The sequence below is a fragment of the Collinsella aerofaciens genome (genome assembly GCF_039062315.1).
GTDB classification, from domain to species: Bacteria; Actinomycetota; Coriobacteriia; order Coriobacteriales; family Coriobacteriaceae; genus Collinsella; species Collinsella aerofaciens_BG.
This window is the reverse complement of record NZ_JBCJBG010000005.1, coordinates 57,519-115,189: the sequence shown is the minus strand read 5'-3', so window position 1 is coordinate 115,189 and position 57,671 is coordinate 57,519. Positions and strand designations below refer to the sequence as shown.

Sequence of the window (57,671 nt, the reverse complement as noted above, 5' to 3'; positions counted from 1 at the left end):
GCGGCTGGCGCTTTTGCGTTTGGGCGCCCGATGTAAAAAGCGTCCATGTCATTGGCGAATTTAATGACTGGAATGAGGAAGCCAACCCGCTGGTGCCCGTGCATACGAGCGCTATTTGGGAAGGCTTTATTCCTGGCGCCGAGCAGGGCCAGCTCTATAAATATCTCATCGAAACCAACGAGGGCGAAAAGCTCTACAAGGCCGATCCGTATGCCTTTAAGGCAGAGTGCCCTCCGGGTACCGCCAGCGTGCTGTGGACCCTCGACGGCTACAAGTGGAACGACGCCGCGTGGCTCAAGCGCCGCGCCGGCCACAACCACATGTCTCAGCCGCTTAACATCTACGAGGTGCATATTGGCTCGTGGAAGCGCCACGGCGACGCGCCACAGGGCGAGCCCGACGAGTACGGCAACTACCCCGGTCCCATGGACCCCTTCCCCGCGCAGCGCGGCGAGTTCTACACCTACGACGACCTGTCGGTCGAGCTCGTAGACTACGTGCGCGACATGGGCTATACGCATATCGAGGTCATGCCGCTCATGGAGCATCCCTTCGACGGCTCCTGGGGCTACCAGACGACCGGCTACTATGCCGCCACATCGCGCTACGGCAACCCGCAGCAGCTCATGCACTTTATCGATGCGTGCCACGAGGCGGGCATCGGCGTGATCATGGACTGGGTACCCGGCGGTTTTTGCGCCGACTCCCACGGCCTTGCCACCTTTAACGGCCACATGCTGTTTGAGCACGAGATTCACCCCAACTGGGGTACGCACAAGTTCGACTTCGCCCGCGGCGAGGTCCGCTCCTTCTTGGTCTCCAACGTGCTGTACTGGCTCGAGAACTTCCACGTTGACGGCATCCGCATGGACGGCGTGTCCAGCATGCTGTACCTCAACTTTGGCATCGACGATCCGGGCCAAAAGAAGTTCAACAAGTACGGTACCGAGGAGGACCTGGACGCCAGCGCGTTTATCCGCCAGGTCAACTGCGCCGTGGAGGCTCACTACCCCGACGTGATGATGATGGCCGAGGAGTCCACCGCGTGGCCGCTCGTGACCTATCCGCCGCAGGACGGCGGCCTTGGCTTCCACTACAAGTGGGACATGGGCTGGATGAATGACACCCTGCACTATATGCAGACCGATTTTCCGTGGCGCCCCGGCAACCACGGCCTGCTCACGTTCTCCATCATGTACGCCTTTACCGAGAACTTTATCTGCCCGCTGAGCCACGACGAGGTTGTACACGGCAAGTGCTCGCTGATCGGCCGCATGCCGGGCGACTGGTGGCGCCAGTTTGCCGGCCTGCGCACGCTCGCCTTCTACCAGATGACGCACCCCGGTGCCAAGCTCAACTTTATGGGCAACGAGATCGGCCAGTTTATTGAATGGCGCTACTACGAGTCCATCCAGTGGTTCCTGACCGAGGAGTACGAGACTCACAAGCATCATCAGGCGTTTATCAAGGCGCTCAATCACCTATACACCGCCGAGCCCGCCCTGTACGAGCGCGGCTACACCGACGACGGCTTTACCTGGATCGACGCGGACAACTCCAAGCAGTCCATCGTGAGCTTTGTGCGACAGGGCGAGGACATCGACGACGACCTGGTGATCCTGATCAACTTTGATCCGGCGAGCTACGAGAGCTTCCGCGTGGGCGTGCCGCGCGAGGGCGACTGGGAGGTCATTTTTGACTCCGACCGTCCCGAGTTTGGCGGCAGTGGCTATGCCGGCGAAGAGCCCTACACCTGCTCGAGCGAGCCCTATCCCTGGAACGGGCAGATGGACTCCATTGAGATCAAGGTGCCCGGCCTGGCTGGCGTGGTGCTTAAGCGCCGCGGTCCCAGCAGCTACAAGCCGCCGGTGGTTGAGGAGCCCAAGGCTGCGCCCAAGAAGCGCACGTCCACGGTGAAGCCCAAGCCTGCGGCTGCCAAGAAGGCTCCGGCTAAGGCGAAGGCTGCAAAGCCCACTGCCAAGGCTTCGGCCAAGTCCACTACGGCCAAGAAGGCAGCCACCAAAAAGGCCGCTCCCAAGGCCAAGGCAGCTTCTGTTAAGCCGTCTGCCAAGGATGCGTAACAAAGCCGTTACAGCTGTAATTACCCGTCTCGCCAAGGCGTAGGATACATGTCATAACCGTTCCGGGAGAAACATCCCCGGGGGAAAGGAACGTATGAATAAGATCTTCGACAACAAGCAGGAGTTTACCGAGCTCTATCGCGATGCCGTTATGAGCATCAGCGGCAAGAGCGTCGAGGCCGCCAGCGACCTCGACCGCTTTAACGCCCTGGCCAAGCTCGTGGCCGAGAAGGCGCGCACCGTTGCCACCAAGAGTGACGCCCGCGCCACCGTCGAGGGCAAGAAGCGCGTGTACTACTTCTCGATCGAGTTTTTGATCGGCCGCCTGCTCGATAACTACCTGCTCAACTTTGGCGTGCGCGACATGGTCGCCGAGGCGCTCGACGACATGGGCTTTGACCTGTCTGTCATCGAAAACCAGGAGCCCGATCCGGCACTGGGCAACGGCGGCCTGGGTCGTCTGGCCGCCTGCTTCCTGGATTCCATGGCAGCCGAGGGCATCGCCGGCTACGGAAACGGCATGCGCTACCGCTACGGCCTGTTTAAGCAGGAGATCGTCAACGGCAGCCAGGTCGAGGCCACCGACGAGTGGCTCACCCACGGCTATCCCTGGGAGGTCTGTCGTCAGGACAAGGCCGTGACCATTAAGTTTGGCGGCCGCGTCGAGGGCTTTGAGGAGAACGGTCGCACGTTCTACCGCACGGTGGACACGCAGGACATCCTGGCCGTCCCTTACGACATCCCCGTTGTGGGCTATGCCGGCGAGACCGTCAACAAGCTGCGCGTCTGGGCCGCCGAGCCGGTCGAGGAGCACTTTGACCTTGAGGCCTTCAACCGCGGCGACTACGCCCTGGCCGACGCCGAGCGCGCCGAGGCCGAGGCCATCAGCGCCATCCTCTACCCCAACGACGCCGGCGAGCACGGCCGTCTGCTGCGCCTGAAGCAGGAGTACCTGTTTGTCTCGGCCGGCATCTACAGCCTGCTCGACACCTTTGAGAAGGAGCACGGCGAGAACTGGGAGCTGCTGCCGCAGTTTGTGGCCATCCACACCAACGACACGCACCCCGCCATGTGCGGCCCTGAGCTCATGCGTATCCTCATCGACGAGAAGAAGCTCGAGTGGGATGACGCCTGGAACATCGTGACGCAGGTCGTGAGCTACACCAACCACACCATCCTGCCCGAGGCCCTGGAGAAGTGGCCTATCGGCATGTTCTCCAAGCTCCTCCCCCGCGTGTACCAGATCATCGACGAGATTAGCCGTCGTTGGCACGAGTCGTTCGACACCACGCAGGAGGGCTGGCAGGAGCGTCTGCGCCAGACCGCCATCCTGTGGGACGGCGAGATTCGCATGGCCAACCTGTCCGTGATTTGCAGCCACAGCGTCAACGGCGTGGCCAAGATTCACTCCGACATCATTAAGAATATCGTGCTCAAGGACTTCTATGCCCTGACGCCCGAGAAGTTCAACAACAAGACCAACGGCATCTCGCACCGACGCTTCTTTGCCGAGGCCAACCCCACCTACGCCAAGCTCGTGACCGAGGCCATTGGCGATGGCTGGCTGAAGGACGCCTTTGAGCTGGAGAAGCTCAAGGAGTTCCAGAACGACACCGAGTTCCTGAAGGCCGTGGGCGCCTCCAAGCGCGCCAACAAGGAACGCCTGGCCGCCTACGTTAAGGCCGAGACCGGTCTGGTCATTGACCCCAACACCGTCTTCGATGTTCAGGTTAAGCGCTTCCATGCCTACAAGCGCCAGCTCATGAACATCATGAAGGTGATGGACATCTACAACCGTCGCATCGCCGACCCCAACTTCCACGTGACGCCGACGACCTTCATCTTTAGCGGCAAGGCTGCCTCGAGCTACACCTTTGCCAAGGAGACCATCCGCCTCATTAACTCCGTGGCCGATGTCATCAACAACGACCCGCGCGTCAACGAGGTCATGAAGGTCTGCTTTATCCCCAACTTCCGCGTGAGCAACGCCCAGCTCATCTACCCCGCCGCCGAGATCTCGGAGCAGATCTCCACGGCCGGCAAGGAGGCCTCGGGCACGTCCAACATGAAGCTCATGATGAACGGCGCCATTACGCTGGGCACCCTCGACGGCGCCAACATCGAGATCGCCGACCTGGCCGGCCGCGAGAACGAGGCCATCTTTGGCCTGACCGCTCCCGAGGTCGAGCAGCTCTGGGCATCGAACAGCTACTTTGCGTGGGATACGCTCAACAACGATCGCGACCGTCTGGGCCGCGTGATGGACGAGCTCAAGGACAACACCTTTGCGGGTCTTTCGGGCAACTTCGAGAGCATCTACAACGAGCTCATGAACAACAACGACCCCGACCTGGTCATGGCGGACTTCCGCAGCTACGTCGACGCCTGGGAGAAGCTCACGGGCAGCTACGGCGACCAGGAGACCTGGAACCGCAAGGCCCTGCTCAACACCGCCTCGAGCGGCTGGTTCTCGAGCGACCGCACCATTCGCGAGTACCGCGACGAGATCTGGCACGCGTAAAGGCGCGCGAGCTCTCCTATGCCAGCACGGCATTACTCGACGGGCGTGACGTTGCGCCGCGCCCGTCGCTAATGGGTTTAGGAACATCGATGACAGAAGGAGAAATCGATGAGTAAGAAAGAATGCATCGCGATGCTCCTCGCAGGAGGACAGGGCAGCCGATTGGGGGCACTCACCCAAAAGATCGCTAAGCCGGCGGTTAGCTTTGGTGGCAAGTTCCGCATTATCGACTTTTCGCTGTCCAACTGCTCCAACTCGGGCATCGACACGGTGGGTGTTCTGACGCAGTATCGCCCCTACCTGCTGCATGCCTACGTGGGCTCCGGCGAGGCGTGGGATCTGGACAGCCGCGACGGCGGCGTGTCGATCCTGCCGCCGTACGAGACGCAGACCGGCGGCGCCTGGTATGCGGGCACGGCCGACGCCATTACGCAGAACCTGGACTACATCAAGGCCAACGACCCCAAGTACGTCCTGATTCTTTCGGGCGATCACCTGTATCGCATGGACTACCGCAAGATGCTCAAGACACACATTGAGAATAACGCCGACCTCACGGTGAGCGTTATGCCCGTGCCGTGGGAGGAGGCCAGCCGCTTTGGCATCCTGACCACCGACCCCGAGGACGGCCGCATCACCAAGTTTACCGAGAAGCCCGAGAAGCCCGATTCGAACCTCGCTTCCATGGGTATCTACATCTTCTCGGCCGACGTGCTGATCGAGGCACTCGAGGAGGACGCTCTGGACCAGCGCTCGAGCCACGACTTTGGCAAGGACATCATCCCCAAGCTGCTCGGCGAGGGCAAGCGCCTGTACAGCTACGAGTTCCACGGCTTTTGGAAGGACGTCGGCACGATCGCCAGCTTCCACGAGACCTCGATGGACCTGCTGGGCAACAACCCCGAGTTCGATCTGTTTGACAAGCACTTCCCCATCATGTCCAACATCACCACGCGTCCGCCGCACTACATTGGTCCGGACGGCCGCCTGGACGACTGCCTGGTCTCCAACGGCTGCAAGATCTACGGCACCGCTCGTCACTCGATCCTTTCGACCGATGTCATCATCGAGGAGCGAGCCGTGGTCGAGGACTCCGTGCTGCTGCCGGGTGCGCACGTTAAGAGCGGCGCGCACATCTGCCGCGCTATTTTGGGCGAGAACTCCACGGTCGAAGAGGGCGTGAAGCTCGGCTCTGTCGATACCACCAAGGATACGGCCGTCGTTGGAAATGACGTCGTTATCGGGAAGGGGGAATGATCCGATGATCAATCGCAAGGCCATCGGTTATATTACCGCTAACTACTCTTCGACCTACGGCAGCGTCCTGCTCAAGGACCGCCCCATCGCGTCCGTTCCGTTTTTGGGCCGCTACCGCCTGATCGACTTCCCGCTGTCCAACATGATGAATGCCGGCATTAAGACCGTCGGCGTCGTCATGCCGGGCAACTACCGCTCACTGATCGACCACGTGGGCTCGGGCAAGGACTGGGGCCTGGACCGCAAGAAGGGCGGCCTGTTCATGGTGCCCGGCAACGCGTATGGCACCACCAAGGGCGGCATGCGCTTCCTGCTGCGCGACATCATCTCCAACAAGACGCTGTTCCAGCGCTCGGATAAGCCCTATGTCGTGATGATGGGCACCAATATCATCTTTAACATGGACCTCAACACCATCATCGACGCGCACGAGAACTCCGGTGCCCAGATGACCGTGGTGTACTGCAAGGCTACGCGCAACGTCGATGACGAGACCAAGCTCGAGATTAACGAGAACGGCCGCCTGACGGGCGTGAGCGCTGGCGTCGTGTACGGCGACAACGCCTCTATGGACTGCTGCATCGTCAACCGCGAGACGCTGCTCGAGATCATCGACCACTACCAAGCCGCCGACTACCTAGACCTGCTCGAGGCACTCCAGGGCGACTTTGGCAACATCGACGTGTGCAGCTACGAGTACAAGGGCGAGGTCGTGGGCGTGTTTAGCGAGAAGTCGCTGTATCGCCGCAGCATGGACCTGCTCGACCAGACCGTGGCCGACCAGCTCTTTGACCCCGAGCGCCCGATCCTGACCAAGGCTCACGACGTGCCGCCTTCGCGCTATGCGACCGGCAGCCACGCGTGCAACTCGATCATCTCGGCCGGCTGCATCATCAAGGGCACCGTGCGCAACTCGATCCTGTCGCGCGGCGTTGTGGTTGAGGAGGGCGCCTCGGTGACCAACTCGATCATCAATCAGAGCTGCATCATCAAGAGCGGCGCACGCGTCGAGAACGCCATTCTGGACAAGAACAACGTGGTTCCCACCAACACCGAGCTTCGCGGCACGCCCGAGAACATCCTGGTGCTGGGAAAAGCTCCGTTAACTTCCGACACCACCATCGTACGTTAACGTTGGCACCGCAACATCGCTCGTAACATGTAGAATAGCCGCCCGGTTCGCGCCTGGCGGCTATTCTCGAATAACAACATGGGAGACAATATGGCTGATTCCAGCAAAAAGATGCAGATCGTGTTTGCCTCGGCCGAGTGCGCACCGTTTGTTAAGACCGGTGGCCTGGGTGACGTGGCGGGCTCGCTGCCTGCGGCGCTTGTGCGCGCCGGCGCCGAGGTTATCGTGATGGTGCCCAAGTACGCCACCATCAAGGACGAGTACAAGGCGCAGATGGAGCACTTTGCCGACTTTTACGTGAGCCTGGGCTGGCGCAACGAGTACTGCGGGCTGGAGAAGCTCGAGCACGACGGCGTCACCTATATGTTCGTGGACAACGAGCGCTACTTTGCGCGCGACTATCCGTACGGCTTCTTCGATGACGGCGAGCGATTTGCGTTCTTCTCCAAAGCCATCACCGAGAGCCTGCAGCACCTGCCGGCCGGCTTTGAGTGCGACATCCTGCACTGCAACGACTGGCAGACGGCACTGGCGCCCGTGTTCCTGCGCGAGTTCTACCAGGGCCTGCCGCTGTACGACCGCGTCAAGACCGTGTTCTCAATCCACAACGTGGCGTTCCAGGGCCAGTTTAGCGACACCGTGATGGAGGACATCCTGGGTGTGGCGCATATTCCCGCGGCCGCCACGCAGCTGCGCTGCGATGCCTGCAGTATCAACTATATGCTGGGCGCGCTGCACTATGCCGATGCCATCACCACGGTGAGCCCCACCTATGCCAACGAAATCCAGACGCCCGAGTTTGGCGAGGGCCTGGACGGCGTGCTGCGCGAGCGCTCCTATGCGCTGCAGGGCATCCTCAACGGCATTGACGTTGCGGGCTTTGACCCGGCGACCGACAAGCGCATTGCCGCCAACTACACGGTTGATGACCGTTCCGGCAAGGCCGTGTGCAAGGCCAAGCTGCAGGAGGAGCTGGGTCTGGAGGTTCGCGACGACCGCCCGCTTATGGTGATGGTCACGCGCCTGACGCGCCAGAAGGGCATGGACCTGGTCATGTACGCGCTCGACCGAATCCTGTCCGGCGGCGTTCAGGTGGCCGTGCTGGGTACCGGCGACCGCGACTACGAGGACGGCCTGCGCTACTTCCAGGACAAGTACCCCGGCACCATGGCCGCGCGCATCGAGTTCGATCCTGCGCTGTCGCAGCGCATGTACGCCGCCGCCGATATGTTCCTGATGCCTTCGAAGTTTGAGCCCTGCGGCCTGTCGCAGATCATCGCCATGCGCTACGGCACTCTGCCGATTGTTCGCGAGACCGGTGGTCTGAAGGACACCGTGCAGCCGTACAACGAGTTTACCGGCGAGGGCACGGGCTTCTCATTTACCAACTTTAACGGCGACGAGATGGGCGACGCCGTGTTCCGCGCGGCACGCCTGTTCTGGGATAATCGCGAGGCCTGGAATCAGCTGGTCACGCAGGCCATGAGCCAGGACTTTAGCTGGACGCGCTCGGCCGACAAGTATCTTGACCTGTACTTCTTTATGCACCCGGAGATTGAGCGCCCGGCGGCTGTGAAGGCTGCTATGACCGTAGAGGAGCCGGTTGCCGCTAAGGCCGAGCCTGCGGCGCCCGTTAAAGAGCCCGCTGCTGCTGAGGAGCCCAAGGCCGAGGAGAAGCCGGCTGCCGATGCCGAAGTTAAGCCCGCAGCGAAACCTGCCGCCAAGAAGACGACCACCCGCAAGACGACGGCTAAGAAGGCCACGACCACAAAGGCCGCTGCTAGCAAGACTAGCGCCGCTAAGGCAACTACTGCCAAGGCATCGACCACGCGCAAGCGCACGACCGCCGCTGTTAAGAAGGCCACCGAGGCCGAGGTCGTTCCCGAGGTAAAGGCCGACGCTGCCGAGGCTAAGCCCGCGGCAAAGGCTCCGGCCAAGACCGCTGCCAAGAAGACGACCGCGACCAAGACCACGGCTGCCAAGAAGGCCTCGGCTACGAAGTCGACGACCAAGAAGGCCACCACAAAGCCGGCCACCAAGGTCGAGGAGACGCCCGCCGAGCCCAAGGCCAAGGCAGCTGTCGAGGCAAAGCCGGCCGCCAAGACCACCACGCGCAAGCGCTCTACGAAGACGGCCAAGAAGACCACGACCGAGGCTGAAGCTCCCAAGGCAGAGGCTAAAGCCGAGGACAAGCCCTCAGTAAAGGCTGAACCGGCAACGAAGGCCGCCGAGGTCAAGACCGCTTCGAAGGCTACGGCAAAGACCGAGCCCGCCAAGGAGGCCCCGGTCTCCCCCGCCGCTCCAGCCGAGGAAAAGGCTCCGACCAAGAAGACCTCCGTCCGCAAGGCAACGGCCACCCGCAAGCGCCACTAATCCGGACGATTCAAACTTAATCCTCAACGCAAAAGAGGGCGCCCCAACCAGGCGTCCTCTTCTTGGTTGAACTTCTCTAGTAAAAAAGAAGCCCGGTTTACTACGACAAAATGGCTCCGGCTGACCACGGCGAGTAATCTACGAAATTGGCAACGCCTCTACCTGAGGTTTTAATATCACGAAAATAACCGTGGTTGAGATCATTCAATTCGTCGTAGTAAACCGAAGTACTTTTGGTTGGCTACAAATAGTATCGTATAGATGTTTTTAAATATCGCGATAATTTGGGTGATAAAACGATTTTCTAGGACAACCGTTCGCCGATGGTAAACGGATGTTGTTTATACAGCCTATGTACAACAGATATACTTACTTCCTGTGCGTAAAGCCCATGGCCCGCAGGCCGTGATTCTATTGAACTGGACCGTATTATGAGATTGATACACAACAGCCGTCTGCCGCAGTTTCGCACTCCGTTTGGCGCTGTGACCACTGGAACTTCCGTTTCGCTCTCGGTGATTTTGGAGGATGCCGACCCCAACCAGGCAACGCTTACCCTGCGTACCTGGGTCGATGAAATCGGTGAGTCTCTGTATCCCATGACGCACGAGGGCGACGGCATATTTACCGTAGAGCTTGAGTGCACCGAGCCCTGTCTTATTTGGTACAGCTTTATCTGCAACATCGAGGGCCAGCCCGAGGTCCGCTTGGGTGCACCGCAGGGTCGCACCGGTGGCGAGGGTGTGACCTACGATTACGCCGAGGTCCCGTCGTTCCAGATTACCGTCTACAAGCATCGCGAGAACCGTCCCACCTGGTACGAGCGGGGCATGGTCTACCAGATCTTCCCCGACCGCTATGCCCGCGACGAAAACTGGCGCGAGCGAACGCTGGCCGAAGTTGAAAAACCGCGCAACGGAATCCAGCGCCGCATGGTCGAGGACTGGAACGAACCGCCCGAGTACGAGCGTGCCGAAGACGGCTCCATCAAGACCTGGGATTTTTACGGCGGCTCGCTCAAGGGTATCCAAAATGACCTGCCCCGCATTGCCGAACTAGGCTTTACGGCCATCTACCTCAACCCCATCTTTGAGGCCGCGAGCAACCACCGCTACGACACGGCCGACTATACCAAGATCGACCCGATTCTGGGCACCGAGCAGGACTTTACGGAGCTGTGCAAGGCGGCCGAGAAGCTCGGCATTTCCATCATCCTGGACGGCGTCTTCAACCACACGGGCGACGATTCGATCTACTTTAACCGCTACGGCAATTATCCCGGCGTCGGTGCTTGGCAAAGCGAGGACTCGCCGTGGCGCGATGCGTTTTACTTCCATGAAGACGGTTCGTATGACTGCTGGTGGGGCGTGGGCAACATGCCCGCCATCAACGAGAGCTCCGAACTGGTGCGCGAGCGGCTCCTGGGCAAGGACGGCGTGATCCGCAAATGGCTGCGCGCCGGTGCCCATGGTTGGCGCCTGGACGTGGCCGACGAGCTTTCCGATGACTTCCTGGCCGAGATCAAAAAGGCCGTGCTCGCCGAGAAGCCTGACGCGCTGCTGCTCGGCGAGGTCTGGGAAGACGCCTCCAACAAGATCAGCTACGGCCATCTGCGCCGCTACCTGCAGGGCTCTGAGCTCGACTCTGCCATGGACTACCCCTTCCGCGACATGGTCATCGGCTTTTTGATGGGCTACAAGAACGCCTACCAGGCAGCCGAGGATATCGAAACCTTGCGCGAGAACTACCCGCGCGAGGCACTGGCCTGCGCGCTCAATCTGCTTTCAAGCCACGACCGCCCGCGCATCATCTCGGTGCTCGGCGGTGGCCCCGACGAGTCGCAGCTGCCCGAGAGCGAGCGCAGTAAATGGCGCCTGGATGATAACTCGATGGGCCTGGCCAAGAGCCGTTTTTGGCTGGCGACGCTCATGCAGATGACCTTCCCGGGTGTACCCTCAATCTATTACGGCGACGAGTACGGCTTGGAGGGCCTTACCGACCCGGGCAACCGCCGTACCCTGCCGACCAAGGACCAACTCCACGACTTCGACACACTGGCCATCGTTAAGAACGCGTCTGCCGTGCGCCGTGCGCTGCCCTTTATGGTCGATGGCGAGATCAAGGCCTTTGCGCTCAACGACGAAGTCTTGGCTTACACCCGCACGGGCAATGACGGCGAAGCCGCGACGGTTATCATCAACCGCAGCCTGCGCAATTCGCACCGCGTGACGATTCCGGCGCTCGGCGAATGCGCGAGCGACGTGATCAGCGGTCACGAGTGCGAGATCCACAACGGTACCGTCACGCTCGACCTGTACCCGCTGGGCTCTTCGATCATCTATCACCATGCCGAGAAGCGCCTGCAGGAGCCGCTCGATCATGGCGCGGGCGTTGTGTGCCACATCACCTCCGTGCCGACCGATGACGGCAAGCCCGGCACAATCGGTGCGCCCACGCGTCGCTTTATCGACCATCTGGCCGCTATGGGCATGCGCTACTGGCAAGTCCTGCCCGTCAACCCCACGGACTTCTTCCGCTCCCCCTACGCCGGCCCCTCGGCCTTTGCAGGCAATATCGACCTGCTGCCTGAGAGCCACGAGGAGCTGGCCGCCGACTTTGCTGCATGGAAGGCCCACGGCGGTGAGGATGCCGACCCGCTGTACACGGCGTTTAAACATCGCAACGCCGATTGGCTCGAGAAGTACTGCGTCTACATGGCCGTTAAGAAGTACTTTGAGGGCGAGTCGCGCCACGATTGGCCGGCAGATGTCGCGCGCTACAACGAGTATCTGATCGACGACAAGCGCTTCCACGACGAGGCCGAGCTGCAGGCGTACATGCAGTATCGCTTTGACCTTGCCTGGTGCGAGCTCATGAACTATGCGCACAAGAAGGGCGTCGAGGTCATCGGCGATATCCCGATGTATGTCTCGGACGATTCGGCCGACGCGTGGAGCGAGCCCGAGAACTTCTGGCTATCCGACACCGGCAAGGCGATTGAGATTTCGGGCGCGCCGCCCGACAACTTTGCGCCCGAGGGCCAGGTGTGGGGCAACCCCACCTTCCGATGGGATCGCATGAAGGAGAACGGCTATCGCTGGTGGATGGACCGCCTGCGTCGTGCGTTTTCGCTCTACGACCGCGTGCGCCTGGACCACTTCCTGGGCTTCCACAGCTACTTTAGCATTCCCGCCGGTAAGGCCTGTGCCGACGGCCGCTGGCTGGCAGGCCCGGGCAAGGACCTGTTCCAGACCGCCTATGACGAGCTGGGTCCGCTCAACTTTATCGCCGAGGATCTGGGCTATCTGACGCCCGGCGTTCGCGCCATGGCTTCGACCTGCGGCTTCCCCGGCATGGACGTGCTGGAGTTTAGCGACTACGACGTTCGTTGCGGAATTCACCCCACACCGGGAAAGATCCTGTACACCTCGACGCACGACACCTCGACACTTGCCGGCTGGTGCACGCGCTCCTTTGCAGGCGGCGACGAGCCGAGCGGCATTGCATTGGCAGGCGAGCTCATGGGCAACGCCCTGGCAAGCGATGCGCCGCTCGTTATGATGCCGCTGCAGGACATCCTGGGCCTGGGCGACGATGCACGTATGAACGTGCCGGGCGTGGCCACGGGCAACTGGACCTGGCAGGCTGACGAGGCGGACATTGCAGCCGCCGAGAACAAAACCGCACAGCTCCTGCGCAACAACCATAGATTCTGGGGCGAAGCGTGATAAAACCCCCGATATAGGGTACAGTTACAGACGTTTGAATTTTTGCGGGCAGAGTAATCTGCCCGCTTTGTGCTGAAAAGGAAGTATTATGGCGCGCTACGATTACAAGTGCTCGAGCTGCGGCAACGTGTTTGAGGTTGAGCATCCCATGTCCGAGACTCCCGAGGTCGTGTGCCCCAGCTGCGGTGCCCCGGCGGCCAAGACGTTCTCGGCCAGCGGCATTAAATTTGAGGGCAGCGGTTTCTACAACACCGACCAGCGAAGCGGCGGCTCCAGCACCAACGCCACGAGCGGCTGCTGCGCCAACTGCCCGCATAACCACTAGAACCCGAACAGCCCCGCGACCGGCACCGATCGCGGGGCTGATTCTTTAGCTACCCAGGTTTCCTTTTGAGTTGCGGTGAAATAAGGACTGTTTGGCGGGTAGAAGCGGTTTTTCAATCCCTATTTCACCGCAAATTAGTAGTTAGTTGCGGACCAGCCTGGCGCAGAAGTGGCCGTCGTAGGAATCGGCGTTTACCGGTACGCTTTGGAAGAGGCCTCGATCGTTCTGGCGTACGGATACGAGCTTCTTGGCCTGATCGAACTCGGGGAGTTGCAGAATCTGCGCCTCGGAGAGGGGTGCGACGCTAAAGTCGGCGCCCTCGGAAGAGGCCAGGAAGGCATTCACGACCTGCGTGTTCTCTTCATCAAAAACCGAGCAGGTGGCATAGATGAGCTCTCCGCCGGCGGCCACGCGCGCAGAAGCCTCCTTAAGCATCGTCAGCTGAAGCTTGGGTAACTCGGTCGTCACATCATTCTCGGTTAGGCGCCACGGGATCTCAGGATGACGGCGCATGGTGCCGGTGCCCGAGCACGGCGCATCGATAAAGACCGTGTCGAACTTAACCGGCTCTCCAAGCATGGCATCAAACGATGTGAGCACCTCATCAAGCTCACAGGCATCACCCGAAACCGTACGAACGCCCTGAATACCGGCCTTATGCAGGCGAGCGAGATTCAGATCGCACTTGCGGTCATGAAGATCAAGTGCCGTATGCTGACGCTCATAGCCGGCGCGCTTAGCCTGGCACATCATCACATAGGTCTTGGTACCGCGACCGGCACCAATCTCAAGGCAGCTTCCAGGGCGCGTGGCAGCTGTGGCGATAAGCTGTGCGTTAAGGTCCGAGGCCACCGCGGCAGCACGCTCAAATACGCCCGACGCAACCGTAACCTGGGCATCAACCGGGGCATGGCAGCCTGGGAAGACAGGCGCGACGAGCTGCGAGATATACGGATCGGGCTTGGTAGCAAAGGCGTTCTCATGAAGGGCCAGCGGCGCGGGGGCCAGATTGCCGGCAAAGTTAAGCGCACCCTCAGGCGTGTCGAACGATGCCATAATGCGAGCGCACAGCCAACGCGGTAGACCCATCAGGCGCGACAGACGAACCAAGCGTCGCTCAGACTCATCTACATCGGTCGCAGTGGCAAAGTCCTCAACGTTTTCCGCGACCTTATGCAGCACGGCATTGGCCAAACCGGCGGCAGACTTAGCTCCGCTGCGCACCAGCTCAACGCCCTGACTCACCGCAACGCGACCAGGCGTATGCAGATAGAGCATCTCGAAGGCCGAGATACGAAGCGCCATGCGAACACGCGGCGCAACCTTTTTAGGCTTATCAAGAAACTGATCGAGCAGCTCGTCCAAAATACCCTGGGTAGCCGCAACGCCCAGTGCCAAACGAGCGGCAAAAGCGGAATCGCGCTGGTCAATAGCCTTGGCAGATGAGCGAGAGGACAGCACGTCGCGCGCATACATACCGCGGCGATCGGCCTCCATCAGCACATCGAGCGCAAGTTTGCGCGCGGGAGACAGCTTGCTCATGACAAAACACCCCAGATAAGATCGGCGCCCTGCAGGCCAGCAGCCCAAGCAGAAGCGGCCATAGCACGCTTACCATCGGGCTTAACCTCGAGCAACTCAACCGAGCCATCGGAAAGACCCAGGTAAACACGCTTGTTCTTAACGTCAACAGCGCCCTCGCCAAGCGAGACATCGGCCGGTGCAGCATCGAGCACGCGCACGGTCTTGCCGGCAATCACGCATCGGGCAGGCGCGGTATCGGACGAGGCCAGCACATGACGCACGCAATCAAGCGCCGCCATTTGCGGATCCAGACGCATCTCCTGCTTAGAAATCTTGGCAGCATGGGTAACGAGCGCCTCATCCTGTTCAGTCCAAACAGCCGAGCCATCGGCAAGAGAAGGAAGCGTACTGGCAAGCAGCTTGCCGCCAAGCTCACCAAGCTCCATGGTCAGCGCCTCAGCATGCTTACCGACAACCGAGGTCGAGGCCTGCGCGCAATAAGCGCCGGTATCCACGCCATGTCCAATACGCATAATGGAAACGCCAGCAATCTCATCACCAGCAAGAATGGCACGCTGAATAGGAGCAGCCCCACGCCAACGGGGCAGCAAGGACGCATGAACATTTACAATGCCGAGCGGTGCCATATGCAGCACGTCATCAGGCAAAATGCAGCCATACGCAGCCACGCAGAAAATATCAGCCTGCGCAGCCTGAAGCGCCTCAACAACCTCAGGCGTCATACGATTGGCCTCAACGACCGGCAACCCCAGCTCAAGCGCCTTAGCCTTAACAGGAGACGGCTCCAGCTTCTTACCACGCCCACGAACAGCATCAGGACGAGTAACAACAAGCGCAATCTCATTCCCAGCCTCAACAAGCGAAACCAGCGAAGGCTCAGCAAAATCAGGCGTACCCATAAACACAATACGCATAAAGGACGTCTCCCCTCAACCAAAGCCGAGACGGCTACAAAGAACAGCGGAAAGCCAAGTACCCGGCCCATCCGCAAGAACAATTCAACAAAAACAAATATACCCAAAACCAAAGAAAGAGCCGCAATAAAAGCAGCTCTTCCAACAAAGCAATTATCAGCGAAGACGCCCTTCCCTGGCCCGACGGCACCCGGGCGAGTCAAGCAGCGTCAACGTAGTCCCCGGGGCGCCCGCCTATATCGTCCCGCGCGCAGTTTCGCAGCGCAGCAAGAATGTTTGAGCACGGGATGATATAGGCGGGCGCCCCGGGGACGGACAAACCTACTCCGTCTCGCCCGGTCGAGCGCCGCGGGCCAGGGCGTCCTGGTACTCCTTGACGGCCTTGATCCTCTGCATCGGCTTCAGTCGCTCGAACATGGTGTTACCGTGCAGGTGATCGATCTCATGCTGCAGGCACACGCAGAACAGATCGCCCGTGGCCTCATAGCGAATAAGGTTGGCATCCAAGTCATACGCCTCGACGACGACATGGTCGGGACGCTCAATCTCGCAGCTAATGCCAGGGATGGAAAGGCAGCCCTCGCTAAAGGGCACCAGATGGTCGCTCTGCTCAACAATAACGGGATTGATGAGCACGTACGGGTCGTAGTCGTTCTTGTCGCTGTAGTCGCAGTCGATGGTGACGAGCTGAATAAGCTCGCCGATCTGCGGAGCAGCCAGGCCGCAGCCACCGTTCTCGAACATTATCTTCTTCATCTTCTCGGCAAGCGCCTCGATCGCCGGGGTAATCTCCTCGATGACGACGCACTCCTGGCGCAGACGAGGGTCGGGCGACAGAACGATTCCGTTGGCTTCCATGGCCATCCTTTCGGGTTGTTACATCAAATCATAGGCGTCGACGTCAACGCTCACGCTCACGCCGCGCAAAGAGCCCACCTCTTTGAGGCAGGCGTCGATATCATCAGAGACATGGTACCCCACGGGCGACTTCACAAGCAGATGGAAGCGGTAACGGTCCTTGGCTCTCTCGATTACACACGAAGCTGGGCCCAGCACCTGCGGCACCGCGCTGCCCGCCCGCAAAAAGTCGGGCGCGGCGGCATGCCAACGGCGCTTAAGAAGCTTTGCAATGCGCCCGATGTAGTCCTGCGCGTCGTCTCGGTTCGCCGACCACACCAAAATGTTGACCAGGCGAACAAACGGCGGGTACAGCGCGTCGCGGCGCTGATCCAGGTCGTAGTCGGTAAAGATCGAACGGTCGTGCTCAGCGACGGCGCGAATTACCGGGTCATCGGGCAGGTAGGTCTGGATGATCACCTCGCCGGGACGATCGCCGCGACCGGCACGGCCCGCCACCTGTTCCAGCAGGTCGTAGGCGCGCTCCCCTGCGCGGAAGTCCGGCAGCTTGAGGGCGAAGTCGGCATTGACCACGCCCACGAGCGTGACCTCGGGAAAGTCGAGACCCTTTGCGATCATTTGGGTGCCCAGCAAAACGGCGCAATCGGCCGCATCGAATTGCTCGAGCAGCTTTTTGTGCGCATCCTTGCCGCGCGTGGAATCGGCATCCATGCGAATAATGGCGACATCCTCAGGAAGCATCTGGTGCAGCGCGTCCTCGATCTGTTGAGTGCCCAGACCCATTTTTGCCAGGTAGCGACTGCCACATTTGGGGCAACGGCTCGTGGGCGCGGGATACGGCTGCACGCGCCAAGACGAACCGCAGGTGTGGCACTGCAGCGTGTGTGTGCGCTCGTGATACGTAAGCGCGGTGGAGCAGTGGTTGCAGGTGGGCACGCAGCCGCATTCGCGGCACATCAGAAACGGCGCAAAGCCACGGCGGTTATGCAGCAGCACGGCCTTCTCGCGGCGCTCGACCACGCGCTCCAGGCCCTCCATCAGCGGTTTTGAGAACATGGAACGACTGCCGTGCGAGAACTCACGGCGCAGGTCGGCAATGCGGACAGTCGGCAGCACGGCGTGTCTTGGGCGCTCGGGCATCTCGACGCGCGTCCAGGTGGCACCGTTATACGTGCCACGGCGGCAGCGGTCGAGGGCCTCGGCAGAAGGCGTGGCAGAGCCCAACACAAGCGGGCAGCGATAGCGCCGCGCCATCTCGGCCGCCACCTCGCGCGCGTGGTAGCGCGGACTGGAGCCCTGCTTGTAGCTGGTCTCGTGTTCCTCGTCGATGATGATGAGGCCCAAGTCGCTGAGTGGGCAAAAGAGCGCCGAGCGGGCACCCACGACCACACGTGCGGCACCGCTGGCGACCATATCCCACTGGTCCAGACGCTCACCAGCAGAAAGACGCGAATGGAACACAGCGACCGTCTCGCCAAAGCGCGAGCGGAAGCGGCCGACGGTCTGGGCCGTCAGCGAGATCTCGGGCACCAGCACGCAGGCCGAACGGCCGGCCGCCAGCACGCGCTCAATCGCCGAAAGGTAAACCTCGGTTTTGCCGGAGCCGGTGACGCCGTCGACAAGGACCACGTCTCCGTGGGCGTCAAGACGGGCGCGCTCAATCTGCGCGAGCGCCTGCTGCTGGCCGTTGGTAAGTGCGACCGGCGCCTTGCCGCTTGCCGAGGACAGCGTGGTCTGCTCGCTGCATCCACGCCACGCACGTCGCTCCTCCACCACCACGACGCCGCGTTTTTCGAGCGCCTTGATGGTCGCCGACATACTGTTATAAAGCAGGTTGAGGTCGCGCGTCGTGACCGGCCCGCACTGGAGCGCCTCGATGAGCTGACGCTGGCGAACTGCGGTCTTGGGCGGCGTATAGTCGAAGCCCTCGGGCGTAAGCATGACCCAGCGGTTTTGGATGGGTTTAACGGCGGGGCGCTCAACGGTCCGCACGCCATCATCGCCCTTGACCACGCGCGGGCTTCCACCCGGGGGCAAGAACAGGCGCAGGCACTCGGAAAGGGTTGCGACATATTCGCGGCTCATCCAACGCGCGATGCGGGCGGCCTCGGCACTAAAGAGCGGTTTGCTGAGAATCGCCTCGACGGGCTTGATGCGCGCAGGATCGAAGGCGTTGTTGCCTTGCAGGTCGCCCAGCTCGGGCGCGATGTCAACGATGTAGCCCGCGGCCGCACGGTTGCCAAAATGAACTAGGACGGTGGAGCCGATCTGGGCCTCGCTGGCGAGGGGTTGCGGGATGCCGTAAGCAAACGGCTCGGACAGTGCACGCGTCGGGATGTCGAGGATTACGCTCGCATAGGCGGCGACGGGTTCGGGTGCGGGCTCGGGCTGCGCCGGGGCGGCGGCAGGAGCCGCGGACTTCGGAGCTTCCTCCGGTTCCGGTGAACCAAACAGCGACAGTTGCTCGGCCATAGTCCCAGCACCTCCTAACCCATACGTCTACAGAAACAAGAGCCCCGCTCTGAGTGAACGGGGCTCGGATACATACGTTTGCGCAGCGATTACAGCGCCATCGTGCGGGCGCGGTCAATGCGCGCCAGGCAGTCGTCACGACCGACGAGCGCCATGGTCTCGCCCAGCGGAGGGCTCACCATGTTGCCGCAGACGGCGACGCGCACGGCCTGGAACACCACGCGCTTCTTGAGGTCCATCTGCTCGGGGAGCGGCTCAAGCGCGGCATCGATGTTGGCGGCCGTCCACTCGGTAACACCCTCAAGCGCGGCCTTGGCGGCATCCAGAATGGCACCCATGCCCTCCTTGGCCAGGCCCTTGTTGACGGATTTCTCGTCATACTCGAGCGTCTCGGCCGTAGCGAAGATGGGAGCGGCGACGGTCACGGCGTCGGCAGGCATCTTGGTGCGCGGCTTGACAATGGCGGCAAGCGCGTCGATCCAATCCTCGCCGTACTCGACATTACCCTCGATGAGACCCGCCTCGTGCAGCTCGGGGACCATGATCTCATCGGCAAACTGGGCGTCGGACATACCGTTGATGTACTCGGCATTGACCCAGTCGAGCTTCTTGGGGTCGAAGGTCGCCGGGTTCTTGGAGATGCGGTCGAGCGAAAACTTGCTGGCCAGGACATCGCGCGGGATGATCGTGGTCTCGCCGTCGAGCGACCAGCCGAGCAGCGCCAAGTAGTTGACGAAGGCGTCGGACAGGTAGCCGGCGTCGCGGTACTCCTCCACGGAGGTGGCGCCGTGGCGCTTGGAGAGCTTTTTGCCGTCGGCGCCCAGGATCATGGAGATGTGGGCGAACGTGGGCACGGGAGCGCCGAGGGCCTCGTACACCATGACTTGACGCGGGGTGTTGGACAGGTGGTCGTCGCCGCGGATGACGTGAGTGATCTTCATCATGGCGTCATCGACGACGGTCGCGAAGTTGTACGTGGGCGTGCCGTCGGAACGGAAGATGACAAAGTCGTCAAGCTCCTTGGCGTCGAAGGTTACCTCGCCGTGGACGGCGTCGTGGATGACGACGTCGCCGCGGTCCTCGGGCACCTTGATGCGAAGGACGTAGGACTCGCCGGCCTCGATGCGACGGCGGGCCTCCTCGGGATCAAGATCGCGGCAACGGCGCTGATAGCCCTGGAAGGGGTCCTTGCGCTCCTGCGCGGCCTTGCGGTCGGCTTCGAGCTGCTCCTTGGTGCAGAAGCAGGGATAGGCCTTGCCCTCGTCCCAAAGCTTCTGGGCGGCCTGCTTGTACAGGTCCAGGCGCTCGGTCTGGGCGTAGGGGCCAAAATCGCCGCCCACCTCGGGACCCTCGTCCCAGTCCAGGCCCAGCCAACGCATGGCGCGCAGGATGATCTGCGTGTTCTCGTCGGTGGAGCGGGTGGGGTCGGTGTCGTCGATGCGCAGGATGAACGTGCCGCCGTTAGCACGGGCGAAAGCCCAGTTATAGATAGCGGTGCGGGCGCCGCCGATGTGCAGCTTGCCCGTCGGTGAGGGTGCAAAGCGGACGCGAACGTCTGATGCCATGGATATCTCCTCGATTGCAGGATGGATGTCTAACCGCACCAGTATAAAGCATCAAAGCAACCTCCGCACAAAGGGCACCGACCTACTCATTGGGGACAGACTTAAATGACCAGTCATTGGACAACCTGTCGGCACTTAGGTAAGGGTAGTCATTTAAGCCTGTCCCCAATGAGTAGGTGCGGAAAGGGTGTGAATGTTTGATTTACGCGCTATGATGTGCCCTTGCATAGAGAGCCCGGCGGAATGGTAACGGTCGCCGGGACACGTTTTTGAAAGGACAATCATGTCAGAAGAACTTCGTTCCATCCCGCCCCAACACGGGTCCTTTGTTTTTACGTCGGAGTCGGTGACCGAAGGTCATCCCGATAAGATCGCTGACCAGATCAGCGACGCCGTCCTCGACGCAATCCTCGCCAAAGAAATAGAGCTCCAGGAGCAGGGCTACATCGCCCCCAACGGCGTGCCTGCCAACGTGGAGAACGTCCGCTGCGCCTGCGAGACCCTCGTGACCACCGGCACCGTCATCGTCGCCGGCGAGATTCGCACCCAGGCCTACGTCGACGTACAGGAAATCGCCCGTGGCGTTATCCGCCGCATTGGCTACAACCGTGCAAAGTTCGGTTTTGACTGCGATACCTGCGGCGTCATGAGCCTCATCCACGAGCAGTCCCCCGATATCGCCCAGGGCGTCGACGAGTCGTTTGAGACCCAGACCGGCGCTACCACCGACCCGATCGACCTGATCGGCGCCGGCGACCAGGGCATGATGTTCGGCTACGCCTCCAACGAGACCAAGACCCTCATGCCCATGCCGCACTACCTGGCAAGCCGCCTGGCCGAGCGCCTGGCAGCCGTGCGCCACGACGGCACCCTGCCCTATCTGCGCCCTGACGGCAAGACCCAGGTCACCGTGCGCTACGAGGAAGGCAAGCCCGTCGAGGTCACGACCATCGTCATCTCCACGCAGCACGCCGCCGAGATCGAGGACATGGGCAAGATCAAGGCCGACCTCATCGAGCACGTCATCACCCCGGTCATGGCTGCCGAGAACATGCCGTGGGATAACGCAGACATCTACGTGAACCCCACCGGTCGCTTTGTCGTGGGCGGCCCCATGGGCGACACGGGCCTCACCGGCCGCAAGATCATCGTCGACACCTACGGCGGCTACGGCCGTCACGGCGGCGGTGCCTTTAGCGGTAAGGACTGCACCAAGGTTGACCGCTCCGCCGCGTATGCCGCACGCTGGGTCGCCAAGAACGTGGTCGCCGCCGGCCTGGCCGACCGCTGCGAAGTCGAGCTTGCCTACGCCATCGGCGTTTCCAAACCCCTCTCAATCATGGTCGACACCTTCGGTACCGCACATGTTGCCGAGGACAAGATCGTTGAAGCCGTAGAGAAGACCTTCGACCTGCGCCCGGGTGCAATCATCCGCGACCTGGACCTGCGCCGCCCCATCTACGAAAAGACGGCAGCCTACGGTCACTTCGGCCGAGAAGACGCCGACTTCACCTGGGAGAAAACCGACCGAGTCGAAGAACTCAAAGCAGCCTGCGGCCTGTAATTAAGAACCGCCAAGGTTTCAACGACATAAGCGCTTAAAAAAGAAGTACCGCTCCCAACCGGTACTTCTTTTTATTTAAACGGTGGTGAAGATGCTTCGATATGAGCCCACGCTGCGTCACCAGCTAATGAATTTTGCAGCACACGCGCCTCTACCATGTATCCTTAGTTCCGAGGGCTTTGGTATTTGGTCGGTCGCGAGTTCCGCACGAGCCGGAGGCCACTTAATGTGGCCTCCGTGCGAGCCAGGACTGTAGAGCAGGCGACCAAATACCAAAGCCCTCGGAACGACGGGATAGAAAAGGAGCACCCATGGCAGGCAAGCCGCAAACACTAGCTACGACCTCGGCATTCGAGATCTTGGGCCCCGTCATGGTCGGCCCCAGCTCATCGCACACCGCCGGCGCCCTCCGCTGCGCCCAAGTTGCCGCCAGCCTGTTGGAAGGTCGCATCACCAAGGTCACCTTTGGCCTGTGGAACTCCTTCGCCCACACCTACCGCGGCCACGGCACAGACCGTGCGCTCGTCGCGGGCATACTGGGCCTCGACACCGATGACGAGAACATCAAGCAGGCCTTCGACCTCGCACGCGAGCAGGGCCTCGAATATCACTTTGACATCAAGGGCGACGACGCGTCCATCCACCCCAACACCGTCGACATTGACATGGTCGACGACACGGGCGCCACGGCACAGGTCCGCGGCGAGAGCCTGGGCGGCGGCAAGATGCGCATCAGCCGCATTAACGGCGTCGGCGTCGACATCTCGGGCATGTATTCCACGCTCTTCGTGGCGCACAAGGACGTCCCCGGTGTACTCGCCGCGCTCACCAACCTGCTCGCCTACGCCCATGTAAACATCGCCTTCTGCCGCACCTACCGCACCGAAGTGGGCGGCCAGGCCTACTCCGTCTTTGAGACCGACGGCGCGCCCGACGACACCGTCGTCCCCATGCTGCGCAAGCTCGACAATGTCGATTACGCAACGTTTATCGAACTCCCCGGTTCTGCCTCGTCGCTCTCCCCCGGCGTCTCGGCCAAGGAAATCTTCGACGACGGCGAGCAGTTGCTCGATGCGTGTGAGGAACTGGGGCTCAGCATCGGCGCCGTCATGGCCGTTCGCGAGGCGCGTCTGACCGGCGAGGCCCACGCCGTCGCTGCCATGCGCCGCGTGCTCGACGTCATGCGCGAGGAGACCACGGCCCCCATCGCCAATCCGCAGCGTTCGCTCGGCGGGCTTATCGGCGGCGAGGCCAAGCTTGTCGAAGCCACCGGCCGCAACGATTTGAGCGCAAGCCTGATGGGCCCCGTTCAGACCGATGCCGTGGCCCGCGCGATGGCCGTGCTCGAACGCTCCGCCACCATGGGCGTGATCGTCGCCGCCCCCACGGCAGGCTCAGCGGGTGTTGTGCCCGGCTGCGTGCTTGCACTCGCCGATCGCCTGCAGCTCGACGACGAGCAGGTCATGGACGCGCTCTACTGCGCAGCCGCCATCGGCCTCAACCTCACCACGAGCGCCTGCGTCGCCGGCGCCGAGGGCGGATGCCAGGCCGAGGTGGGAAGCGCCGCCGCCATGGCAGCCGCCGCGCTGGTGCAGATGCTCGGCGGCACGCCCGAGCAGGCGCTCGACGCCAGTTCCATCGCGCTGAGTAACCTGCTGGGCCTCGTTTGTGACCCCGTCGGTGGCCTCGTGGAGGTGCCCTGCCAAAACCGCAACGCCATCGGCGTGGCAGCGGCCTTTAGCTCGGCACAACTCGCCCTCGCAGGCATTAAGAGCCTGGTTCCGTTTGACCAGATGGCACATGTCATGCTCTCGGTGGGTCACGCGTTGCCGGCCACGCTGCGCGAGACGGCAAAGGGCGGCATCGCGCAGGCTCCGGCCGCACTTTCGGCCTGTGCAAAATGCGGTGTGTGCGGATAACGGCAAAGAATGACTCAAAGGTGGGACAAATGTCCCACCTCTTTTGAATGCCACCGTTTCCGTACCACAAACAGCAGGGCAATCGCTATAATGCAAGCCCAGTAAAAACACGATGAGCCATAAGGCGAAATTCGAAGGATATGCATACGATGTCGCAAAACGATCGAACTCAACTGATTCCCGATCCGCAGCAGCCGAGCAGGCACACCGGCGGCGTTCAGTCGCCGCGTCCTATCGCGCCGAGCCACGGTCAGCAGCGTGGTGCGGCAAACGCTTCCCAACGCCCGAACCAGCAGCGACAGCAGCGTCAACAACGTCAGCAGCGCCAGGCAAACGGCAATGCGCCCAAGCAGCCCCCCACGCACGCTCGAGGCGATCGCGGCCCCGCACGCAAACCCGCCAAGAACAATAAGTCAGGCAAAAAGACGACGCTCTTTGTCGTCCTAGGTCTTATCGTCATTGTCTATATCGTAGGCATGGTAGCGTTTTCGCAGGTAGCCTACCCCAACACCACCATTGCCGGCGTCGACGTCTCGTTCTCTAACGCTTCGTCTGCTGCCACCAAGGTCAACTCGGCATGGAAGCACTATAAGCTCACCGTGACAGGCGATGACTTTAGCTGGACCTATCAGCCCGAGTCCGATGAGCCCATCGTCGATGGCGAAGCTGCCGCAAAAGAGATCATCAGCCACAACGAAGCCTTTGTATGGCCGGTCCGTCTTGTGGAATCCTTAAGCGGCAAAACCAAAACAACCGCTACCTCCAACGAAGTCGATCTTGATCAAGACGTCGACCTGTCCATGCTCTCCGACACCTTTGACCAAAAGAAGTTTGAGAAGGATCTGGGCGCCGCCATCGACGAGTTTAACGAGGGGCGTTCGGGCACGTTCGAGGCCAATAGCTCCTATGACGAGCAGGCCGGCAAGTTTACCGTCGAGAAGGCGCGCTCCAACGAAAAACTCAACCGCGAGCATGTCATTAAGTATGCCGAACTCGAGCTTGCCTCGCTGGCCGAGACCGTAGATCTTTCCAAGCTCGACAACGATGCCTATGAACCGCTCAATGGAACGCTGACCGATGATCAGATTCAGGCCGCATGCGATGCCGCCAACAACTTCCTGGGCGTCAACGTGACCCTCAAGCTCAACGGCGAGGATGCCGGCAAGGTTGATGGCAGCTCCGTATTGCAGTGGATCAGCTTTGCCGATCCGGCCAACCCCACGCTCGATACGACGCAGATCAGCAGCTGGGCAGCCGAGCTCGCCAACGGCTTTAATACCGTTGGCTCCACTCGCTGGTGGACGCGCGCCGATGGCAAGCAGTGCGCCGTCGAAGGCGGTGACTTTGGTTGGTCCATCGACAGCAGCTCGCTCGCCAAGCAGGTCGAGGACGCCATTAACAACAAGCAGACCGGCGAAATCGAGATCAAGTACTCCCAGAAGGCCGACACCTTTACCGCAAAGGGAGAGCCCGACTGGAAGGCGTATATCGACGTCGACCTGTCCGAGCAGCACGCGCGCTACTATGACGAGAACGGTAATATCGTTTGGGAGGCCAACTTTATTTCCGGCAAACCGGGCGAAGACGCAACCCCCGAGGGCGTGTGGCAGATCAACAGCAACGACGGCGGCAGCACCCTGATCGGAGCCAAGGACCCCGAGACCGGTAAGCCCAAATACGAAAGCCCGGTGAGCTACTGGATGCCGTTTGAGGGCAATATGATCGGCTTCCACGATGCCACCTGGCAAAACGACAAGAGCTTCGATAATGCCGAGTCGTACAAGTGGTGCGGCAGCCACGGTTGCATCAACCTGCGCCTGGCAGACGCCAAGGCACTGCACGACTGCATCAAAGTCGGCCTGTGCGTGGTTGTCCACTCATAGTGCAACGCGCGCATTCCTACAACGTGGAACCGCTGCGACCAATCTAACAGTTCCGAAAGAAACCGTTCTATGCGCCCACCCCAACCGGTGGGCGCATATACTTATCAAGGTTCTTTCTATAAAGGAGACGCTATGCCGAATGTCCCCACCATCACCCCGGGCCCGGATGATACCGAGCACACGCCCGAAGGTGCCACCGAAACGATTCCTCTGATTACAAACGCACACACCGACAAGCAGAGCGGACGCGCGAACGATACGGCCGAGATTTCCGATGAAGAGGCATATGCCAAGCTCAAGGCAAAACGCGCCGAACGTCGACGCAAAAAGCTGATTCGACGCGGTATTGCCGCCGGCGTCGTGGGTGCCATCGCGCTCATTGCCATTGTCGCAACCCTGGTTATCAATGCGCAGCCACAAGGCGCTAGCGGGCCTGTGACCGACATGGTGACCGAGGGCACGTTTAGCTCAACGGTCGAGGCGAAAGGCCAGCTCAAACCCATTTCGTCCTCAGTGGTCTCCCCTTCTGTCGACGGCACGGTCGATTCGATCAACGTGCAGGCAGGCCAATCCGTCAACGAGGGCGACGTGCTTATGACCATTAAAAACGACGAGCTCGACCGCAACGTTGCCGAGGCGCAGCGTGCAGTTGCAGCCGCTCAGGAAGACCTCGCCAACGCGCAGAAAGCCGCAACCGCCGCGCAGGCCACCCCGACGACGGACGCCGATGGAGCTTCCGCAGCGGCTGGCGTCTCCGCCGCATCAGCGGACACGAACGCCGTATCGGCCGCGCAGCGCAGCCTCGCATCGGCCCAGGCAAACCTCGATCAGGCGAACGCCAAGGCAGCCAGCCGTACGGTCACGGCCCCGAGCTCGGGTAGCATCGTGGAGCTCAACGCCAAGGTGGGCGCCACGGTAACAGGCGGCATGATCATGGGCGAAAGCGATACGAGCGGCGGCAAGCAGTGCATGCAGATCGCCGACCTATCCAAGATGAAAGTGACCGTACAGGTGGGCGAAAAGGACATCGCCAAGATCGCCGTTGGGCAGAGCGCCAACGTCACGTATCCCGCGTTTCCCGATATCGTGAGCCAGGGCACCGTCACGGCTATCGCGTCGGTGGCAAACTCCGACGCCGCCAACGGTGGCGGCAGCGTGACCTTTAACGTCGACATCCTCATCGAGGCGCCCGACGCGCGCCTGAAGCCGGGCATGACGGCCGAGGTCTCGGTGGTGACCGAGCAGCTCGACGACGTGGAGATGGTGCCGACGATGGCGCTCATGACCGAAGACGGCGAACACTATTACGTCAACGTGGCGACTGATGACGAGGGCAAGCAAACCCATCGTGTGAATGTGACCGTCGTAACGCAAAACGACAACGAAGCCGTAGTCGGCAAGACACAGGTCAAGCGCGACGACCAGGGCAACGAGATCAACCCCAACGTGCCGGTTACCAAGCTGCGCGATGGCGACACCCTCGTCATGGACACCGGAGCGGACGCAACGGCTGACGGCGGCTACAGCGCGGATTCGGGCAGTATGACTGCCGATGAGGACATGTAATGCGTCCCGTTATCGACATTCGCAACGTGCACCGCATCTTTGAGAGCGAGGCAGGTTGCGCCCACATCCTGCACAACGTGAGCCTGGCGGTAAATCCCGGTGAGTTCGTGGCCATTACCGGCCCCTCGGGCTCGGGCAAGTCGACGCTCATGAACATCCTAGGCTGCCTGGATAAGCCGACAGCGGGTGACTACTACCTGCAAGGGCTCAACGTGGCCGAGCTCGATGATGACGAGCTCACCGAAGTCCGCGCCCTGAGCATTGGCTTTGTCTTTCAGAGCTTCAACCTGCTGCCGCGCCTATCGGTCATCGAAAACGTCATGCTGCCGCTGGCCTACACCAATGTGCCCCGTAGCCAGCGCGAAATGCGCGCCGTGCACGCGCTGCAGGCCGTCACGCTGCCGGTCGACCACTGGGACCACCGCATATCAGAGCTCTCGGGCGGACAGATGCAGCGCGTCGCCATCGCGCGCGCCCTCGTCAATGACCCGCCCATAATTCTTGCTGACGAGCCGACGGGGAACCTGGACTCCGCCACTGGAGCGCTTGTAATGGAGACCTTCCATAAGCTCCAGGAGCGCGGCAAAACCATCGTGCTCATCACACACGACCCCGGCATTGCCGCCGAGGCCGACCGTGCCGCGACCATCCGCGACGGTCGAATTCACGACGGCGCGTATATTCCACATGCACCGCGGACCCTGCGCAGCGCCGTAGATAGCCTGCCCATGATTTCCGCCTCCGCCAACCCGCCGAAAGGAGTGGTGGCATGAGCACCCGTGATCTCATCCAGGAAGCCCTTCACTCGCTCGAGGCCAACAAGGGGCGCAGCCTGCTCACCATCCTGGGCATTGTCATCGGCATCGCCTCGGTTATCGCCATGACTTCGCTCATCGGCGGCATCCAAAACAGCCTGGTCAACAGTCTGGGCCTCAATGCGGCACGCATGGTGCAAATCTATTCGTCGCAAGAACTCACCGAGTCGGACATCGAGAAGCTTCAAAAACTGGTGCCGCAGATAGAGCAGATCGGCATTGTCGACAGCGCGTATACCGAGTACAAGACCGGCGATAAAAGCTATACCGTCATGGCACAGGGTGTCGATAGCGACATGCTCGACGCCGTGGGGGCCAGCAAGCTCGTTGCGGGGCGCACCTATTCCCAGGCCGAGTCCCAATCAGGCTCGCGAGTGGCGCTCATCAGCCGCGGCGGCGCCGATCAGCTTTACGGCAACGAACAGGATGCGCTGGGGAAAACCATCAAGGTGTCCAACGGCGAGGTGCAGATTGTAGGCGTGATTGATGGCGGCAGCGACTCCATGGGCTCACTCACGCTGTATATGCCACGCGAAACCATCGCCGGGCTGTTTGGCGACGAAAATCCTTCATTCCCCAGCGTGACGGCACTTGCCGCCGAGGGCACGGACATGGATGAGCTTTGTAAGACCATCGAGTCCAAGGTGCGCGCGATGAAGGGCATCGCGGAGGATGATGAGTACGACAGTGTATCGGCGACATCCATGAAAAGCGCCATCGATGCACTCAACTCCTTTATGGGCGCGTTCTCGCTCATCATGGGTGCTGTCGCCAGCATCTCGCTGCTTGTCGGCGGTATCGGCATTATGAATATGATGCTCACCAACGTGACTGAGCGCATTCGCGAGATCGGCATCCGCCGCGCTCTGGGCGCCAGTCGTCGCGATATCACCGCACAATTTTTGGCCGAGTCCTCGGCGCTATGCGTCACCGGCGGACTGTTGGGTGTCCTGATTGGCTATCTGCTGGCATGGGGCCTCGCGATGTTTGCCTCCGGATTCGGGATTCTTGGCGAGCTCGGTGCCAGTGGGCAAATCACGCCGAGTTTTTCAATCGCCACGGTGCTGCTGGCCTTCGCCGTCTCCGTCGGCATCGGCGTAATCTTTGGCTTCTACCCCGCTCGCCGCGCGGCAAAGCTCAACCCGGTGGAGTGCCTACGCTACCAGTAAGTCACCACCAAAAAGTTGCGGTGAATTAGAGACTGAATATGCTATCTAGCAGCAGAAACAGACACTATTTCACCGCAACTTATTAAAGGGCCCTAGGCGCGGTGAGCGCCTAGCGCGCGAACTCTCGTAAGAGCGCATCTTCCACTTCCCGAAGCGAAAGGGCCCCGCTTCCCTCGGCGGGACGGGTGACCACGATGCAGCGCGCTCCCACGTCGCGCGCGGCGGCAAGCTTCTCGGCCGTGCCGCCTACGGTTCCCGAGTCCTTGGTCACAAGCCACTGGGCGCCCACCTGCCGAAGCATCGCCTCGTTGAGCTCGCGGGTGAAGGGCCCCTGCATGCCGATGACGTGTGACGGCGAAAACCCCGCGTCGATGCACTTCGTTATAGCACCGGGCAGCGGGAGCACACGCACGAAGAAGCGCTCCGCGAAATCGGCGACGCGCGTGTAGGGAGCAAGCTCCTTGCTCCCCGTCGTGAGAAGCGCGCGACCCGGGTTCTCGGAGAGAAAGCGCGCCGCGCAGGCGATCGACGCGACCGACACGATGCCTTTGGGCAGCGCCTCGGCCGGGCGCGCAAGACGCAGGCATCGTGCACCCACGGCGAGCGAAGCGGCCCGGATGTTGCCGCTTGCGAGCGTAGCGAAGGGGTGCGTGGCGTCGACGACGATGCGCGCGCCGGAAAGCTCGCGCTCCATGTCGGCCTCGTCGAGCCTGCCCGCATGCACCTCGATGCCCAGAAGCTCGCCCAAAAGCTCGCCTCCGAACTCGGTTGCCGCGTAGGCACGGGCGGGGATGCCCGCCTCGCTCGCCCATTCGCACAGAAGGCGGCCCTCGGTGGTGCCGGCGAAGATGCGCAGCGCCGGCGCGGATGCGGGCGCCGTCACTTCGGGCCGCCTGGGCGCGTGATCTGGTAGAGCAGCGCGTTCATAATGGCGGCCGCCACGGTCGAACCGCCCTTGCGACCCCTCGCGACGATGGCCGGCACGCGTCGCGCGAGTAGCTCCTCTTTCGCCTCGACCACGTTCACAAACCCGACCGGCACCCCAACGACGAGCGCGGGCGCGATCTTTCCCGCGTCCATGAGCTCGGCGAGACGCAGAAGTGCTGTGGGAGCGTTGCCGACGGCCACGATGAGCGGACCCTCGATGCCGCAAGCTTTGTCCATGCTCGCAACGGCGCGAGTCGTGCCCGCGGCACGCGCAGCCGCGGCGACATCAGGGTCGGCCATGTAGCATACGACCTTGCAGCCGAGCTTCGCGAGCGCGGGCTTGCTTATGCCTGCGAGCGCCATGTTCGTGTCGGTGAGCACCGTGGCCCCTGCGCGCAGTGCGTCGAGCGCACAGTGCGCGGCGTCATGGGTGAACACGAGGGAATCGGCGTACGAGAAGTCGGCAGTGGTGTGGATGACGCGCTTCACGACGGGCCCTTCGAGCGGCGGGAACGTGCGGCCGCCGAGCTCTTCGGTGATGATCTCGAAGCTGCGCCGCTCGATGTCGCCGGGCGCCATCTCCTTGGAATCCATCTAGTACTCCACTCCTTCCCTTGCACATATCCCCTGAGCGTAGGGGTGTTTCTCGCACCGCATCTCGGTTATGTAGTCGGCCTTCTCCACGATCTTGCGGGAAGGCGCGCGCCCGGTGAGCGCTACTTCGACGCCGCGCGCGGACATATCGAGCGCACGGTCCACGAGCGCCTCATCGACAAGCCCCTTCGAAAGCGCATCGAGCGCCTCGTCGAGCACGAGCAGCCCCTCCTGCGCGCCCTCGTACTCGGCGAGCGCGGAAGCGAGGTTCCCATCGTGCAGCTCGCACGTCGCGGCAAGTTCTTCCGACGTCATCGACCAGGTAAACTTGTCCGACACCTTCCCCGCGAACACGGGCACGCCGAAATGCTCGGCGAGCAGGCGCGCCTCCCCGCTTTCGCCGTCTTTCAGGAACTGCACGACGACGACGCGGCGGCCTGCGGCGAGCATGCGAAGGGCGAGGCCCATCGCCGCCGTGGTCTTGCCTTTGCCGTCGCCATGATACACGTGGATCATACGCCCTCCTCGATAACGCGGTAGACATACTCCATGTCGAGCGCCCCGCGCACGACATCGGCCAGGCGGTCGAACTCGCGCGCACGGTGATCGGCCGCGGACGCTGCGCCCGCAGCACCCACGACGCTCTCGGGCAGGCCGCGCATGCGCGCGAGCGAGCGCGCGAGAGCGAGCGCCACCCCCGGTTCGTCGAACAGGCCGTGGAGATAGGTTCCGAACACGTTTCCGCAGGCCGCGCCTTCTGGTTTGCCGCCAATCGTGCCCGCAGGGGCGCAGGAGACGGTCGTTTCGCCGTCGTGAATCTCGTACCCGCGCGCCGTCATGCCGTTCCACACCGAGAACGCGCCTTGGGCGCCCGTGATGCGCAGCTCCGACTGGGCGAGGCGCTTTTCTTCCTTGAACACCGTACTTGCAGGGATGAGCCCGAGCCCGCGCGCGGTGCCAGCGCCTTCCCTGCCGTGCGGGTCGGAAAGCCCGTCTCCCAAAAGCTGGTAGCCTCCGCATATGCCGAGCACCGGCGTGCCCGCGCCCGAAAGCGCGCGTACACAGGCTCCGATGCCGCTAGCCGCAAGCCAGCGCGCGTCGTCGAGCGTAGCCTTCGAGCCGGGGAGCACCACTAGGTCGGGTCGGCCCAGATCGGTCGTCGAGGAAACGTAGCGCACACCCATGCCGGGCACGCGCGAAAGCGGGTCGAAGTCGGTGAAGTTCGACAGATGCGGAAGGCGCACGACGGCGACGTCGATGACGCCGCGCGCCTCGCGGGCAGATAAGCGCGGCGCGAGCGAGTCCTCGTCGTCCAGGTCGAGCGTAAGATACGGCACGACCCCCACGACGGGAACCCCGCACATCTTCTCGAGCGGGGCCAAACCCGGGCGCAGAATTTCCACATCGCCGCGGAACTTGTTCACCACAAGCCCCCGCAAAAGCGCGCGATCCTCGGGCGCAAAGAGCGCGACCGTGCCGTAGAGCTGGGCAAACACCCCGCCTGGGTCGATGTCGCCCGCGAGCAGCACGGGGGAGGACACGGCGCGCGCGAGCCCCATGTTGACGATGTCGTTTTCGGCAAGGTTGATTTCGGCGGGGCTGCCGGCGCCCTCGATGACGATGACGTCGTTTTCCTCCGCGAGCGAATCGAACGCCTCCAAAATCTGCGGCATGAGCGCCTTCTTTCGCGCGAAGTAGTCCCTCGCAGCGAAGGCTCCCTGCGCCTTACCGGCCACGATGAGCTGGCTTCGGTGGTCGCTTTCGGGCTTGAGCAGGATGGGGTTCATGCGCACGTCGGGCGCAATGCCGCACGCCTCGGCCTGCATGATCTGGGCGCGCCCCATCTCGAGCCCGTCGGCCGTGACACCGCTGTTGAGCGCCATGTTCTGGCTCTTGAAGGGAGTCACGCGCAGGCCGTCCTGCGAAAGCACACGGCACAGCCCCGCCGCAAGCAGGCTCTTCCCCGCGTTCGACATGGTGCCCTGGATCATGATGGGCTTCGCCCTACCCACGGGTATCGACCTCCTTCGCCGAGCCTCGGCCATCCGCGCCCGCCATAGCGCCGCTGCAAGAAGCGCCGCCCCGTTCGTCGGGTTCGGCTTCGCCCGATGCACCTTCCACCCGAAGCGCGCGGCTGAAGGCCATCGCAAGCCGGGCATTCTCCTTGCGCGTGCGCACCGCGACGCGGCACCAGAAACGGGACAGTACCGAAAACGAGTCGCACGTGCGGACCAAAACCCCCTGTTTATACAGGCGCTCGGGGATGTCTTTCGCCGGCGTGCGGACTAAAAGGAAGTTCGCATCCGACGGCACGACGGAAAGCCCGAGCGAGGAGAGCTCGTGGGAAAGCCACGCTCGCTCGCCCGCCAATACATCGCGCGTGCGCGAGACGTATTCGACGTCTTCCAGGGCGGCGATGCCCGCGGCCTCGGCGACCGAGGAGACGGGCCACGCCTGCCCCGCCCGGCGAATCCCCTCGATGAGTTGGGCGTTTCCGCTGATCAGATATCCCAACCGCAACCCCGCCATTCCGTAGAGCTTGGTGAACGCGGAGAGCACGGCCACATGGCGCGAACACGCGGCGCATGCGGCCACGCTCCTTTCGCGGGCGTCGGGCGCAAATCCGAGGAAGCACTCGTCCACGACGAGCAGCGCGCCCACCTGCTCGCAGCGGCAAGCCGCGGCATCGATCACGCTGGGGTCGACGAGGCGCCCCGTCGGGTTGTTCGGATTGCAGAGGTACGCCACGTCTCCCGGCCCCTCGATCGCGCGGGCGAAGGAGGCGGGCACGTCGAAGTCGTCCGCTTCGGAGAGCGGGAACTCCTGCACGCATGCGCCGTAGTACGATGCCGCCTCCGCATATTCAGAGAACGTCGGCGCGCACACGACGATGCGTTTCGGGCGCATCGCCGCGGCGAGCCGCCAGATGATGTCGGACGCGCCCGCGCCGCAGACGATAGTATCTTCGGGAATGCCCTGGGCACGCGCTAGGGCGCGAACGAGGGCGAGGCTTTCCCTATCGGGGTAGGCGTCGATTCGAGAAAGCGCCTTGCAAGCTGCGGCGACGGCGCGCGGCGAGGGGCCTGCCGGATTCACGTTCACCGAGAAGTCAATGAGGTCGGAGGCGCCCCCTTCGCAAGCGATGCCGAGCGATTGCGAGCTGCCCCCATGCGCACGGGCGCGCAGGATTCCCCCCGCAGCCCGGGACGCGGCGTGGTCTTCCCTCATGCCATCGCCCCCACGGCGAGCACGACCGCCGCGCGCGCGGCGCCGAAGACGACGAGCGCGCATACGGACGCGGCGAGCATGAGCCTTGTCGCCCGGGCGATGTCGCCCCACTCGATTTCGCGGGACGCGTCGCCTATCGTCGGTTTCTCAACGAGCTTGCCAAAATACACCGCGGGTCCTGCCAGACGCAGCCCGAGCGCGCCCGCGCACGCTGACTCGGTCTGCGCCGCGTTCGGACTCGCATGGCGACGCCTGTCGCGGCGCCAGATGCGCGCCGCCCCGCGCGCGTCGAGCCCGACGATCGGGCATACGGCGATCATGAGCAGGGCCGATAAGCGCGAGGGAATCCAGTTCGCCGCATCGTCGAGGCGCGCCGAGGCGCAGCCGAAGTCGATGTAGCGCTCGTTTTTGTAGCCCACCATGCTGTCGAGCGTGTTCACCGCCTTGTACGCCATGCCCAAGGGCGCACCCCCGATCATAAGGTAGAAAAGCGGCGCGATGACGCCGTCGCTCGCGTTCTCCGCCACCGTTTCCACGGCGGCGCGCGCGACGCCCTGCTCGTCGAGAACAGACGTGTCGCGTCCCACGATGAGCCCGACGGCTTCGCGCGCCGCGACAAGGCCGCCCTTCGAGAACGCGCGGGCCACGGCCAGGCTCTGGCGGCGCAGCTCGCATGTCGCGAGAATCTGATAGCTCGCCCATGCCTCGACAACGAAGCGCAAGCCGGGGTGAACCATGCCGCAAAGATGCAGGATTCCCCAGGTCAAAAGCCCACACGCAAGCGGAAGCGCCACGGCGAGCACAAGCCCTGCGGCGCGCGTGCCCGCGGACGTTTGCGGGAATGCGCCCCGCAGGTGGCCTTCGGCCCACGTGATCGCGCGCCCCATGGCGACAACGGGATGGGGAAGCCAGCGCGGGTCGCCGAAGGCAAGGTCGGCCGCGAACCCAGCGGCGACGGCAAGAATCGTCATCACCGGGCATCGCCCCCCGAAGCGGGGCGAACGTCGCGAAGGCAGCGCCCATCCCAGGTGGCGGCCCATGCGCCGCCCGGCTCGGTATGCACCTCGAAATATCCCATTTTCGGGACAGCTAGCTCGGAGAGCAACGCTTTCACGGTACCCGCGTGAACGACGAAGACGGCGCGCCCACTCCCCTGGGCGCGCTCCGATTTGCACGCCTCCCGAAACGCCGCGACGACGCGGCGGGTGAAATCGCTCTTGCGCTCGCCATGCGGGCAGCGCGTCTCGCACCAGGAGTCTACCCAGGCGCGGTAGCGCGCATCCTCTTTAAGCTCGGCGGCGCTTCGCCCCTCGAAGTCGCCGAAATCCATCTCGCGCAGACCGGGGCACGCCAAAAGTTCCGCATTCGGGAAGAGGATGCGCGCCGTCTGGTCGGTGCGGTCCATGCCGCTCGTGATAGCACGGAACACGTCACGATCGCACGCGAGGTCGCGCAAAGCGCGCTCGCCCGCGCTCGACAGGGGCTCGTCGGTGCCCGCCCCGCTGTAGCGATGGTCTTCCGTGCCCGCCGTGGCACCATGGCGCACGAAGACGACTTCCAAAGGCGCGCCCGCGCCCTGCGTCCCTCGGGGCGCTTCGTCAAGGTTTCCTTTGATGACCTGGGGAATCCCGCACGTCATGCGCACGACGACGTCGGCGCGCGCAGCGAGCGCGCATCCCAGTCGCCCCGCGCGCTCGCGCCATTGGGCGTCTTCCGCACACATGGGGACGACCCCCGAGCCGACCAAGGACAGAATCACTGCGTCGAAGCCGATCAACCGCTCGAGCGCCCGGTCAGCGTCGAGCGCGCGTACGAATTCCTCAGCACGGTACGCGACGCGGCCGGCAAAAGCCGCGGGCACGCCGCCCTCCGCAAGCTGCGCCGCGTCGACGAAATCGTCCGCCGCGAACCCGAGCTTTTCGCGCACGAAGGTCCTTTTCCCCGAATGCGCGCCACCTACCACGAGTATCATAGGAGCATGCCCCCCGCCACCAGCATGGCAAGCATCGCGAGCTCGGCCCATTGCAGAAACCATCCGGCCAAATCCCCCGTCACCCCGCCGAAGCGGGACAGGGCAACATGGCGGTACCACGCGAGCGCCAAAAGCCCCGCCACCGCCATAAGGGCGCCGACGGTCTGGGCGCACGCGACCATCCCTGCAGCCGAAGCCGCAGCGAAAGCGCAAAGCGGCACGACGATCGCAGCGCGCTTCTTCGCAGGCGAGAGCCCCGCCGCCATGCCGTCCGCCCGCGCGGCAGGCCAGCATTCAACGGCGAGCCCCGAAAGCGAGCGGGAGAACACGAGCGAGCACAGAAGCGCGAGGAACGCTCCCGCCGTAAGCGGCAGCGCGGTGAACAGGGAAAACTGCAGAATAAGGTACACAACAACACCGATGACCCCGAAGGCGCCCGCCCGCGGGTCGTGCATGATCTCGAGCTTTCGCTCGCGCGGGGCCCAGCTTGCAAGCGCATCGGAGGTGTCGCAGAGCCCGTCTAGGTGGATGCCCCCCGTCACCGCCACAGGCAGCGCCACGAGTACGGCCGCGACGATGGTCGCGGGCACGCCGAGCAGGTTCGCCACGTGCCCCCACGCCGTCATGAGGAAGCCTTCCGCAAGGCCCACCAGGGGAAACGCGGCAAGCGCATGGGTTGTCCCGAAATCGGTCCAGGCCGATTTCGGGACGGGGATGCGCGAGAACGTTCCGAACGCCGCGCCGATTGCCTCTTCTATCTTCACCTTGTAGGTCCTTCGCCTTTCATCCACACGGGAATCCCGCATACCACTTCGACTGCGCGGTCGGCCAGCGCCGCCACGCCCGCGTTCACGCGCGCGAGCGCGCGCCTCCATGCTTCGGTACCCTCATCGTAGCGCATCCCATCGGCGAACACGTCGACGGTGACCACCACCGTATACTCAGCGGCCTGAGCGAGCCGTTCGATGCCTCCGAGCACCTCGCGCGCCGCGGCGTCGGGGTCACGTGGGGACAAGCCGCCTTCCGCAAAGAGCTCGTTCGCAACCAGGTTGCCCACGTCCTCCAAAAGAAGCGTGCAGCCGCGCGGAAGCCCGGGCACTGCGGCGCCCACGTCACGCGTGCGCTCGAGGGTAGAAAACCCCTTGCCCTCGCGCAGCGCCCGATGGCGCGCGATGCGGCGGGCGCCCTCTTCCCCGAAGGGCTCCATCGTTGCCAGGTACACGCGGGGGCCGTCGTGCCCGAGGCACAGGGACTCGGCGTAGGCGCTCTTGCCACTCGCGGCGGCACCGATAACGAGCGTCACCGTCATTTCCCGGCCTCGAAATGTTCGTAAGCAGCCATGCCAGTCGCCGTGAACGTCTTCCCATCCCGGTACACGCGCAGCGCAGAATCCAGAAGGGGCAGATACGCCATGGCGCCCGCGCCCTCGCCCAAATGCATGCCTGCGTCGAGGGGTGCCTTTATGCCGAGCTCGCGAAGGAGCTCCTGGCTTGCGGGTTCGCTTGATGCGTGGGTGCCCACGAGGTAGCCCAAGGCGTTGGGGCACAGGCGCGCCGCGCACAGGGCCGCCGTGCAGGATATGACCCCGTCGAGGAGCGCCGGCGCCTTCGAGGCCGCGGCCCCCAGGTAGAAGCCGCACATCGCCGCGATGTCGAAGCCGCCCACCTTCGAGAGCACGTCGATCGGGTCGGCGGGATCGGGCGAGTTCGCATCGATAGCGCGCTCGACCACGTCGCGCTTGCGCGCGAGCGAGGCGTCCGAGAGCCCCGCGCCGCGCCCGACGAGGCTCCGCGCGTCCGCCCGGAGGAGCACTGCGGCCACCGCTGCCGAGGTGGTCGTGTTGCCGATGCCCATCTCGCCCGCGGCGAGAAGGCGCACGCCGGCGCGGGCAAGCCCGCACGCGACGGCGATTCCGACCTCGATCGCGCGAACGGCCCCATCGCGAGACATAGCGGGGCCGTGCGCGATGTTGCCGCTCCCCCGCCGCACGTTCGCGCGCACCATGCGCGCGTCTTCTATGCCCCGGGCCATACCCACGTCGACGGGCACGACCTCGGCACCCGCGAACGACGCCATGCGGCAGGCGCTCGTGGCCCCCTCGCACATGTTGCGCGCAACGGCTCGCGTCACGTCTTGCCCGCTTTGCGACACGCCTTCGGCAACGACCCCGTTGTCGGAGAAGAATACCGCGAGCGCACGGGGGGACTCGGCCACCTCGGCGCTCCCCTGAGCTGCGGCGATACACGCGACGGCGTCTTCAAAGTCGCCCAATCCCCCCAAGGGGTGCGCGATGGAGTCCCACGCGGCGTACGCGGCGGCGCGGGCGCACTCGTCTGCGGGCGCGATCCGGGAGAGCGCAGCTTCGAGCACGGCGCCCGGCGCCGACGAGAACGCGCGCTCGACTTCCTCGCGGATGCAGGCAAGCGCGGTTTCGGTTGTTTCAGCCATGCCGTCTCCTCTCTGCGAACGACGCTGCGGCAGATGCGAACGCGCGCGCAACGTCGGGGTTAGCAGGATAGTACACATGCGGGAAGCCCGCCACCAGGGACGGGGTGGTCGTCATGCACGGCCAGCCCTTGTCGCGCCGGGGCTTCTGCGCCCAGAAGTCGCCGCCCGGGCAGGTGGACTGCCAGTAGTGGAACTCGTGTGCGCGGATGCGTGTGCCGCGCGGCCCGTAGAGCCCGTCGCGTTGGGAAGTGAGCTCCACGTACCCGAAATGGGACAGCCTTCCCCCGTTCTCGCTTGCGCCCTCAAGGGTGCCCGCAACAGGCCAACGCCGCCCCTCGCTATCGGCGATTTCGCGCTGCAGGTACAGAAACCCACCGCATTCGGCGACCGTCGGCATGCCGGATTCCACCGCGCGCCGCACCGCCTCGCGCATCAGCGCGTTCTCGGAGAGCTGCCGCGCATGGAGCTCCGGGTAGCCGCCCCCCAGATAGAGGGCGCTTGTCCCCCGGGGCAACTCGCTATCACACAGGGGGCTGAAAAAGGCCAGCTCGCAACCCAGGTCCTCGAGCGCGCGCAGGTTCTCCTCGTAGTAGAACGAGAACGCCTCGTCACGCGCGACGGCGACGATGGGCCGCGCTCCCGCGATCGGCTCCAACCGGTAAGGTTCCTCGCGGATATCGGGTGCCGTCGCCGCTATTTCGAGCAAGCGGTCGACGTCGACGCTCTTTTCCACCAGCTCGGCCATCTTATCGATGCGCGCGGAGAGCTGCTCGACCTCGTCGGCGGTCACAAGCCCCAAATGCCGGCTTTCGAGCGAGAACGCCTCGTCGGCGGGGATATTCCCCAAAACCGCGACGCCCGTGTGCTTCTCGATCGCAGGCGCCGCGTAGGCGCAGGCAGCGGCGCTCGTCTTGTTCAGCACGACGCCGCGCACGTTCGCACAAGGCAGGAACTCGGCGATGCCGCGGATTACGGCGGCGAGCGATAAAGACGCCCCGCGCCCGTTCACCACTAAAACGACCGGCGTTTCCGTGTCGCGCGCAACCTGGTAGCTGCTCGCGTTGGCCACGCCGGGCGCCATGCCGTCGTAGAAGCCCATGACCCCCTCGAGCACCGCGACATCCGCGCCCGCGGCGCCGCGTGCGAGCAGGGCGCGCAGCGTCGGGGCGTCGGTGAAGAAACCGTCTAAGTTGCCCGAGCGCGCACCCACGACGCGGCGATGAAAGAGCGGGTCAATGTAGTCGGGGCCGCATTTGAAGGCCGCGCATGCAAGGCCGCGGCGCGCGAGCGCGCGCAGGAGCGCGCACGTTACGACCGTCTTACCGCTCCCGCTCGAGGGCGCAGCGACCATGAAGCGCGGGATGGACGTGCTCACCGGGCGCCGCCTTCCCCACCTACACCACGCGCGCTGACGAGGAACACGGGGTTTTGCGCCTTCATAAGATGGTGCGAGCCTACAGCCTCGGCGCGGGCGGCCGACACCTGGCACGCCTCGAACCCCTTAAAGCGCGAACCCGAGAGGAGCGCGCACGCCTCGGTGAGCGTCTCAACGGTGACGCATGGCACGCACAGGCGAACCTGCGAGTTCTTCTCGAGCGCCGCCTCCACGATGGAGGGAAGCTCGCCCGCGCTCCCGCCGACGAACACGGCGTCGGGGACGGGCAGTTTCGCGAGCGCATCGGGGGCGACACCGGGGACCGCATGCACGTTGCCGCACCCGAATGCACCCGCGTTCTCTCGGATGAGCCGCACGCCGGCCGCGTTGCGCTCCACCGCCCATACCGAGCCCGCTCGCGCGACGAGCGCCGCCTCGATCGACACGCTCCCCGTGCCGGCGCCGACGTCCCACACGGTGTCGGTCGCGGTAAGGCGCAGCTTCGCGAGCGCGACGGCGCGCACCTCCTGCTTGGTCATGGGAACGTCGCCGCGGATGAAGAGCTCGTCGGGAATGCCCGAGGAAGCATACGGCCAGCGGGAACTCGCGGCGCGGGATGCGCCCGCAGAGTCCGCCGCGGAAGAAGCCGCCGCGGGCGCAGACGCGCCGGCCGGCGCCTCGGAGGCTGCGCTAGAGCCCGCAGGCGACCCGTTGCCGCCTGCGGGCTCGATAAGCATCACGTTCAAGTCGTCGAACGTCTGACCCGCAATTTCACTTGCGGTCGCGCAGGTGATGCGCTCGTCGGGGTACGACAGGCGCTCGGCCACCGTCACGCACGCGTCCCCGAAGCCCGCCTGCACAAGCTCGCCCGAAAGCCGCGAGGGGTCTTCCCCGCCCGACGTGGCGAGGAAGAGCTCACCCGCGCGCTCGGCCTCGGCCGCGATGTCGCACGCCACGCCGTGAGCGCTCGCGAAGCGCCAATCCTGCCATGGACGCGCAAGGCGCGCGGCGAGATACGACGCTGAGCTTATGCCGGGGATGATGCGCACGTCCACCTGCGCGTCGCCGGAGAGCGCCTCCACCAGACGGCGTGCGCCGCTGAACAGCCCCACATCGCCCGTCATCACGACCACGGCGCGCTGCCACGACGCCGCATCGGTGAGCGCGGCGACGATGTCCGCCGTCTTCACGAGCTCGTATCTCACCACGTCGGCCGGCACGTCGATGCCGACAAGCGCGCGATGGGCGCCGATGACCACGTCGGCGATGTCGATCGCGTCGAGCGCCGCGCGCGAGAGCAAGTCGGGGTTTCCGGGCCCCGCCCCGATGATCGTTACCTTTCGCATGGAATCTCCCGATACCCGCGCGGCGTGACCATACGGCCGCCTACGCACTTCGTGTCCGCGTTGCCGACGAACACGGTAGTGAACATGTCGGCGTCGAACTCCCCCAGCTCGGAGAGCCTGCACATGCCCGACTGCTGCCCCTCGCGCCCGATGTTTCGTACCCAGCCGCAGAGCGTGTCGGGGGCCTTCCATTCGAGCATAATCTTCGCCGCGCGCGAGAGCCTGTCGGCGCGCTTTCTGCTGCGCGGGTTGTACAAACAGATGCAGAAGTCGGCGCTCGACACGGCGGCGAGCCTGCGCTCGATGACCTCCCACGGCGTGAGCAGGTCGGAGAGCGACATGACCGCGAAGTCATGGGCAAGCGGGGCGCCGAGCACCGCCGACCCGCTCTGAGCCGCGGTGGCCCCGGCGATAACTTCCACGTCTACATCGGGGTAGTCCTCCGCAAGCTCCAGCACGGGGCTCGCCATGCCGTACACGCCCGCGTCACCGCTGCACACGAGCGCCACGGCTTCTCCGCTCTGCGCGCGCGAAAGCGCCAGGCGGCACCGTTCGACCTCGTGCATCATCGGCGTCGCGAGATGCGCCGCATCGGGCACGGCGGCGAGCGCGAGCTCAACGTATTTCGTGTACCCCACAACGATGTCGGCCGCCTCGAGCGCGCGCCGAGCCGCAATCGTCATGCCGTCGGGGCCGCCCGGGCCGATCCCCACCACGAAGAGCTTTCCCATCACCGCTCCTTAAACGAAAGTTCGATAGTTACCTTGGAAAACGCGACGGTTACGCCGCCGTGAGCGAGCTTCGGGAAGATAAGTTTGCCCCCGTCCGCGAGCGCCGCGCGCTCGCACACGTTGTCGACCCCCACCGTCGCGCGCACGAAATCAGATGGCGAAACGCTGCCTTCGACCTGCGACAACTCATCTGCAGAATACGTCGCAAGCGGGATATTCCGCGCGCGGCAGAAGGCGAGCAGACCCTCCTCGTGCGCCTTCACGTCAATCGTCGCCGCCTCGCGCACGGCCGAAGGCGAGATGCCCGCCTGCCCGCACGCGAGAAGAAACGCCTCCCCGATCGCTTCGGCGCACGCACCGCGACGGCACCCTATGCCCGCAACGATGCAGGGCACGACAAGGCGAAGTGGCTCGGGCGCAGGCGCCTGCGCCCGCACGCCCGCCGGCTTCCCCGTCTCACCGGCGGGCACGACCTCGCCCGGTGTCTCCGCCGCGCAAACGGACGCACCCGCATTCGCGCCCGCGAACGGCGACACGACGATATCGGCCCGAGCGCGGTCGGACACAATGTCAACCCCCTCAGGCGGTTGTCCCGAAATCGGCATGTCGGAATAGAGCGTCACGCGCCCGCCCGAAAGCAGCCGCGCCGACACTCGCTTGATAGCCTCGGGATTCGAAACGGCGAGCCCCGCACAGCGCGCCCACGTATCCACCGCCCACACGCCGCGGACGTCGGTCGCCGTGGTGATGACGGAGATGGCCCCTGCCGCGCGTGCCACGGTTTGCGCAAGCTCGTTCGCACCGCCCAAATGCCCCGACAAAAGCGGGATGGCAAAGCGCCCCGCCTCGTCGATCACCACAACCGCGGAATCGCTTGCCTTCGAGGCGACATGCGGCGCGATCGCCCGCACGGCGATGCCCGCCGCGCCCACGAACAGAAGCGCGTCCGACGCTTCCCACGCGAGCGCCGTCCATGCGCGCAGGTCGGCCTTCCCCTCGCCGAACCCGCGCGAAACGGAAACGTCCCAGCCAGGGTCATCTTCACCTGCCTGCGCGCAATCGGAAAGCGCGTGTGCGGTGCGCTCCGCCAACGCATACCCCCTCTCAGTGAACGCTATGCAGGAAACCCTCATCTAGCGCACCACCATCGTCGAGAAGTAGCTGCCCTGATCGGGCACATCGTCGAGCGAGCGGTACACGCGCTCGCCCGGAAGCCCACAGTCCTCTACGAGGTCGGCACCGTCGAAGGCGCCCTCCTCGCGAAGGATGCGCTTCGTGTCCGCAAGCGAGCGGCGCGCCTTCATGACCACCTTTGTCCCCGGCCAGCCGATTGCGTGGCGCACGTCGTCGTAGCCGCCGGGCACGATGTGCAGAGGCGACGAGATCTCGGGCGTGAGGTCGCGCTCGAGCGCTGCGGCGACCGCGCAGAAGCTCGGCACGCCGGGAATGGCGCGCGCCTCGAACCCGCGGGCGCGCACGTCGGGCGCTATGCGCTGGAAAGTAGCGTAGATGCTCGGGTCCCCCAGGTTCAGCAGCGCGACGTCGCGGACCGCATCCAGGTGCGCGACAAGCTCGCGAACAAGCGAGGCATGCTCGGCCGCGCGGCGCTCGGCGTCGCGCGTCATCGAGAATCGCACGGGGATCACCGTCTTGCCTGTAAGGTCGACGGCGCCGCGCACGATGTCGAGCGCGACCATGACCCCGTCCGCCGTCTGCGGTGCGGCGATGACCGGACACGATTCGATTGTGCGGACGGCCTTGATCGTGAGTAGCTCGGGGTCGCCAGGCCCCGTGCCCACCCCGTACAGCACGCCTTTACTCATACGTCGCCCCCAATTCCCCGATAACTGCATCGGCGCCCGACGTGCGGAAAAGCTCGCGGCGCTCGGCGTCGAACACGACCGCGGCGATGTCGCATGCGCCCGCCGCGCGACGGCGCAACCTGTCCTCGATTGCCGCAGCGAGCGAGGCGCGTGCAGCGTCCCCCACGCCGGCGGCCTCGATTACCTCGAGCGCCGCCGTGGTCGTGACCGACGACATGATCTCGCGCACGGTCTTCGCGCCCGCGCCGGCCAAGGCCGCGTGGGCGGCCAGAATCTCCGCGCGGCAGTCGGCGGTACGCGAATGGGTGTCCATGATGCCGCCAGCGACCTTCACCAGCTTGCCGATGTGTCCCACAAGAAGGACATTGGTGAATCCCTCGCGAACGCAGCAATCAATCGCATCGCCCACAAAGTTGGAGATGAAGACCACCGGCGCACCGTTTAGGTGGAAATGCCCCGAGATGAACTGCCCGCCGTAGTTGCCGGGCGTGAGCACGACTCCGCGCCGCCCCATAGCCGCATGCTGCCGGATCTCGAGCTCGATGCTGTCGCGCAAGGCAGCGAGGCTGCGCGGCTCGACGATGCCCGTCGTGCCCAGGATGGAGATGCCGCCCTCTATCCCCAGGTGCGGGTTGAAGGTCTTTTCGGCAAGGGAAACGCCCTCGGGTACCGAAATCGTCACAGCAATATTTCCAGAAAAGCCGTGCGCGGCGCACACCTCGCGCACCGCCGAAGTGATCATCGCGCGCGGCGTCGCGTTGATGGCGGCCGCCCCCACCGGCTGCTCGAGCCCGGGCAACGTCACGCGTCCCACGCCCACGCCGCCATCGACGGAAACTTCCGATTCGCGCGCAGGCACGCCCTTGCTGCCCGCAGCGCCCGTGCCCGACCACGCATGTTCCACGCGCGCGTACACGAGCACGCCGTCGGTCACATCGGCATCGTCGCCTGCGTCCTTTCGCACGGCGCACTGGGCGCACCCCTCGCCGATGCATGCGTCGACCACGTTCGCCTCGACGGGCAGCCCGCCGGGGGTGACGATCGACACGCAGCCGACGGGCTTTCGTGACAAGAGCATCTCGCAGGCCGCCTTCGCCGCGAGCGCGGCGCAGCTCCCCGTGGTGTAGCCGCAGCGCAAGCGGGTCGTCCCGGTATATATGTAGTGCTCGAAGGCCACGCTAGCTGCTCGCCTTCCGATACCCCGTGGCAAACGAAGGGTCGTAAAGCTTGCTGCGCTCGTACGTCTCCGCTTGCGCGCCGTCGTGCGCAAGCCCGCCGCGAGCTCCGAGCACGCGGCCCACCACCACGAGCGCCGTGCGGTCGATGCCCTCTTGCGCGCCCGCATCGGCGAGCGTGCCCACTGTGCAGCGCACCACGCGCTCCTCAGGCCAGGTCGCCTTGTACACGAGCGCCGCCGGCTCGTCGGAGCTGCGGCCCGCGGCCAAAAGCTCGGCGGAAAGCTCGGCGAGCATACCCGAGCTCAGGAAGATGACCATAGTCGAGCCGCTTTCCGCCATGGTGCGCATGCCCTCTCCCGCGGGCATGGGGGTGCGTCCGGAAAGCCGCGTGATCACGACCGACTGGCTGATTCCCGGCAGCGTATATTCCTGGCGAAGCGCCGCCGCGGCGCCGCAAAAGCTCGACACGCCGGGCACCACCTCGTAGTCCACGCCGCGTGCGTCGAGCGCGTCCATCTGCTCCTGGATGGCGCCGTACAGGCACGGGTCGCCCGTGTGCAGGCGCACCACTTCCTCGCCCCGCGTATCTGCCGCGCACATCACGTCGAGCACTTCCTCCAAGGTCATGTGCGCGCTGTCGTAGACGATGCAGGATTCCTTGCACTCAGCGAGCAGCTCGGGGTTCACAAGGCTTCCCGCCCAAACGACCACGTCGGCCGCGCGAAGAAGGCGCGCCCCGCGCAGCGTGATAAGGTCGGCGGCGCCCGAGCCTGCGCCAACGATATGAATCATCCGAGCCTTCCCTTCCCGTTACTCATCGCAACCGTTTACGCCGCCATTCGCGCAGCGGACAAAACACGGCGCCCGCAGCGGCAATCGGCGCAAATTCGCAGGCAGGAGGCGCAATGCCGCCCGCCCTGGCTTTGACACGTTCACAAGTGCCCACTATCATAGTAAAAGTTTCGGCAACGAGCATATGACAATCGGATAAAAGGAAATGACCGGCGCGGCGCCCGCACAGCCCGCGCTGGCTTGCGGAGGGAACCAGGTGGGAATCCTGGGCAAGGGACATTACTGTATAGGACGCGCGGGCGAACCGCCTCGCGCCCCAAGCCAGACTGCTTCGCCTTTTCCTCACGGCATCGCCGTGGCGTTAGCTCCTTGTGAACCCCGAGGGGTGCGCTTTTCTTTCGCTTGTGCCGACAAGCAACTGTCGCCGGGGGACCGGCAAACCGAGGAAAGGAAAAACCATGTCCGACCAGATGTCACGCCGCGGCTTCATGGGCGCCGCAGCAACCGGAGCCGTCGCGCTCGCCGGAGTCGCGCTCGCGGGCTGCTCCAACACCTCCGCGAGTTCCGAGAAATCGAGTGAAAAGGAGAAGGCCGTGAAGCCGGTCATCCTCGTCACGAGCTTCGGCACGAGCTACAACGACTCGCGCCACATCACCATCGGCGCCATCGAAGACGCTATCCGCGAGAAGTACTGGCAGGACTACGACATCCGCCGCGCCTTCACCGCGCAGATCATCATCGACAAGCTGAAGAAGCGCGACGGTATCACGATCGACAACATGACCGAGGCGCTCGACCGCTGCGTGGAAGACGGCGTGAAGGAAATCGTCGTGCAGCCGACGCATCTCATGGGCGGCCTGGAATACACCGACGTGAAAGACGAGCTCGACAAGTACGCCGACAAGTTCGATAAGATCTCGCTCGGCGACCCGCTGCTCACCTCCGACGACGACTACAAGAAGGTGGCCGCAGCCATTAAGGAGAACATGGCGTCCTTCGACGACGGCAAGACGGCGCTGTGCCTCATGGGCCACGGCACCGAAGCCGATTCCAACGCCGACTATGCCAAGATGCAGGAAGTGTTCAAGAACGAGGGCTTGACGCAGTTCTTCGTCGGCACCGTCGAGGCTGAACCGACCTGCGAGGATGTTATCGCCGCCGCGAGCGCCGCAGGCTACAAGAAGGCCGTGCTCGCGCCGTTCATGGTGGTCGCGGGCGACCACGCGAACAACGACATGGCAGACGAGACCGACCCCGACAGCTGGGCTGCGAAGTTCGTGGCCGCCGGCTTCGAAGTGACGTGCCTGCTCCAGGGTCTGGGACAGAACGTCGCGGTCGACGACATCTACGTCTCGCACGTGGACGACGCCATCGCCAAGCTGTAAACTCGCCGCGCACGGGGGCGCCGGTCGCGTCCCCGTGCAACGGGCATGCGCCTTCCCCGACCGACGGCGCATGCCCGTTGCATTCGCATCCCGCCCGCCCACCGCACGGCGCGGGCGGTCGAAGCGATTGAAAGGAACCCCTCCATGTTGAAGAAAACCCTCGCCTTCGCCTTGTCGGCGGCGCTTTTCGCGTTCTCGCTCGCCGGCTGCGGCGGAAATTCAATCGACAGCGCAAAGGCAAGCGATGCCGATTCCCAGGAAAAGACCGAACAGACGGCCGATGCGCCCGAGGGCGCAAGCGCTGCCCCCATCACCGCCGACAAGGTGGCCGACGGCACCTATCCGATCACCGTAGATTCCAGCTCGAACATGTTCAGGATTGTGGACGCCCAGCTCATCGTGGAAAACGGCTCCATGCACTGCGTGATGACACTTTCCGGCACGGGCTACGGCAAGCTCTTCATGGGCACGGGCGACGAGGCTGCCGCCGCGAGCGAGGCCGACTTCATCCCCTATGTGGAAAACGCGGAAGGCAAGTACACCTACGATGTGCCCGTTGAAGCGCTCGACGAGGACACCGCCTGCGCCGCGTGGAGCATTAGAAAAGGGCAGTGGTACGACCGCACGCTCGTGTTCGAATCCGCCGGCGTCGATCTGCGCGCCGACGCGCTGAAGTAACGCCATGCGGTCGATTCTTCCCAAGGGGAAAAGCAGGAAGCGCCGCAGCATCGCAGCGCGCGCGATCGCCTGCGTTCTCGTCGCCCTGCTCGCGCTTCCCTTCGCGGGGTGCAGTGCGAGTCCGAACGCGACCGGTGGCACGGCGGGCTCTCAGGAATACACTGTGAGCGTCTCGCTTTCCGGCGGGTCAGGGCGCGCAAGCATCGCCTCACCCACCACAATTGTGAAGGATGGCGACACCTACACCGCGACCATCACCTGGTCGAGTTCGAACTACGACAAGATGACCGTCTACGGCGTGGACTACGCGCCTGTAAACGACGGCGGCAACTCCACATTCGAGATACCCGTCACGCTCGACGAGGACATCGCCGTGTCGGCCGAGACCGTCGCCATGTCGACGCCGCACACCATCGACTACACGCTCCACTTCGACTCATCCACCATAAAGGAGAAATCGGGCGACGATGCAAGCGGCGGTTCCCCTGCGGGAACGGCTTCAAGCGCCGCGGCCGACTTCCACAACGCCGATTTGGGCTGCGGCTGGGAGCCGACGGGGGCGCTTCAGCTTGAATACGCCAAGCACTTTACTGTCGACGAGTTCGAAGGCGGCCTGCGGCTTATCTGCGTTTCGAACGGGGAGCGCTTCCTCGTGGTGCCGCAAGATGCGAAGGTACCTGACGGGTTGAGCTCCGACATCGCGGTCATAAGGCGCCCCGCCGACAAGGTGTACCTCGTGTCGTCGGCAACGATGTGCCTAGTCGACGCGCTCGATGCGAACGACAATATCTTAATGTCGGGCACGAAGGCCGACGATTGCTCAGTCGCAGGCTTCAAAAGCGCGCTCGAAAATGGGGCGATCGCCTACGGCGGCAAGTACAGCGCGCCCGACTACGAGCGAATATCGGCCTCGGGCTGCACGCTCGCCATCGAGAACACCATGATCAACCACACGCCCGATGTGAAGGAAAAGCTGCAGAAGCTCGGGCTCGTCGTGCTCACCGAACAGTCGTCGAGCGAGCCCGAAGCACTCGGGCGCATCGAGTGGATTAAACTTTTCGGCGTCCTTTTCGACAAGGAAGACGAGGCCGCGCGCCTGTTCAACGAGCAGAAGGCCCGCGTCGAGCAAACGTCGGGGCTCGCATCGTCAGGTAAAACCGTGGCGTATTTCTACATTAACTCGAACGGGGCCGCCGTCACGCGGCGGGCGGGCGACTACGTGGCGCAGATGATCGAACTTGCAGGCGGCAGCTACGCGCTCGATGACGCGCAGACGGCGTCGACGTCAGGCTCGTCAGTAACGCTCGAAATGGAGCGCTTCTACGCGACGGCGAAGGATGCCGACATCATCGTCTACAACGGCACCATCGACGAATCGGTTACCACCTTGAACGACTTCGTAGGCAAAAACGCGCTATTGTCGCAGTTCAAAGCCGTGAAGAACGGCAACGTCTGGGTCACAAGCGCCGACATGTACCAGCAGATGACTTCTACCGCCGACATTATCGACGAGCTGCACGGGGCGTTCACTGGCGATGACGCGAGTGACTTCCATTATCTGAGAAAGCTCGGCTAGCGCCATGAGAAGCCGACTTACCATGGCATACGACGAATCGGGGCGCGCCGCGCGGTGTCGCGTCGTGACGGCGCTGCTCGCTGTTGCCCTCATCGTGCTCGTCGGGGCCAACCTGTGCATCGGGAGCGTGCTCGTGCCCGCAGACCACATCCCCGGCATCCTTTCGGGCGGCGCGGCCAATTCCATGGAAAGCCAGGTCATCTGGGAGATTCGCCTGCCGCGCGTGCTTTCAGCCGTGCTTCTCGGCGGGGCGCTTTCCCTCTCCGGGTTCCTGCTGCAGACGTTTTTCAACAACCCCATCGCCGACCCGTTCATCTTGGGCGTCTCCTCGGGTGCAAAGTTCGTCGTCGCGCTTACGATGATCGTACTTCTGGGCGCGAACCAGGCCATGTCCTCGCCGGCCATGGTGGCCGCAGCGTTTCTGGGCTCGCTTATCACCATCGGCTTCGTGCTCCTCATCGCACGGCGCATAAGTTCCATGGCCATGCTCATCGTGGCGGGCGTCATGGTGGGATACATCTGCTCAGCGGCGACGAACTTCCTTATCGCCTTCGCCGACGACCAGTCCATCGTGAACCTGCACAACTGGTCTTTAGGTAGCTTCTCGGGTTCGAGCTGGGACGACATCGCGGTCATCGCGGTCGTGGTGATCACCGTGAGCGCATGCGTATTCGCGATATCGAAGCCCCTTTCCGCCTTCCAGCTGGGAGAAGCCTACGCGAAAAGCGTCGGCGTGAACGTCGCACGCTTCCGCGTGGTGCTCGTCCTTCTAGCGAGCATGCTCTCCGCCTGCGTGACCGCGTTCGCAGGTCCGGTGTCGTTCGTAGGCATCGCGGTTCCGCATCTCGTGAAGTCGGCGCTAAAGTCGTCGAAGCCCATCCGCGTGATTCCTGCGTGCTTCTTGGGAGGCGCCATCTTCTGCGCGGGCTGCGATTTGATCGCGCGCACGCTGTTCTCTCCCGTCGAGCTTTCCATCAGCGCCGTCACCGCCATCTTCGGCGCGCCAGTGGTTATCGCGCTCATGTTGAAGAAGCGGGTGAAGTAGATGGGGGAATTCGTGCCGCGACCCAAAACGCAGGCTGACGGAGCGCCGCTTTTCCGCATAAGCGACCTGTCGGCGGGCTACGGCAAGAAGGTTGTAGTCGAAGGCGTCGATCTGGAGGTTCGCACGGGCGACGTCGTGGCGCTCATCGGGCCGAACGGCTCGGGCAAGTCGACCATCTTGAAAACCATCACACGCCATCTAGCACCGCTTGCCGGCGCGGTCGAGCTCGACGGGCGAGAGATTTCCCGATGGAAGACGGCGGAGTTCGCAAGGAACCTTGCCGTTATGCTGACAGATCGCCCCCGGACCGAGCTCCTCACCTGCCGCGATATCGTAGAGGCGGGAAGGCATCCCTACACCGGGCGAATGGGCACACTCTCGCCTAACGACCATAGTCGGGTCGACGAGGCCATGAAAACCGCACATGTGGAAGAGCTCGCCGAGCGTGACTTCATGCAGATAAGCGATGGGCAACGCCAGCGCGTCATGCTCGCACGCGCCATCGCGCAGGATCCGCGTGTGCTCGTGCTCGACGAGCCCACGTCGTATCTCGATATCCGCTACCAGATCAACCTGCTGCGAATACTTCGCCACCTTGCGAAATCGCGGAATGTGGCTGTCATCATGTCCATCCACGAACTCGAGCTCGCGCAGAAAAGCGCCGACAAGGTGATTTGCGTGAAGGGCGGCCGGGTCTTCCGCGCCGGCGCACCCGAGGACATATTCACGCGCGAGACGATTGGCGAGCTCTACGGCCTTCAACATGGCACCTTCAACGAGCGCTTCGGCAGCGTGGAAATTGGACGCCCGCACGGCGATGCGCACACGTTCGTCATCGCCGGCGCAGGTACGGGGTCGTCTGTGTTTCGCCAGCTCATCCGGCAGGGCAAGGCGTTCTACGCGGGCGTTCTGCACGAAGGGGACATCGACTGCGAGCTCGCGCGCGACCTGGCGGCGGAATGCGTGGCCGAGCGCGCCTTCGAGCCGATCGGGGATAAAACCATAGCCCGCGCCAAAGAGCTCCTCGTCCACTGCGTGCACCTTATCGTGTGCCCCGCCGCCTTCGGCACCATAAACGCCCGCAACGCAGAGCTCGTCGAGTTCGCACGCTCGTATGGTATCGAGGTCGTGCGAGCGTGCGAAGGCGCATCGGAGGATTCCCAATTGGAGTGGGAAGAATAAACTGGACTTTCTTTTAAGGATCCTCAGGCTACAGCTCCTACGCCGGCGAGGTCTACAAGGCGCCGGAGAACCTCGTGAACAGGAATTTCCACGCCGACGAGCCCAACTAGACCTAATCCAAGCGAGATTCCAGACTCGACAGGCCATTGAGAGTCAGGTCGTTGGCGACCTCCGAGACACGCTCGATAGGAACCGAGCCGTCAGACAGCGCCCACGTGCGATAGATACCGATAATGCCTGACAGCAAAAACGCAAGATAGTAATCGAACATCTCGTCCTTGAGACCTTGGGGCAGCAAATCGCGCTCGGCAATCTCGTGCTCGAGCGGCGCACGAAGACGAGCCATAAAATCATCAAGCGGAATGTTCTCGATCAGCTGACGATTGAGCACCAAGTTGTTGCACAGTGCCTCGTTAACGGTTTTAAAGAAGGTCGCCGCCGCGCCCAGGGCGCGCTCGTTGGTGTCGCCGTCCATGGAAGCAAGCGTTTTCTCGACCGAGTCGACAATCATCTCCACCACATCGACGGCAATGGCATCGAGCAGGCCGTCAACCGTGCCAAAGTGCACGTAGAAGGTTTTGCGGTCGACATTGGCCTCGCGTGCGATGGCACTCACCGTAATGTCTGCCAGCGGCTTTTCCATGAGCAGGCGCTCGAAAGCGGAAAGGATGGCATTACGGCTGCGAACAATGCGGCGGTCAAGACGCGGTTTGCTGGTTGCCATGGGCGTGTCCCTTCGAAATGCGAGCATTCATCAACAGATGAGAGATAATCTACGTAAGAGGATTATCCCCCATACAGCACAAATATGCCCCGCATCATGAAGAACGCACGACTGTCCTACTGGGACTTAGGGTGCTTCTTCTTATTGAGTGCCGACGGAGATACGCGAATACCATCGCCTGTCTGGCGCACATAGGCTTTATGAGCCGGCTTAGCGGCCCCAGAAGCCTTCTGAGCGTGCTTCTTGGGATCAACGGTAACAGCATTCGTGGGGTGCGGCTTAGTGGGCGCAGAGGGCGTCTGAGACGTGCGGCCGAGTTTGCACATCAAGCGATCCCAGCGCGCATGGATGCTCTCGTTGTGGGCGCTCTTAAGGCCCAGCAGGGGCGCAGCCAAAATGGTCGGCGCAATAAACGTAATGAGGCGCCACAGCAGATAGCCGGCGGTCGAAGCCGACCCAAAGAAATGACCTAGGAACAGCGCGAAGCCACCCTCAGCGCCACCAGTTCCACCGGGCAAGGGGACCGCAGAGCTCAGAAGCTGGACAAAGGCGCTCGCGGCCATGACCGAGAAAAAGTCGACCTCGTGGTGGCCAAAGGCAAGCATCAGGAAATACGGCACCAGATAGAAAAACGCGAGCTGCAGCATGGTGATAAACACGGTGAGCAGCATGGAAGAAAAATGTCCGGCTGAAAGCTTGAACTTCTCAGAGAAGGAGTAGATCTCGCCATCGACAAACGTGCGCCATCCCTCGATCTTAGTGGCCGAGACACCTATGCGCTCAAGCCAATTGATGATGCAATGGGCAACGCGCGTGACGGTCTTAGGCATGAGCGCGACGGCGAAGATGCCCAGCAAGATGCAGCAGTGCCCACCAAAGCTAAAGACGCACAGCAGCGTCATGTCGCCATAGCGCTCGGCAAAAAACGGCATGCGAGCAAGCAGTAGGATAGCGCCCCAGGCAACGAGGCCAAACTGGTACACGATAAAGCGCGTGAACTGCGTGGCGCCAGCCTCACCGACATTTTGGCCCGCCTTGGTCAGGCGGTAGATCTGGGCGGGAGTCGAGCCCATCATCATAGGTGTGAGGTTGCCAAAGAAGATGCCACTCGCCTCGACCGAAATCAGGTCGCGAATGCCGACGGGTGAATTGGGGTCGAGCCATACGGCGATCGCATAGGCCACAATGCCAAAGAACAGATACATGAACATGCAAAGACACGCGACAACGAGCCAGGGCGCCTGAACGCTCGACATAGCGGCCCAGAACTGCCCCATCTGCCCGGTTACCACCAGATAGACGATATAACCCACCAGCACGACGCCGATAAAGATGGCGCCGCGGCGCGCGCTCTTATTGTCATCTCCGCCCGAGGCCTCAACCTCGACCTGGGGCTTAGACGTATGCTGAGAGGACTCCGTCATGAGACTCCTTCTAACAGTCAAAATATCTTGGATATTGTACCCGTAAGGGCCATATGCAGAACGCAAAGCTCTGGTTCAAACGGGAACTGCAGACGGTTGTTTGAAAATAAAAAACCCGGACTTCCGTTGGAAGGCCGGGTATCAGATACGTGGTAGCCCGTACCAGATTCGAACTGGTGATCTCCGCCTTGAGAGGGCGGCGTCCTAAACCGCTAGACGAACGGGCCACATGACACCTGCACTGCCGTGCTGCGAGGAAATATATTACGGGACAAAAAACGTCAGCGCAAGAAGAAATTCCAAATTGCCGAAAAATTGTCGGCAGGTTATGGAACACGCAGGTAAACTGGGTGGCTAATTCAAGTTGAGATGGACCAAAAGAGCTTCGCGCTCGTTGGGAATGTTGTCTTCGATCACGGCGTCGAGGGCGGAGTTGAGAAGCTGCCCCAGTTCCGGCCCGGGCTTGACTCCAGCACGGATCAAGTCGCCGCCGTTGATGGCGAGCATCTTGAGCGTATAGGGCTCCCCCGCCTCCAGTAGCTCGTGCGCCATCGCGCGCATCTCCTCAATCGTCTCGACGTAATAGAAGCACGACGGGGCCTTGCCGAGCGTGTCGGCACGCTTAAGATCCATGAGCTCGTCAATCAGACGCGACGTGTCGACGCCCTCGCCCGAAAGCGCGCGCATCATATTGAGCAGGCAGGAGCGCTCTGGGCGCAGCGGCTTGTCATGGTATTTGATGAGCAGGCACACGTCGCGCACCAGGTCGTGCGAGAGCGCCAGGCGATCCATAATGACGCGCGCCTTCTTGGCGCCGAGCTCTGGATGACCGTAGAAGTGTCCGCTGCCGGCGTGATCGACCGTGAAGCACTCGGGCTTGGACACATCGTGCAAAAACGCCGCCCACATAAGGCTCGACGAGGGCGCGACGCCGTCGCACAGCGCAAGCTCCCCTGCCACCGTCAGCACACGGGCGATATGCTCGTAGACGTTAAAGGCATGGTAGACGCTACGCTGGTCAAAGCCACGGGCCGGGGCCAACTCGGGCACGGCGGCGCAGATGAGCTCGGGATAGCGGAGCATCGCGTCTCCCCCATGACCGGTCGAAAGAATGCCCTCGAGCTCAATACCCACACGCTCACGCGCCACGGCATCGAGCAGCGGCGCGCACTCGGCAAGCGCGCGCTTAGTCTCGGGCTCAATCATAAAGTCCAGGCGGCAGGCAAAGCGCACCGCACGCAACATGCGCAGGGCGTCCTCGTTAAAGCGACGCTTGGGATCGCCGACAGCGCGAATCAGCTTGCGCTCCAAGTCGCCCAGGCCGTCGTAGCGGTCGACAAGCCCGCGCTCGGGATGCCAGGCCATGGCGTTGACGGTAAAGTCGCGGCGCGCCAGATCGTCCTCGAGCGAGGCGGCACGCTCCACACTCTGGGGATGGCGACCATCGGTGTAAAAGCCATCCAGACGGTACGTGGTGACCTCGATACGCTCGCCATCGGAAATAGCCGTGATTCCGCCAAATTTAATGCCCGACTCCACAACCGCGATGCCGGCGGCCTCGAGCGCCGCTTTGGACTCCTGCCACAGGCCGCTACAGCACATATCAACATCGTGGCTGGGGCACCCCATCAGGGCGTCGCGCACCCAACCGCCCACGTACCAAGCCTCAAGACCAGCCGCCTCAAGCGCGCGCAGGACGCGCAGGGACGCATCGGACGGTTGAGTACCGTTGAGCGAAACATTGCACATGCCTATGGCCTCCTGCACTTGTGAGCGTTAATCGATGGTTCTCAAGAAGTCTAACAAGAAACGAGAAAGCGCGCACACGCAATCGCGTCGTCGATTCCATAAAACGAGACAGCAGACGTCATATGCGTTCAGTGCACAAAAAACACCCGCCTCGGAGATCCAAAGCGGGTGTTCGGCAGCGATTTTTCGATGCGGCTAGCAGACCTGGCGAACCTCGATGTGCTTCTTATATTCGTCCACCTTGGCAAAATCGCCCAGACCGGGGCACTCGACCACGTTGGCGCCGGTAGCCATCGAAAGGCGCAGGGCGTCCTCGACGCGCTCGGGGGCGTCGTGCCATACGGACAGGAAGGCGGCCAGCGAGGAATCGCCGGCGCACACCGTCGACAGCAGCTTGACGTCGAAGGTGCGGTTGGCAAACCAGATGTGCTCGCCGTTGGAGAAGTACGCACCGGCGCCGCCGAGGGTCAGCAGCACGTTCTTGGCGCCCTTGGCGTGCAGCTCGGCCATCGCGCCCTTGACGGACTCGTCGTCGCCACCGCTCACCTTAATGCCAAAGATGTCGAGCAGCTCGTCGTCATTGGGCTTGATCAGCAGCGGCTCCATGGCAATGAGGTCTGCCAGCTGATGGCTCGAGATGTCGAGGACGAACTCGGCCCCCTTGGCCTTGACGCGGCGCAGGACCTCGGCCAGGAAGCCCTCGGAAGTGTTGGGAGGCAGCGAGCCGCTGATGACCAGGCAGGTCATGTCATCGAGCGAATCGATGAGCTCAAACATCTCCTGCTCGTTGGCCTCGTTGATGGCGGCACCGGCGTTGACCATGTTGTACTCGGTGTCGGGGCCGGCGTTGAGGAACACGTTGACGCGCGTGATGCCGTCGGTCCACACGGGCTTGACGGGCACGCCCAGGGCCTCGGCGCCCTTGACAATGAACTCGCCCGAGAAACCGGCGAAAAAGCCCAGGATCGTGGTGTCGACGCCGTAGTGGTCGAGCGTAAACGAGACGTTGAGGCCCTTGCCGTTGGGCGTGTAGACGGCGTTGCGGGTACGCGTGACGGTGTTGGCAGCAAGACCGTCGCAGGCGATGTTGTAGTCAATGGCGGGATTTGCAGTGAGCGTGTAAATCATGAATGTTCCTTTCACGAAGCAACGTGTTGATGAAAGTATATTCCACGCATCGGTAAAAGGCTAGGACAACTCGGCGAACGGTGTGGAAGCGATGAAGTACGGCGGGACACCTCTCCCCCGTGGCGGAACAAAAAGGCGCCCCAGCCGAAACCGGGGCGCCACATGCGCACGAATATGTCGCGTTTCGATTACTGACGATCGAGCTTGCGGACGGCAACGCGCTTGCTGTACTCGTCGACGTGACCGAAGTCGCCGATGCCGACGGACTCGGCAACGTTGGCGCCGGTGGCCATAGCGAGCTTCATGGCCTCCTCGACGTTGTCGCGATCCCTGTACCACTTGTGCAGGAACGCAGCGAGGGTGCAGTCGCCGGCGCAGACGGAAGAAACCAGCTTGATGTTGAACTCACGCTTGGCGTACCAGATGTCCTCGCCGTTGGAGAAGTAAGCGTCGCCGCGGCTACCACGGGTGAGCAGCACGTTCTGAACGCCGGCGTCGTGAGCCATCTTCATGGCAACGCGAACCTCGTCGTCGGTGTCGACCGGCACGCCGAAGATGGCCTTCATCTCGTGATGGTTCGGCTTGATGAGCAGCGGCTTCTTGTGAGCGAGCTCCTTGAGCTTGTCGGAGGACAGGTCCAGGACGACGTCGGCGCCACGAGCCTGAGCGTGCTCCATGA

The 57,671-nt window shown here is 63.1% G+C and carries 45 protein-coding genes and 1 tRNA gene (2 of these 46 cut by a window edge); 18 read left to right on the top strand and 28 right to left on the bottom strand.

Annotated elements, in window-relative coordinates; genetic code table 11:
• From glgB to ABCP74_RS04100, 7 genes are all read left to right on the top strand, one after another.
• A protein-coding gene (gene glgB / locus ABCP74_RS04130; protein WP_343000872.1) for a 1,4-alpha-glucan branching protein GlgB crosses the window boundary here: on the top strand, positions 1-2,081 show its 3' portion. It extends 181 nt beyond the left edge of the window; 2,081 of the gene's 2,262 nt are visible here — the last part of the coding sequence; its start codon lies off the left edge, out of view; the stop codon is at positions 2,079-2,081.
• 94 nt (positions 2,082-2,175) lie between these two features.
• Complete coding sequence (locus ABCP74_RS04125) at positions 2,176-4,602, top strand: glycogen/starch/alpha-glucan phosphorylase (protein WP_343000804.1); 2,427 nt, start codon at positions 2,176-2,178, stop codon at positions 4,600-4,602.
• Between the two features lie 108 nt (positions 4,603-4,710).
• Positions 4,711-5,859, top strand: a complete 1,149-nt coding sequence (locus tag ABCP74_RS04120; protein WP_343000805.1) for a glucose-1-phosphate adenylyltransferase — start codon at positions 4,711-4,713, stop codon at positions 5,857-5,859.
• Between the two features lie 4 nt (positions 5,860-5,863).
• The gene (gene glgD, locus ABCP74_RS04115; protein ID WP_117736345.1) at positions 5,864-6,991 is read left to right on the top strand and encodes a glucose-1-phosphate adenylyltransferase subunit GlgD; all 1,128 of its coding nucleotides are present in this window, start codon (positions 5,864-5,866) and stop codon (positions 6,989-6,991) included.
• Positions 6,992-7,081: 90 nt separating this feature from the next.
• Positions 7,082-9,364 carry a glycogen synthase GlgA gene (glgA, locus tag ABCP74_RS04110; protein ID WP_343000806.1) on the top strand — a complete coding sequence of 761 codons (2,283 nt, stop codon included), beginning with the start codon at positions 7,082-7,084 and terminating at the stop codon, positions 9,362-9,364.
• 431 nt (positions 9,365-9,795) lie between these two features.
• The gene (locus ABCP74_RS04105) at positions 9,796-13,092 is read left to right on the top strand and encodes a 4-alpha-glucanotransferase (RefSeq protein WP_343000807.1); all 3,297 of its coding nucleotides are present in this window, start codon (positions 9,796-9,798) and stop codon (positions 13,090-13,092) included.
• Between the two features lie 88 nt (positions 13,093-13,180).
• Entirely contained in the window at positions 13,181-13,417 is a 237-nt protein-coding gene (locus ABCP74_RS04100; protein ID WP_195192825.1) for an FmdB family zinc ribbon protein, read from the top strand.
• 141 nt (positions 13,418-13,558) lie between these two features.
• Here ABCP74_RS04100 and ABCP74_RS04095 read toward each other — a convergent pair whose 3' ends face one another.
• The 5 genes from ABCP74_RS04095 to gltX form a co-directional block, all read right to left on the bottom strand.
• Positions 13,559-14,959, bottom strand: coding sequence for an RsmB/NOP family class I SAM-dependent RNA methyltransferase (locus ABCP74_RS04095; RefSeq protein ID WP_343000808.1), 1,401 nt, complete (start codon positions 14,957-14,959; stop codon positions 13,559-13,561).
• Positions 14,956-15,876, bottom strand: a complete 921-nt coding sequence (gene fmt / locus ABCP74_RS04090; RefSeq protein WP_343000809.1) for a methionyl-tRNA formyltransferase — start codon at positions 15,874-15,876, stop codon at positions 14,956-14,958. The genes ABCP74_RS04095 and fmt overlap by 4 nt, the downstream gene beginning before the upstream one ends.
• A 321-nt stretch (positions 15,877-16,197) precedes the next feature.
• Complete coding sequence (gene def, locus ABCP74_RS04085; RefSeq protein WP_343000810.1) at positions 16,198-16,734, bottom strand: peptide deformylase; 537 nt, start codon at positions 16,732-16,734, stop codon at positions 16,198-16,200.
• 18 nt (positions 16,735-16,752) lie between these two features.
• A complete protein-coding gene (gene priA / locus ABCP74_RS04080) occupies positions 16,753-19,206 on the bottom strand; it encodes a replication restart helicase PriA (RefSeq protein ID WP_343000811.1) in 2,454 nt (817 codons plus the stop codon).
• Positions 19,207-19,295: 89 nt separating this feature from the next.
• Complete coding sequence (gene gltX, locus ABCP74_RS04075) at positions 19,296-20,771, bottom strand: glutamate--tRNA ligase (RefSeq protein WP_343000812.1); 1,476 nt, start codon at positions 20,769-20,771, stop codon at positions 19,296-19,298.
• Between the two features lie 283 nt (positions 20,772-21,054).
• Here gltX and metK point away from each other — a divergent pair, with 283 nt between their 5' ends.
• The 6 genes from metK to ABCP74_RS04045 all read left to right on the top strand — a co-directional run bounded on the left by metK (position 21,055) and on the right by ABCP74_RS04045 (position 29,687).
• Positions 21,055-22,335: a methionine adenosyltransferase gene (metK, locus tag ABCP74_RS04070; protein WP_117636948.1), complete on the top strand. Its 1,281-nt coding sequence runs from the start codon at positions 21,055-21,057 to the stop codon at positions 22,333-22,335.
• Between the two features lie 311 nt (positions 22,336-22,646).
• A complete protein-coding gene (gene sdaAA, locus ABCP74_RS04065; RefSeq protein ID WP_343000813.1) occupies positions 22,647-24,254 on the top strand; it encodes an L-serine ammonia-lyase, iron-sulfur-dependent, subunit alpha in 1,608 nt (535 codons plus the stop codon).
• A 149-nt stretch (positions 24,255-24,403) separates the two neighbouring features.
• Entirely contained in the window at positions 24,404-26,137 is a 1,734-nt protein-coding gene (locus ABCP74_RS04060; RefSeq protein ID WP_343000814.1) for a L,D-transpeptidase, read from the top strand.
• A gap of 132 nt (positions 26,138-26,269) precedes the next feature.
• The gene (locus tag ABCP74_RS04055; RefSeq protein WP_343000815.1) at positions 26,270-27,703 is read left to right on the top strand and encodes an efflux RND transporter periplasmic adaptor subunit; all 1,434 of its coding nucleotides are present in this window, start codon (positions 26,270-26,272) and stop codon (positions 27,701-27,703) included.
• On the top strand, positions 27,703-28,476 hold the full coding sequence (locus ABCP74_RS04050) for an ABC transporter ATP-binding protein (protein ID WP_343000816.1): 774 nt from the start codon (positions 27,703-27,705) through the stop codon (positions 28,474-28,476). The genes ABCP74_RS04055 and ABCP74_RS04050 overlap by 1 nt, the downstream gene beginning before the upstream one ends.
• Complete coding sequence (locus ABCP74_RS04045) at positions 28,473-29,687, top strand: ABC transporter permease (RefSeq protein WP_343000817.1); 1,215 nt, start codon at positions 28,473-28,475, stop codon at positions 29,685-29,687. The genes ABCP74_RS04050 and ABCP74_RS04045 overlap by 4 nt, the downstream gene beginning before the upstream one ends.
• A 109-nt stretch (positions 29,688-29,796) precedes the next feature.
• On the opposite strand, the gene cobK is transcribed toward ABCP74_RS04045, so the two are convergent.
• Genes cobK through cobM form a run of 17 tightly spaced genes read right to left on the bottom strand, consistent with a single transcriptional unit; the run spans position 29,797 to position 46,101 of the window.
• On the bottom strand, positions 29,797-30,570 hold the full coding sequence (cobK, locus tag ABCP74_RS04040; protein WP_343000818.1) for a precorrin-6A reductase: 774 nt from the start codon (positions 30,568-30,570) through the stop codon (positions 29,797-29,799).
• Positions 30,567-31,208 (bottom strand): precorrin-8X methylmutase, encoded by a 642-nt coding sequence (locus tag ABCP74_RS04035; protein ID WP_343000819.1) that lies wholly within the window; start codon positions 31,206-31,208, stop codon positions 30,567-30,569. Before ABCP74_RS04035 ends, cobK begins: the two co-directional genes overlap by 4 nt.
• Complete coding sequence (locus ABCP74_RS04030; protein ID WP_343102193.1) at positions 31,209-31,724, bottom strand: cob(I)yrinic acid a,c-diamide adenosyltransferase; 516 nt, start codon at positions 31,722-31,724, stop codon at positions 31,209-31,211.
• Positions 31,721-33,220, bottom strand: a complete 1,500-nt coding sequence (locus ABCP74_RS04025) for a cobyric acid synthase (RefSeq protein WP_343000820.1) — start codon at positions 33,218-33,220, stop codon at positions 31,721-31,723. The genes ABCP74_RS04030 and ABCP74_RS04025 overlap by 4 nt, the downstream gene beginning before the upstream one ends.
• Positions 33,213-34,436, bottom strand: coding sequence for a pyridoxal phosphate-dependent aminotransferase (locus ABCP74_RS04020; protein ID WP_217108428.1), 1,224 nt, complete (start codon positions 34,434-34,436; stop codon positions 33,213-33,215). The genes ABCP74_RS04025 and ABCP74_RS04020 overlap by 8 nt, the downstream gene beginning before the upstream one ends.
• Positions 34,433-35,407 carry an adenosylcobinamide-phosphate synthase CbiB gene (gene cbiB / locus ABCP74_RS04015; RefSeq protein WP_343000821.1) on the bottom strand — a complete coding sequence of 325 codons (975 nt, stop codon included), beginning with the start codon at positions 35,405-35,407 and terminating at the stop codon, positions 34,433-34,435. The genes ABCP74_RS04020 and cbiB overlap by 4 nt, the downstream gene beginning before the upstream one ends.
• Complete coding sequence (locus ABCP74_RS04010; RefSeq protein WP_343000822.1) at positions 35,407-36,363, bottom strand: histidine phosphatase family protein; 957 nt, start codon at positions 36,361-36,363, stop codon at positions 35,407-35,409. The genes cbiB and ABCP74_RS04010 overlap by 1 nt, the downstream gene beginning before the upstream one ends.
• A 41-nt stretch (positions 36,364-36,404) precedes the next feature.
• Positions 36,405-37,172 carry an adenosylcobinamide-GDP ribazoletransferase gene (gene cobS / locus ABCP74_RS04005; protein WP_343000823.1) on the bottom strand — a complete coding sequence of 256 codons (768 nt, stop codon included), beginning with the start codon at positions 37,170-37,172 and terminating at the stop codon, positions 36,405-36,407.
• The gene (locus ABCP74_RS04000) at positions 37,169-37,717 is read right to left on the bottom strand and encodes a bifunctional adenosylcobinamide kinase/adenosylcobinamide-phosphate guanylyltransferase (protein ID WP_343000824.1); all 549 of its coding nucleotides are present in this window, start codon (positions 37,715-37,717) and stop codon (positions 37,169-37,171) included. The genes cobS and ABCP74_RS04000 overlap by 4 nt, the downstream gene beginning before the upstream one ends.
• Complete coding sequence (cobT, locus tag ABCP74_RS03995; RefSeq protein WP_343000825.1) at positions 37,714-38,856, bottom strand: nicotinate-nucleotide--dimethylbenzimidazole phosphoribosyltransferase; 1,143 nt, start codon at positions 38,854-38,856, stop codon at positions 37,714-37,716. The genes ABCP74_RS04000 and cobT overlap by 4 nt, the downstream gene beginning before the upstream one ends.
• On the bottom strand, positions 38,849-40,231 hold the full coding sequence (locus ABCP74_RS03990; protein WP_343000826.1) for a cobyrinic acid a,c-diamide synthase CobB: 1,383 nt from the start codon (positions 40,229-40,231) through the stop codon (positions 38,849-38,851). The genes cobT and ABCP74_RS03990 overlap by 8 nt, the downstream gene beginning before the upstream one ends.
• Positions 40,228-41,577 (bottom strand): precorrin-6y C5,15-methyltransferase (decarboxylating) subunit CbiE, encoded by a 1,350-nt coding sequence (gene cbiE, locus ABCP74_RS03985; protein ID WP_343000827.1) that lies wholly within the window; start codon positions 41,575-41,577, stop codon positions 40,228-40,230. Before cbiE ends, ABCP74_RS03990 begins: the two co-directional genes overlap by 4 nt.
• On the bottom strand, positions 41,565-42,308 hold the full coding sequence (gene cobJ / locus ABCP74_RS03980) for a precorrin-3B C(17)-methyltransferase (RefSeq protein ID WP_343000828.1): 744 nt from the start codon (positions 42,306-42,308) through the stop codon (positions 41,565-41,567). Before cobJ ends, cbiE begins: the two co-directional genes overlap by 13 nt.
• Positions 42,308-43,441, bottom strand: a complete 1,134-nt coding sequence (locus ABCP74_RS03975; RefSeq protein ID WP_343004394.1) for a cobalt-precorrin 5A hydrolase — start codon at positions 43,439-43,441, stop codon at positions 42,308-42,310. Before ABCP74_RS03975 ends, cobJ begins: the two co-directional genes overlap by 1 nt.
• Entirely contained in the window at positions 43,442-44,131 is a 690-nt protein-coding gene (cobI, locus tag ABCP74_RS03970) for a precorrin-2 C(20)-methyltransferase (protein WP_343000831.1), read from the bottom strand. It lies immediately after the preceding gene.
• On the bottom strand, positions 44,124-45,308 hold the full coding sequence (cbiD, locus tag ABCP74_RS03965) for a cobalt-precorrin-5B (C(1))-methyltransferase CbiD (RefSeq protein WP_343000832.1): 1,185 nt from the start codon (positions 45,306-45,308) through the stop codon (positions 44,124-44,126). The genes cobI and cbiD overlap by 8 nt, the downstream gene beginning before the upstream one ends.
• Before the next feature lies 1 nt (position 45,309).
• Positions 45,310-46,101: a precorrin-4 C(11)-methyltransferase gene (gene cobM, locus ABCP74_RS03960; protein WP_343000833.1), complete on the bottom strand. Its 792-nt coding sequence runs from the start codon at positions 46,099-46,101 to the stop codon at positions 45,310-45,312.
• Positions 46,102-46,559: 458 nt separating this feature from the next.
• Between cobM and ABCP74_RS03955 the strand changes: the two genes are divergently transcribed.
• The 5 genes from ABCP74_RS03955 to ABCP74_RS03935 all read left to right on the top strand — a co-directional run bounded on the left by ABCP74_RS03955 (position 46,560) and on the right by ABCP74_RS03935 (position 51,967).
• The gene (locus ABCP74_RS03955) at positions 46,560-47,486 is read left to right on the top strand and encodes a sirohydrochlorin cobaltochelatase (RefSeq protein ID WP_022094564.1); all 927 of its coding nucleotides are present in this window, start codon (positions 46,560-46,562) and stop codon (positions 47,484-47,486) included.
• Positions 47,487-47,630: 144 nt separating this feature from the next.
• Positions 47,631-48,164 carry a hypothetical protein gene (locus ABCP74_RS03950; RefSeq protein WP_343000834.1) on the top strand — a complete coding sequence of 178 codons (534 nt, stop codon included), beginning with the start codon at positions 47,631-47,633 and terminating at the stop codon, positions 48,162-48,164.
• Between the two features lie 4 nt (positions 48,165-48,168).
• The gene (locus tag ABCP74_RS03945; protein ID WP_343000835.1) at positions 48,169-49,740 is read left to right on the top strand and encodes an ABC transporter substrate-binding protein; all 1,572 of its coding nucleotides are present in this window, start codon (positions 48,169-48,171) and stop codon (positions 49,738-49,740) included.
• Positions 49,741-49,762: 22 nt separating this feature from the next.
• Positions 49,763-50,785 carry a FecCD family ABC transporter permease gene (locus tag ABCP74_RS03940; protein WP_343000836.1) on the top strand — a complete coding sequence of 341 codons (1,023 nt, stop codon included), beginning with the start codon at positions 49,763-49,765 and terminating at the stop codon, positions 50,783-50,785.
• A 12-nt stretch (positions 50,786-50,797) separates the two neighbouring features.
• On the top strand, positions 50,798-51,967 hold the full coding sequence (locus tag ABCP74_RS03935) for an ABC transporter ATP-binding protein (RefSeq protein WP_343000837.1): 1,170 nt from the start codon (positions 50,798-50,800) through the stop codon (positions 51,965-51,967).
• 112 nt (positions 51,968-52,079) lie between these two features.
• Here ABCP74_RS03935 and ABCP74_RS03930 read toward each other — a convergent pair whose 3' ends face one another.
• From ABCP74_RS03930 to ABCP74_RS03905, 6 genes are all read right to left on the bottom strand, one after another.
• Positions 52,080-52,691, bottom strand: coding sequence for a TetR/AcrR family transcriptional regulator (locus ABCP74_RS03930; protein ID WP_157757975.1), 612 nt, complete (start codon positions 52,689-52,691; stop codon positions 52,080-52,082).
• 116 nt (positions 52,692-52,807) lie between these two features.
• Positions 52,808-54,115, bottom strand: coding sequence for a lysylphosphatidylglycerol synthase transmembrane domain-containing protein (locus ABCP74_RS03925; protein WP_343000838.1), 1,308 nt, complete (start codon positions 54,113-54,115; stop codon positions 52,808-52,810).
• 150 nt (positions 54,116-54,265) lie between these two features.
• Positions 54,266-54,342, bottom strand: a tRNA-Glu gene (locus ABCP74_RS03920).
• A gap of 127 nt (positions 54,343-54,469) precedes the next feature.
• Positions 54,470-55,864, bottom strand: coding sequence for a CCA tRNA nucleotidyltransferase (locus ABCP74_RS03915; RefSeq protein WP_343000839.1), 1,395 nt, complete (start codon positions 55,862-55,864; stop codon positions 54,470-54,472).
• A gap of 195 nt (positions 55,865-56,059) precedes the next feature.
• Positions 56,060-56,992 carry a 1-phosphofructokinase family hexose kinase gene (locus ABCP74_RS03910; protein ID WP_022094572.1) on the bottom strand — a complete coding sequence of 311 codons (933 nt, stop codon included), beginning with the start codon at positions 56,990-56,992 and terminating at the stop codon, positions 56,060-56,062.
• Between the two features lie 188 nt (positions 56,993-57,180).
• Positions 57,181-57,671: the 3' portion of a 1-phosphofructokinase family hexose kinase gene (locus ABCP74_RS03905; protein ID WP_006233969.1), read on the bottom strand. The gene runs 442 nt beyond the window's last position; 491 of the gene's 933 nt are visible here — the last part of the coding sequence; the start codon falls outside the window, past its right edge; its stop codon occupies positions 57,181-57,183.

What these genes read in the sequence shown, in the direction of transcription:
- ABCP74_RS04125 (WP_343000804.1), top strand. Translation starts at nt 2,176, where the DNA reads ATGAATAAGATCTTCGACAACAAGCAGGAGTTTACCGAGCTCTATCGC.
- ABCP74_RS04120 (WP_343000805.1), top strand. Translation starts at nt 4,711, where the DNA reads ATGAGTAAGAAAGAATGCATCGCGATGCTCCTCGCAGGAGGACAGGGC.
- glgD (WP_117736345.1), top strand. Translation starts at nt 5,864, where the DNA reads ATGATCAATCGCAAGGCCATCGGTTATATTACCGCTAACTACTCTTCG.
- glgA (WP_343000806.1), top strand. Translation starts at nt 7,082, where the DNA reads ATGGCTGATTCCAGCAAAAAGATGCAGATCGTGTTTGCCTCGGCCGAG.
- ABCP74_RS04105 (WP_343000807.1), top strand. Translation starts at nt 9,796, where the DNA reads ATGAGATTGATACACAACAGCCGTCTGCCGCAGTTTCGCACTCCGTTT.
- ABCP74_RS04100 (WP_195192825.1), top strand. Translation starts at nt 13,181, where the DNA reads ATGGCGCGCTACGATTACAAGTGCTCGAGCTGCGGCAACGTGTTTGAG.
- ABCP74_RS04095 (WP_343000808.1), bottom strand. Translation starts at nt 14,959, where the DNA reads ATGAGCAAGCTGTCTCCCGCGCGCAAACTTGCGCTCGATGTGCTGATG.
- fmt (WP_343000809.1), bottom strand. Translation starts at nt 15,876, where the DNA reads ATGCGTATTGTGTTTATGGGTACGCCTGATTTTGCTGAGCCTTCGCTG.
- def (WP_343000810.1), bottom strand. Translation starts at nt 16,734, where the DNA reads ATGGAAGCCAACGGAATCGTTCTGTCGCCCGACCCTCGTCTGCGCCAG.
- priA (WP_343000811.1), bottom strand. Translation starts at nt 19,206, where the DNA reads ATGGCCGAGCAACTGTCGCTGTTTGGTTCACCGGAACCGGAGGAAGCT.
- gltX (WP_343000812.1), bottom strand. Translation starts at nt 20,771, where the DNA reads ATGGCATCAGACGTTCGCGTCCGCTTTGCACCCTCACCGACGGGCAAG.
- metK (WP_117636948.1), top strand. Translation starts at nt 21,055, where the DNA reads ATGTCAGAAGAACTTCGTTCCATCCCGCCCCAACACGGGTCCTTTGTT.
- sdaAA (WP_343000813.1), top strand. Translation starts at nt 22,647, where the DNA reads ATGGCAGGCAAGCCGCAAACACTAGCTACGACCTCGGCATTCGAGATC.
- ABCP74_RS04060 (WP_343000814.1), top strand. Translation starts at nt 24,404, where the DNA reads ATGTCGCAAAACGATCGAACTCAACTGATTCCCGATCCGCAGCAGCCG.
- ABCP74_RS04055 (WP_343000815.1), top strand. Translation starts at nt 26,270, where the DNA reads ATGCCGAATGTCCCCACCATCACCCCGGGCCCGGATGATACCGAGCAC.
- ABCP74_RS04050 (WP_343000816.1), top strand. Translation starts at nt 27,703, where the DNA reads ATGCGTCCCGTTATCGACATTCGCAACGTGCACCGCATCTTTGAGAGC.
- ABCP74_RS04045 (WP_343000817.1), top strand. Translation starts at nt 28,473, where the DNA reads ATGAGCACCCGTGATCTCATCCAGGAAGCCCTTCACTCGCTCGAGGCC.
- ABCP74_RS04035 (WP_343000819.1), bottom strand. Translation starts at nt 31,208, where the DNA reads ATGGATTCCAAGGAGATGGCGCCCGGCGACATCGAGCGGCGCAGCTTC.
- ABCP74_RS04030 (WP_343102193.1), bottom strand. Translation starts at nt 31,724, where the DNA reads ATGATCCACGTGTATCATGGCGACGGCAAAGGCAAGACCACGGCGGCG.
- ABCP74_RS04020 (WP_217108428.1), bottom strand. Translation starts at nt 34,436, where the DNA reads ATGAGGGAAGACCACGCCGCGTCCCGGGCTGCGGGGGGAATCCTGCGC.
- cbiB (WP_343000821.1), bottom strand. Translation starts at nt 35,407, where the DNA reads ATGACGATTCTTGCCGTCGCCGCTGGGTTCGCGGCCGACCTTGCCTTC.
- ABCP74_RS04000 (WP_343000824.1), bottom strand. Translation starts at nt 37,717, where the DNA reads ATGACGGTGACGCTCGTTATCGGTGCCGCCGCGAGTGGCAAGAGCGCC.
- cobT (WP_343000825.1), bottom strand. Translation starts at nt 38,856, where the DNA reads ATGGCTGAAACAACCGAAACCGCGCTTGCCTGCATCCGCGAGGAAGTC.
- cbiE (WP_343000827.1), bottom strand. Translation starts at nt 41,577, where the DNA reads ATGCGAAAGGTAACGATCATCGGGGCGGGGCCCGGAAACCCCGACTTG.
- cobJ (WP_343000828.1), bottom strand. Translation starts at nt 42,308, where the DNA reads ATGGGAAAGCTCTTCGTGGTGGGGATCGGCCCGGGCGGCCCCGACGGC.
- ABCP74_RS03975 (WP_343004394.1), bottom strand. Translation starts at nt 43,441, where the DNA reads ATGAGGGTTTCCTGCATAGCGTTCACTGAGAGGGGGTATGCGTTGGCG.
- cobI (WP_343000831.1), bottom strand. Translation starts at nt 44,131, where the DNA reads ATGAGTAAAGGCGTGCTGTACGGGGTGGGCACGGGGCCTGGCGACCCC.
- cobM (WP_343000833.1), bottom strand. Translation starts at nt 46,101, where the DNA reads ATGATTCATATCGTTGGCGCAGGCTCGGGCGCCGCCGACCTTATCACG.
- ABCP74_RS03955 (WP_022094564.1), top strand. Translation starts at nt 46,560, where the DNA reads ATGTCCGACCAGATGTCACGCCGCGGCTTCATGGGCGCCGCAGCAACC.
- ABCP74_RS03950 (WP_343000834.1), top strand. Translation starts at nt 47,631, where the DNA reads ATGTTGAAGAAAACCCTCGCCTTCGCCTTGTCGGCGGCGCTTTTCGCG.
- ABCP74_RS03945 (WP_343000835.1), top strand. Translation starts at nt 48,169, where the DNA reads ATGCGGTCGATTCTTCCCAAGGGGAAAAGCAGGAAGCGCCGCAGCATC.
- ABCP74_RS03940 (WP_343000836.1), top strand. Translation starts at nt 49,763, where the DNA reads ATGGCATACGACGAATCGGGGCGCGCCGCGCGGTGTCGCGTCGTGACG.
- ABCP74_RS03930 (WP_157757975.1), bottom strand. Translation starts at nt 52,691, where the DNA reads ATGGCAACCAGCAAACCGCGTCTTGACCGCCGCATTGTTCGCAGCCGT.
- ABCP74_RS03925 (WP_343000838.1), bottom strand. Translation starts at nt 54,115, where the DNA reads ATGACGGAGTCCTCTCAGCATACGTCTAAGCCCCAGGTCGAGGTTGAG.
- ABCP74_RS03915 (WP_343000839.1), bottom strand. Translation starts at nt 55,864, where the DNA reads ATGTGCAATGTTTCGCTCAACGGTACTCAACCGTCCGATGCGTCCCTG.
- ABCP74_RS03910 (WP_022094572.1), bottom strand. Translation starts at nt 56,992, where the DNA reads ATGATTTACACGCTCACTGCAAATCCCGCCATTGACTACAACATCGCC.